Origin of the sequence: Comamonas serinivorans, assembly GCF_002158865.1 — a bacterium.
GTDB classification, from domain to species: domain Bacteria; phylum Pseudomonadota; class Gammaproteobacteria; order Burkholderiales; family Burkholderiaceae_C; genus Comamonas_E; species Comamonas_E serinivorans.
Genome location: NZ_CP021455.1, coordinates 2,439,642 through 2,496,420 on the forward strand (window position 1 = coordinate 2,439,642; position 56,779 = coordinate 2,496,420).

At 67.7% G+C, this 56,779-nt stretch carries 51 protein-coding genes and 1 riboswitch (2 of these 52 only partly in view); of the genes, 22 read left to right on the plus strand and 29 right to left on the minus strand.

Annotated features, from left to right (window positions below; translation table 11 throughout):
• On the minus strand, positions 1-288 hold the 5' portion of the coding sequence (gene clpS / locus CCO03_RS10355; protein ID WP_087280767.1) for an ATP-dependent Clp protease adapter ClpS. The gene continues 69 nt to the left of window position 1, outside the view; only the first 288 of its 357 coding nucleotides appear in the window; its start codon is at positions 286-288; its stop codon lies beyond the left edge, outside the window.
• Between the two features lie 155 nt (positions 289-443).
• On the opposite strand from clpS, the gene CCO03_RS10360 reads away from it, so the two are divergent.
• From CCO03_RS10360 to CCO03_RS10380, 5 genes are all read left to right on the plus strand, one after another.
• On the plus strand, positions 444-686 hold the full coding sequence (locus CCO03_RS10360; protein WP_087280770.1) for a cold-shock protein: 243 nt from the start codon (positions 444-446) through the stop codon (positions 684-686).
• 228 nt (positions 687-914) lie between these two features.
• Positions 915-2,078, plus strand: coding sequence for a thiolase domain-containing protein (locus CCO03_RS10365; RefSeq protein ID WP_087280773.1), 1,164 nt, complete (start codon positions 915-917; stop codon positions 2,076-2,078).
• Positions 2,079-2,097: 19 nt separating this feature from the next.
• Positions 2,098-2,478 (plus strand): Zn-ribbon domain-containing OB-fold protein, encoded by a 381-nt coding sequence (locus tag CCO03_RS10370; protein ID WP_087280776.1) that lies wholly within the window; start codon positions 2,098-2,100, stop codon positions 2,476-2,478.
• Positions 2,479-2,754: 276 nt separating this feature from the next.
• Positions 2,755-3,105: a hypothetical protein gene (locus tag CCO03_RS10375; RefSeq protein WP_087280779.1), complete on the plus strand. Its 351-nt coding sequence runs from the start codon at positions 2,755-2,757 to the stop codon at positions 3,103-3,105.
• A 180-nt stretch (positions 3,106-3,285) separates the two neighbouring features.
• A complete protein-coding gene (locus tag CCO03_RS10380) occupies positions 3,286-3,927 on the plus strand; it encodes an AAA family ATPase (RefSeq protein WP_087280782.1) in 642 nt (213 codons plus the stop codon).
• Positions 3,928-4,027: 100 nt separating this feature from the next.
• Here the strand turns inward: CCO03_RS10380 and rlmH are convergent, their stop codons facing one another.
• The 12 genes from rlmH to CCO03_RS10440 form a co-directional block, all read right to left on the minus strand.
• Positions 4,028-4,495: a 23S rRNA (pseudouridine(1915)-N(3))-methyltransferase RlmH gene (gene rlmH / locus CCO03_RS10385; RefSeq protein WP_087280785.1), complete on the minus strand. Its 468-nt coding sequence runs from the start codon at positions 4,493-4,495 to the stop codon at positions 4,028-4,030.
• 105 nt (positions 4,496-4,600) lie between these two features.
• Positions 4,601-4,846, minus strand: a complete 246-nt coding sequence (locus tag CCO03_RS10390) for a recombinase RecA (RefSeq protein ID WP_087280789.1) — start codon at positions 4,844-4,846, stop codon at positions 4,601-4,603.
• Between the two features lie 5 nt (positions 4,847-4,851).
• A complete protein-coding gene (gene rsfS / locus CCO03_RS10395) occupies positions 4,852-5,643 on the minus strand; it encodes a ribosome silencing factor (RefSeq protein WP_087280792.1) in 792 nt (263 codons plus the stop codon).
• A gap of 96 nt (positions 5,644-5,739) precedes the next feature.
• Positions 5,740-6,669: an oxygen-dependent coproporphyrinogen oxidase gene (hemF, locus tag CCO03_RS10400; protein WP_087280795.1), complete on the minus strand. Its 930-nt coding sequence runs from the start codon at positions 6,667-6,669 to the stop codon at positions 5,740-5,742.
• Positions 6,670-6,848: 179 nt separating this feature from the next.
• Positions 6,849-7,217 (minus strand): nitrite reductase small subunit NirD, encoded by a 369-nt coding sequence (gene nirD, locus CCO03_RS10405; protein ID WP_087280798.1) that lies wholly within the window; start codon positions 7,215-7,217, stop codon positions 6,849-6,851.
• Positions 7,218-7,228: 11 nt separating this feature from the next.
• Entirely contained in the window at positions 7,229-9,772 is a 2,544-nt protein-coding gene (gene nirB / locus CCO03_RS10410; RefSeq protein ID WP_087280800.1) for a nitrite reductase large subunit NirB, read from the minus strand.
• A 262-nt stretch (positions 9,773-10,034) separates the two neighbouring features.
• On the minus strand, positions 10,035-11,327 hold the full coding sequence (locus CCO03_RS10415; protein WP_169717464.1) for a nitrate regulatory protein: 1,293 nt from the start codon (positions 11,325-11,327) through the stop codon (positions 10,035-10,037).
• A gap of 11 nt (positions 11,328-11,338) precedes the next feature.
• Entirely contained in the window at positions 11,339-12,106 is a 768-nt protein-coding gene (gene cobA / locus CCO03_RS10420) for a uroporphyrinogen-III C-methyltransferase (RefSeq protein WP_087280804.1), read from the minus strand.
• A gap of 32 nt (positions 12,107-12,138) precedes the next feature.
• Positions 12,139-13,890 carry a bifunctional protein-serine/threonine kinase/phosphatase gene (locus CCO03_RS10425; RefSeq protein ID WP_087280806.1) on the minus strand — a complete coding sequence of 584 codons (1,752 nt, stop codon included), beginning with the start codon at positions 13,888-13,890 and terminating at the stop codon, positions 12,139-12,141.
• On the minus strand, positions 13,877-14,692 hold the full coding sequence (locus CCO03_RS10430; RefSeq protein WP_087280808.1) for a formate/nitrite transporter family protein: 816 nt from the start codon (positions 14,690-14,692) through the stop codon (positions 13,877-13,879). The genes CCO03_RS10425 and CCO03_RS10430 overlap by 14 nt, the downstream gene beginning before the upstream one ends.
• Positions 14,693-15,360: 668 nt before the next feature.
• Positions 15,361-16,641 carry a phosphoribosylamine--glycine ligase gene (gene purD, locus CCO03_RS10435; protein WP_087280810.1) on the minus strand — a complete coding sequence of 427 codons (1,281 nt, stop codon included), beginning with the start codon at positions 16,639-16,641 and terminating at the stop codon, positions 15,361-15,363.
• Between the two features lie 131 nt (positions 16,642-16,772).
• A complete protein-coding gene (locus CCO03_RS10440; RefSeq protein ID WP_087280812.1) occupies positions 16,773-17,501 on the minus strand; it encodes a YebC/PmpR family DNA-binding transcriptional regulator in 729 nt (242 codons plus the stop codon).
• Between the two features lie 70 nt (positions 17,502-17,571).
• Between CCO03_RS10440 and CCO03_RS10445 the strand changes: the two genes are divergently transcribed.
• Entirely contained in the window at positions 17,572-19,116 is a 1,545-nt protein-coding gene (locus CCO03_RS10445) for a helicase HerA-like domain-containing protein (protein WP_087280814.1), read from the plus strand.
• Between the two features lie 116 nt (positions 19,117-19,232).
• On the opposite strand, the gene CCO03_RS10450 is transcribed toward CCO03_RS10445, so the two are convergent.
• The 7 genes from CCO03_RS10450 to CCO03_RS10480 form a co-directional block, all read right to left on the minus strand.
• The gene (locus tag CCO03_RS10450) at positions 19,233-20,864 is read right to left on the minus strand and encodes a SpoVR family protein (RefSeq protein ID WP_087280816.1); all 1,632 of its coding nucleotides are present in this window, start codon (positions 20,862-20,864) and stop codon (positions 19,233-19,235) included.
• Positions 20,861-22,129 carry a YeaH/YhbH family protein gene (locus CCO03_RS10455; RefSeq protein ID WP_087280818.1) on the minus strand — a complete coding sequence of 423 codons (1,269 nt, stop codon included), beginning with the start codon at positions 22,127-22,129 and terminating at the stop codon, positions 20,861-20,863. The genes CCO03_RS10450 and CCO03_RS10455 overlap by 4 nt, the downstream gene beginning before the upstream one ends.
• 46 nt (positions 22,130-22,175) lie before the next feature.
• Positions 22,176-24,098, minus strand: a complete 1,923-nt coding sequence (locus tag CCO03_RS10460) for a PrkA family serine protein kinase (protein WP_087280820.1) — start codon at positions 24,096-24,098, stop codon at positions 22,176-22,178.
• A gap of 335 nt (positions 24,099-24,433) precedes the next feature.
• Positions 24,434-25,405, minus strand: a complete 972-nt coding sequence (locus CCO03_RS10465) for an SMI1/KNR4 family protein (RefSeq protein WP_087280822.1) — start codon at positions 25,403-25,405, stop codon at positions 24,434-24,436.
• Positions 25,406-25,459: 54 nt separating this feature from the next.
• A complete protein-coding gene (locus CCO03_RS10470; RefSeq protein ID WP_157667630.1) occupies positions 25,460-26,023 on the minus strand; it encodes a hypothetical protein in 564 nt (187 codons plus the stop codon).
• Positions 26,024-26,219: 196 nt separating this feature from the next.
• On the minus strand, positions 26,220-28,076 hold the full coding sequence (gene ilvD, locus CCO03_RS10475; RefSeq protein ID WP_087280825.1) for a dihydroxy-acid dehydratase: 1,857 nt from the start codon (positions 28,074-28,076) through the stop codon (positions 26,220-26,222).
• Positions 28,077-28,513: 437 nt separating this feature from the next.
• Positions 28,514-28,945 carry a MaoC family dehydratase gene (locus tag CCO03_RS10480; RefSeq protein ID WP_087280827.1) on the minus strand — a complete coding sequence of 144 codons (432 nt, stop codon included), beginning with the start codon at positions 28,943-28,945 and terminating at the stop codon, positions 28,514-28,516.
• 345 nt (positions 28,946-29,290) lie between these two features.
• On the opposite strand from CCO03_RS10480, the gene CCO03_RS10485 reads away from it, so the two are divergent.
• The 6 genes from CCO03_RS10485 (at position 29,291) to CCO03_RS10510 (ending at position 36,450) form a co-directional block, all read left to right on the plus strand.
• Positions 29,291-29,674 carry an ApeI family dehydratase gene (locus CCO03_RS10485; RefSeq protein WP_157667631.1) on the plus strand — a complete coding sequence of 128 codons (384 nt, stop codon included), beginning with the start codon at positions 29,291-29,293 and terminating at the stop codon, positions 29,672-29,674.
• Positions 29,675-29,679: 5 nt separating this feature from the next.
• Complete coding sequence (locus tag CCO03_RS10490) at positions 29,680-30,954, plus strand: LpxL/LpxP family acyltransferase (RefSeq protein WP_157667632.1); 1,275 nt, start codon at positions 29,680-29,682, stop codon at positions 30,952-30,954.
• Between the two features lie 3 nt (positions 30,955-30,957).
• Entirely contained in the window at positions 30,958-31,575 is a 618-nt protein-coding gene (locus tag CCO03_RS10495; protein ID WP_087280833.1) for an outer membrane lipoprotein carrier protein LolA, read from the plus strand.
• Positions 31,572-34,199 carry an MMPL family transporter gene (locus tag CCO03_RS10500; protein WP_087280835.1) on the plus strand — a complete coding sequence of 876 codons (2,628 nt, stop codon included), beginning with the start codon at positions 31,572-31,574 and terminating at the stop codon, positions 34,197-34,199. Before CCO03_RS10495 ends, CCO03_RS10500 begins: the two co-directional genes overlap by 4 nt.
• An 86-nt stretch (positions 34,200-34,285) precedes the next feature.
• Positions 34,286-36,034 (plus strand): nucleotide-binding protein, encoded by a 1,749-nt coding sequence (locus tag CCO03_RS10505; RefSeq protein ID WP_087280837.1) that lies wholly within the window; start codon positions 34,286-34,288, stop codon positions 36,032-36,034.
• A gap of 20 nt (positions 36,035-36,054) precedes the next feature.
• Positions 36,055-36,450, plus strand: a complete 396-nt coding sequence (locus CCO03_RS10510; protein WP_087280839.1) for a (2Fe-2S) ferredoxin domain-containing protein — start codon at positions 36,055-36,057, stop codon at positions 36,448-36,450.
• A gap of 278 nt (positions 36,451-36,728) precedes the next feature.
• Here CCO03_RS10510 and CCO03_RS10515 read toward each other — a convergent pair whose 3' ends face one another.
• Both CCO03_RS10515 and CCO03_RS10520 read right to left on the minus strand, forming a co-directional pair.
• Positions 36,729-37,634 (minus strand): SDR family oxidoreductase, encoded by a 906-nt coding sequence (locus CCO03_RS10515; protein WP_087280841.1) that lies wholly within the window; start codon positions 37,632-37,634, stop codon positions 36,729-36,731.
• A gap of 275 nt (positions 37,635-37,909) precedes the next feature.
• Entirely contained in the window at positions 37,910-38,737 is an 828-nt protein-coding gene (locus CCO03_RS10520) for a M90 family metallopeptidase (RefSeq protein WP_087280844.1), read from the minus strand.
• Between the two features lie 375 nt (positions 38,738-39,112).
• Between CCO03_RS10520 and CCO03_RS10525 the strand changes: the two genes are divergently transcribed.
• Both CCO03_RS10525 and CCO03_RS10530 read left to right on the plus strand, forming a co-directional pair.
• Positions 39,113-40,114, plus strand: a complete 1,002-nt coding sequence (locus CCO03_RS10525) for a Bug family tripartite tricarboxylate transporter substrate binding protein (RefSeq protein ID WP_157667633.1) — start codon at positions 39,113-39,115, stop codon at positions 40,112-40,114.
• Between the two features lie 252 nt (positions 40,115-40,366).
• The gene (locus CCO03_RS10530) at positions 40,367-41,920 is read left to right on the plus strand and encodes a fumarate hydratase (protein ID WP_087280848.1); all 1,554 of its coding nucleotides are present in this window, start codon (positions 40,367-40,369) and stop codon (positions 41,918-41,920) included.
• A 170-nt stretch (positions 41,921-42,090) separates the two neighbouring features.
• Here CCO03_RS10530 and CCO03_RS10535 read toward each other — a convergent pair whose 3' ends face one another.
• On the minus strand, positions 42,091-44,490 hold the full coding sequence (locus CCO03_RS10535) for a DUF4132 domain-containing protein (RefSeq protein ID WP_087280850.1): 2,400 nt from the start codon (positions 44,488-44,490) through the stop codon (positions 42,091-42,093).
• 287 nt (positions 44,491-44,777) lie between these two features.
• A riboswitch (TPP riboswitch) is annotated at positions 44,778-44,886 on the plus strand.
• Positions 44,887-44,960: 74 nt separating this feature from the next.
• Between CCO03_RS10535 and CCO03_RS10540 the strand changes: the two genes are divergently transcribed.
• The 4 genes from CCO03_RS10540 (at position 44,961) to CCO03_RS20765 (ending at position 47,758) form a co-directional block, all read left to right on the plus strand.
• Positions 44,961-46,280, plus strand: a complete 1,320-nt coding sequence (locus CCO03_RS10540; RefSeq protein ID WP_087284539.1) for a purine-cytosine permease family protein — start codon at positions 44,961-44,963, stop codon at positions 46,278-46,280.
• A gap of 473 nt (positions 46,281-46,753) precedes the next feature.
• On the plus strand, positions 46,754-47,197 hold the full coding sequence (locus CCO03_RS10550; protein ID WP_087280854.1) for a GNAT family N-acetyltransferase: 444 nt from the start codon (positions 46,754-46,756) through the stop codon (positions 47,195-47,197).
• A gap of 92 nt (positions 47,198-47,289) precedes the next feature.
• A complete protein-coding gene (locus CCO03_RS20840; protein ID WP_157667634.1) occupies positions 47,290-47,559 on the plus strand; it encodes a GFA family protein in 270 nt (89 codons plus the stop codon).
• Positions 47,513-47,758: a GFA family protein gene (locus CCO03_RS20765; protein ID WP_157667635.1), complete on the plus strand. Its 246-nt coding sequence runs from the start codon at positions 47,513-47,515 to the stop codon at positions 47,756-47,758. Before CCO03_RS20840 ends, CCO03_RS20765 begins: the two co-directional genes overlap by 47 nt.
• 119 nt (positions 47,759-47,877) lie before the next feature.
• Here CCO03_RS20765 and CCO03_RS10565 read toward each other — a convergent pair whose 3' ends face one another.
• The 6 genes from CCO03_RS10565 to CCO03_RS10585 all read right to left on the minus strand — a co-directional run bounded on the left by CCO03_RS10565 (position 47,878) and on the right by CCO03_RS10585 (position 52,860).
• Positions 47,878-48,759 (minus strand): MBL fold metallo-hydrolase, encoded by an 882-nt coding sequence (locus tag CCO03_RS10565; RefSeq protein ID WP_087280860.1) that lies wholly within the window; start codon positions 48,757-48,759, stop codon positions 47,878-47,880.
• A gap of 95 nt (positions 48,760-48,854) precedes the next feature.
• The gene (gene bamC / locus CCO03_RS10570) at positions 48,855-49,946 is read right to left on the minus strand and encodes an outer membrane protein assembly factor BamC (RefSeq protein ID WP_236903771.1); all 1,092 of its coding nucleotides are present in this window, start codon (positions 49,944-49,946) and stop codon (positions 48,855-48,857) included.
• Positions 49,947-50,092: 146 nt separating this feature from the next.
• Complete coding sequence (gene dapA, locus CCO03_RS10575; RefSeq protein WP_087280863.1) at positions 50,093-50,986, minus strand: 4-hydroxy-tetrahydrodipicolinate synthase; 894 nt, start codon at positions 50,984-50,986, stop codon at positions 50,093-50,095.
• A gap of 120 nt (positions 50,987-51,106) precedes the next feature.
• Complete coding sequence (locus tag CCO03_RS20600) at positions 51,107-51,238, minus strand: hypothetical protein (RefSeq protein ID WP_257789714.1); 132 nt, start codon at positions 51,236-51,238, stop codon at positions 51,107-51,109.
• Positions 51,239-51,290: 52 nt separating this feature from the next.
• Positions 51,291-52,508 (minus strand): MFS transporter, encoded by a 1,218-nt coding sequence (locus CCO03_RS10580; RefSeq protein WP_087280865.1) that lies wholly within the window; start codon positions 52,506-52,508, stop codon positions 51,291-51,293.
• Between the two features lie 85 nt (positions 52,509-52,593).
• Entirely contained in the window at positions 52,594-52,860 is a 267-nt protein-coding gene (locus CCO03_RS10585) for a hypothetical protein (RefSeq protein WP_087280867.1), read from the minus strand.
• A gap of 290 nt (positions 52,861-53,150) precedes the next feature.
• Between CCO03_RS10585 and CCO03_RS19750 the strand changes: the two genes are divergently transcribed.
• The 4 genes from CCO03_RS19750 to CCO03_RS10600 form a co-directional block, all read left to right on the plus strand.
• Positions 53,151-53,306 carry a hypothetical protein gene (locus tag CCO03_RS19750; protein WP_236903772.1) on the plus strand — a complete coding sequence of 52 codons (156 nt, stop codon included), beginning with the start codon at positions 53,151-53,153 and terminating at the stop codon, positions 53,304-53,306.
• Positions 53,307-53,464: 158 nt separating this feature from the next.
• Positions 53,465-54,733 carry a glutamyl-tRNA reductase gene (gene hemA, locus CCO03_RS10590; RefSeq protein ID WP_087280869.1) on the plus strand — a complete coding sequence of 423 codons (1,269 nt, stop codon included), beginning with the start codon at positions 53,465-53,467 and terminating at the stop codon, positions 54,731-54,733.
• 182 nt (positions 54,734-54,915) lie between these two features.
• On the plus strand, positions 54,916-56,034 hold the full coding sequence (gene prfA / locus CCO03_RS10595) for a peptide chain release factor 1 (RefSeq protein ID WP_087280871.1): 1,119 nt from the start codon (positions 54,916-54,918) through the stop codon (positions 56,032-56,034).
• Between the two features lie 473 nt (positions 56,035-56,507).
• Positions 56,508-56,779 carry the start of a PEP/pyruvate-binding domain-containing protein gene (locus CCO03_RS10600; RefSeq protein ID WP_087280873.1) on the plus strand. It continues 1,726 nt past the right edge of the window, so the window shows 272 of its 1,998 coding nt (coding positions 1-272); it begins with the start codon at positions 56,508-56,510; the stop codon falls past the right edge of the window.

A 56,779-nucleotide genomic window follows, 5' to 3' on the forward strand; every position in this document is an offset into this window, starting at 1 on the left:
GACTTTGGTGCTGGCCACGTCGCGGGTGAAGACCCCACACACACCTCGCCCATCGAGGTGGATCTTGAGCATGATCTGGGTCGCCGTGTCGCGGTCCTTGTTGAAGAACTCCTGCAGGACGAGCACGACGAATTCCATGGGCGTGAAGTCGTCGTTGAGCATGACCACCTGGTACATCTTCGGGGGACCGACTTTCAGGGGAACGCGTTCGAGCACGACCTCCCCGTCCCCATCGGCGGGACGCTGTTCAAGGGGGTTGTGCGGGACTGTGGGTCGTCGGGTGGCCATCGCGGAATTGTATCGGGGCAAGCCCAGGGGCAGCGCGCAGGCCGGGACATCGCCGCCCGGCCGGTTACCAAGTTGACAGCCCTAGAGTGAAGTCCCGTTGACAAGGGGTCGCCCATCTCCAAAACTGTGGGGAAGTATGAAAGAGGAGACGAAGTATGCCCAGTGGTGTGGTCAAGTGGTTCAATGATGCGAAAGGATGGGGCTTCATTGAACCCGATGGGGGTGGTCCGGATGCGTTTGCCCATTTTTCGGCAATCGCGATGGATGGGTACAAAACCCTCAAGGAAGGTTCCCGCGTGGACTTTGAGTTGACTCAAGGTCCGAAGGGCCTTCAGGCGGTCAACATCCGCTCCAATCAAGCCCTCGTTCAGGAAATCGATTCCACGCCTGGACTCTGACCCCCGATGGCTGAACCTGGCCGGCACTTGGTGCCGGCTTTTTTTTGCCCGCGCGGACGTGCCGGTGCTTTCGGCAGGCGCCAAGCGCAGCACGCATGGCTAAGGGTTTGTCACAGGCGGCACAGGCCAAGCTTGCCTGTGCCTGGGGGGATTGGGTCCAATCGGGGCTTTGGCTCGCACGACCTCGGCAGAGGTATCCCTTCAGAGTCGGTTCCCCTCAGGAGTTCCATGAGTACAGCCCCCGTCTACATCGTGGGTGCCTACGAGCACCCAACCCGCCTGGCGACTGACAAGTCCGTGGCCCAATTGCACGCCGAAGTCGCCAAGGGCGCCCTGGAAGACGCTGGCCTGACCAAGGACGACATCGACGGCTATTTCTGCGCTGGTGATGCGCCCGGCATGGGCCCGGTGTCCATGGTCGACTACATGAACCTCAAGGTTCGCCACATCGACTCCACCGACATCGGCGGCTCGTCGTACCTGATGCACGTGGCGCATGCCGTGCAGGCCATCCGTGCCGGCAAGTGCAGCGTGGCGCTGATCACCCTCGCCGGCCGTCCGCGCAGCGAAGGTGTCAAGGCCGCCGGCCCGCGCGTCATCAACCCCATTCAGCCCGATGTGTCGTTCGAGGTGCCCTTCGCCCCTTCGATCGTCAACATGTACGCCATGGTGGCCGCTCGCCACATGCACCAATATGGCACCACGGCCGAGCAACTCGCTTGGATCAAGGTCGCCGCATCGACGCACGCGCAGTACAACCCCAACGCCATGCTGCCCAAGGTGGTCACCGTGGACGACGTGGTCAACTCGCCTTACGTGTCCACCCCTCTGCACCGCCTGGATTGCTGCGTGATTTCGGACGGTGGCGGCGCGCTGATCGTGGCGCGCGAAGACATCGCCAAGTCGCTCAAGCGCCCCTTGGTCAAGGTCATTGGCATGGGCGAATCGGTCAAGGGTCAAATGGGCGGCGACGTCGACCTGACCTTCTCAGGCGCTGTGGTGTCGGGCAAGACGGCTTTTGAAGAAGCCAAGGTCAGCCACGCCGACATCAAGTACGCGTCGATCTACGACAGCTTCACCATCACCGTGCTCATGCAGCTGGAAGACCTGGGCTTTTGCAAGAAGGGCGAAGGCGGCAAGTTCGTGCAAGACGGCAACCTCATCTCGGGCGTGGGCAAGCTGCCCTTCAACACCGATGGTGGCGGCCTCTGCAACAACCACCCCACCAACCGTGGCGGCATCACCAAGGTCATTGAAGCCGTGCGCCAGCTGCGCGGCGAAGCACACCCGAAGGTTCAGGTGCCCAACTGCGACATCGCACTGGCCCACGGCACCGGCGGCAGCCTGGGCACGCGCCACGGCTCGGCCACGCTGATCATGGAACGCAACTGATTTCGGGAAGAGAACCCTCATGAGCGAACGCACCATCACCTCCCCCTTCCCCAATCCGGAAACTCAAGCTTTCTGGGACGCCTGCTCGGCTGGCGAATTCAAGGTGCCCAAGTGCCACGACTGCGGCAAGCACCACTGGTACCCCCGTGCCCTCTGCCCGTTTTGCTTCTCGGACAAGGTCGAGCTGGTCAAGGCCCAGGGCAAGGGCACCATCTACAGCTTCAGCACCACCTTGAAGCCGGTCACGTACACCATCGCCTACGTGCAACTGGCCGAAGGCCCGATCATGATGACCAACATCGTCACCGATGCACACGACAAGCTGAAGATCGGCCAGGAGGTCACGCTGACCCTGGTGCCCAGCGAAGACGGCACGCCCGTGCCCATGTTCAAGGCCTGATTGGGCTTGTGGCCAGTATGCGCCTGTTGCCGTTTTTCTATCAACGAGAGCAGCGCCATACTGTCATGGCATGACCGCCTGACGGTTGTCGGCCTGGTCGACAAGCCATCGGAAGCCCTCCAACCCGGCTGCACCCCAGCCGGGTTTTTTCTTGCTCGGACAAGCCGAGCTTTGCGGTGCCCAAAGACCGGCGGGTCACCAGTGCCTCACTTGAGTATTTGCCAAGCATTGGCCTTTTTGCCAAAATGACCACGTAAGCCGTTCAAGGAGTTTGCCATGTCCGCCCTGCCCTCGATCGATCACCTGCCGCGCGAAAACGCATCGCGTGTGAAAAACCAATGGGCCGACGTGGTGCGCGAGGTGCAGGCCAAGGGGTCGGTGGCTGTCACCAAACATGCACGCGTCGAGCTGGTTTTGCTCACGCCCGATGCCTACACGGCCTTGCTGCACGACGCCCAGGCCGCTCAGCAGCAGGCACAGGCGCAGCTCGAGGCCTTGAACGCCCGGTTTGATGCCCAGTTGCACCGCCTCCAGGCACCGCAGGCCAGCCAGGCGCTGACCGACCTTTTTGCGGCGCAGGGGCAGTTGGACGCCGCCCATCGGCCTGTGGCGGGCGGCGGCTTTTGAGCGACTTGCGGACTTGCGCGGCGTCGATGCTCAGAGCCCGCCTGCCCAGCGTGCGGCTCGCCGTTTCAGCGCCCTTGCGCCTTCAGCGCATTGCCCCGTCACACGTTCCACGCACCCTTGTCCGCCCGGCGACTGCGGCCGTGCTCGTGGTGCGACGTTGCCGGGCAGCGAGCTGACGCCATGAAGCCCTTCATCCTCGTCCTGGCTGGCGTCAACGGCGCCGGCAAAAGTTCGGTGCTGGGGCAGGCCCTGCTGCACGCTCACGGCCTGCCCTGGTTCAACCCCGACACCTATGCGCGTGAACTCGTGCAGCAGCACGGTGTGGCGCCGGTCCTGGCCAATGCGCGGGCCTGGCAGTTCGGCCGTCAGCGTCTGGAAGCTGCTTTGCAGGCCGGGCACAACCATGCCTTCGAAACCACCTTGGGCGGGCGCACCATCACCCGGCTGCTGCTGCAGGCTGCTCGCACCCACGACGTGAACATGCTGTTCTGCGGCCTGACCTCGCCTGAGCTGCACCTGGCCCGCATCGCCGAGCGCGTCGTCCATGGCGGCCACGACATCCCCGAAGACAAGGTGCGCGAGCGCTTCAACGCCTCGAGGCTGAACCTCATCGCGCTGCTGCCGCACCTGGCCCAGCTGCAGGTCTTTGACAACAGCGCCACCGTTGCGCCGGGTGCGCCCATCGCCAACCCGCGCCTGCTGCTGCATCTGGCACACGGCCGTGTGCTGCAACCTGATCGACAGGACGCACACGCCCTGGCTGCCATGCCGGACTGGGCGCGCCCCGTGGTGCAGGCGGCGCTGGAGCTGAGTCAGGCTTGACCCCTCGCTGGTACAAACGAGGAGAGCGACCTGTCACGAACAGAGGCTGGCGGAGTATGGTTCAACTGCCGTTTTAAACCCAACGGCAACAGTCGCATACTCACTCTCGATGGTAAGGGTGACCGGTCTGGATGGACCAGGCGCGGTACAGCTGCTCGATGAGCAGCACCCGCACCATGGCGTGCGGCAGCGTCAGGTCCGACAGCCGAATGCGCTCATGGGCCAGGCGTCGAAACTCGGGGTCCAGCCCGTCAGGCCCACCGATGACCAAGGCCACGTCCACCCCCTCGCCTTGCCAGGCGGTCAGTTTGTCGGCCAGGGCCTTGGTGGTCAGTGCGGTGCCCCGCTCGTCCAGCGCCACCACGTGCGTGCCCCGGGGAATGGCCGCTTCGATGCGCTGGCGCTCGGCGGCGAGCAGCGTCTCGCGGGTTTTGGACGCACGGGGTTCTGTCTTGACGGCCTTCAGCTCCACCTTGAGCTCGGGCGGAAAGCGCTTGACGTAGTCGTTCCAGGCTTGCTGCGCCCAGTCCGGCACCTTTTGGCCCACGGCCACAATGCTCAATCGCACAAAGGATTCCGCTTCAATGACATGGTTCAGATGTAAGCAGTATCAGCGCTCTGCCGATGTTGAATCAACGGATGCCGCCGCATACCCCTAAGGGCTGGGCGTCGATCAAGCCGATGTCCGTTGCGACTCGGCCCAGGCGATGGCGCCCTCGATGGCCCGCCGGGCTTGCGGGCTGTTTTTCCAGCACGTGCTGCCCAGGCGCTCGGCCAGTTGAGCCACGACCTCGCGTGCATCGGCCTGCGCCAGCGCGCCGACCTCGTCCAGGCCCAGGCTTTCCAGGCGCGCCAGCACGGTCGGCCCCACGCCTTTCACGGCCAGCAGGCTGCTTCGTTCGGATTCGCTGAACGCCATGTGGCTCAAGCCTGGCCGGCTGCAGGCTTCTTGGCCACTGCCTTTTTGGCGGGCGCTTTCTTGGCCGCGGCCTTCTTGGTGGCGGACTTGGCAGCGGGTTGGGCCGCCGAAGGCGCTGCCGGCTTGCCGGTCTTCGCCGCGGGCTTGCGAGCCGGCGCGCCCACGACCAGGGTCTTCACCGCTTTCTTGGCGGGTGCCTTGGCCGGGGCTTTCTCGGCCGTGGCGGACGGGGCGGCTTTTTTGGCCGCAGCGGTCGTCTTGGCCGGGGTTTTCGTTGACGTCTTCGCCGCAGCCTTCTTCACGACAGCCTTCTTGGCGGGTGCCTTGCCCACCGGGCTGTCGTCAGCAGACTCGGCAGCGGGCTTGGCCTTGGCGGCCTTTTTGGCCGCAGCGGCTTTCTTGGCCGCCGTGGTGGCCAGGGCCACGGGCTTGTCGCCCCACTTTTCTTCCAGGTTGTAGTAGCGGCGGATGTCGGGCTGCATCACATGCGCCACGGCGGCGCCGCAGTCCACGATGATCCAGTCCCCACTGCCCTTGAGTTTGCCGCGCGACCCGCCCGGCGTGTCCTCGAGCTTGGGCTTGGGGAAGCCGGCTTTCTGCACGGCATCGACCACGCTGGCGGCGATGGCGCGCGTTTGCCGGTTGGAGGTGCCGCTGGCGATGATCACACGCTCGAACAGCGCCGACAACGCCTCGGTGTCGAACACCAGGATGTCGTGCGCTTTCACATCTTCCAGGCCATCGATGATGGCTTGCTGGAGCGTCTTCAGGTCGTGCTTGGGGGTGGACTTGGTCATCAAAAATCGGGGTTGAGGTCCTGGCTCGCCATCCTAGCGCGAGCCCTGCGGGAGTGGGGAAAAAATCAGGCACCGGGCCGGGCTTCGTGTGGGTGATCACGCCAACCAGTCGCGCGGCTGCAGGAAATGCTCGGTCAAGCGCGCTTCCGGGCTGCCCGGCTCGGGTGTCTGCCGATAGGCCCAGGCGACCAGCGGCGGCATGGACAGCAGGATGGACTCGGTGCGCCCCCCCGACTGCAGGCCGAAATGGGTGCCACGGTCCCAGACCAGGTTGAATTCAACGTAGCGGCCACGGCGGATCAACTGGTGTTCGCGCTCTCGTTCGCCCCAGGGCGTGTCCTTGCGGCGCGTCACGATGGGCAGGTAGGCCGGCAAAAACGCCTGCCCCACCGACTGGATGAGGGCGAAGCCGTTGTCGCTCCCGCCTTCGGTGAAATCGTCAAAGAAGATGCCGCCCACGCCGCGCGCCTCGCCGCGGTGGCGGTTGAAGAAGTAGTCGTCGCACCACTGCTTGAAACGGGGGTGCTTGTCGGCCCCAAAGGCCGAGACCGCGTCCTTGCAGGCCTGGTGGAAATGCCGCACGTCCTCGTCGAAGCCGTAGTGTGGCGTCAGGTCCATGCCGCCGCCAAACCAGCACGTCGGTGCCACGCCAGCATGCCCCGCGGCGATCATGCGCACGTTCATGTGCACCGTGGGCACATAGGGGTTGCGGGGGTGAAACACCAGCGATACGCCCATGGCCTCGAACGGCGCCCCGGCGAGTTCGGGCCGCTGCTGGGTGGCCGAAGGTGGCAAGGTGGAGCCGCGCACGTGCGAAAAACCGCAGCCGGCGCGCTCGAACACAGTGCCGCCTTCGAGGATGCAGGTCAGGCCGTCGCCTTGCAGGCGTTCGCTCGCGTCTTTGCGCCAGGCGTCACGGCGGGCCAGCACGCCGCTGCCCGCCTCGCGTTCGTGGGCTTCCAGGGCATCGACGATGGTGGATTGCAGGTCCAGGAGCCAGGACCGCACGGCGGAAGGATTCACCATAAACCGGTTGAGCAGGGGGCGCCGCGGCGCGTTGAACGCTGCGCGGGCCAAAGATTAGGGGGACTCAGAGCCACGACCCTGAAACGCGCAACCCACGATTATCCCTGCTTTGTCGCCAACTTCCCGTGGCTCGCGCTGCTTGGGCCACAGGGCTGCGGCGCACACCACGCGTCGGCGCCTCAACCCTGTCCGGCGCACAGCCAGACCTGGCCATCGCGCGCCTGCACGGGGAACGTGGTCAGCACCGTCGTGTCGTCTTCCAGGCAAATGCCGGTGTTCAGGCTGTAGTGGTGCTTGTAGATCGGCGAGGCCACCACGACTTCGCCGCCCAGGTCGCCCACGATGCCGCGCGAGAGCACGTTGGCGCCGCTGTGTGGATCGTGGTTGGCGATGGCGAACAGGCGGTCATCGGCCAGCCGGAACACGGCGATCTGCTGCCCGTCGACGAGCGCGCACACGCCCATGTCCGGCCAGATGTCGTCCAGCGCGCACACGCGGGTCCAGCCACCGCTGGTCACCGAAGCAATGGGATGAGGATGGGGGATCATGGTCGACTCCTTCAGGCCAGGGCCAGGGATGGTTTTTCGTCGCTGCGCGCCGGTCGCAGCTGCGCGCGCTCGGGCACGAACACGATGTTGGCGTCGGCCGCTTCGCTGTTCACAAACGTCTTGAAGCGCTTGCGGGTTTCGGGATCGGTCACGGCCGTGCGCCATTCGCATTGGTACCGGTTCACCACGTGCTGCATCTGGGCTTCAAGCTCGGCGCCCAGCCCCAGGCTGTCGCGGATGAGCACGTCCTGCAGGTAAGCCAGCCCGCCTTCCAGGCCGTCGCGCCAGGTGCTGGTGCGCTGCAGGCGATCGGCGGTGCGCACGTAGAACATGAGGAAGCGGTCGATCAAGGCGATCAACTCGGCCTTGTTCAGGTCACTGGCGATCAGCTCGGCGTGGCGCGGCTTCATGCCGCCGTTGCCGCAGACGTAGAGGTTCCAGCCCTGCTCGGTGGCGATCACCCCCACGTCCTTGCCCTGGGCTTCGGCGCATTCACGGGTGCAGCCCGAGACCCCGAACTTGATCTTGTGCGGCGAGCGCAAGCCCTTGTAGCGGTTCTCCAGCTCCACAGCCAGCCCCACGCTGTCGCCCACCCCGTAGCGACACCAGGTGGAGCCCACGCAGCTCTTCACCGTGCGCAGCGATTTGCCATAGGCATGGCCCGATTCGAAGCCGGCCGCGATTAGCTCCTCCCAGATCAGCGGCAGCTGGTCGACGCGCGCGCCAAACATGTCCACCCGCGCCCCACCCGTGACCTTGGTGTACAGGCCGTATTTCTTGGCGATCTGGCCGACGGCGATCAAGCCGTCCGGCGTGACCTCGCCCCCCGGCATGCGCGGCACCACCGAGTAGCTGCCGTCTTTCTGGATGTTGCCGAGGTAGTAATCGTTGCTGTCCTGCAGCCTGGCCAGGTCTTTCTTCAGCACGAACTCGTTCCAGCACGACGCCAGGATGCTGGCGACCAGCGGCTTGCAGACATCGCAACCCAGGCCTTTGCCGTGCCTGGCCAGCAGGTCGTCGAACGACTTGATCTCTCCCACGCGCACGAGGTGGTACAGCTCCTGGCGCGAATGCGGAAAGTGCTCGCACACGTGGTTGTTCACGGCCAGGCCGCGCTTGGCCATCTCGGCCTTCATCACCTGGGTGACCAGCGGCACGCAGCCGCCACAGCTCGTGCCGGCCTTGGTGCAACTCTTGACCTGGGCGATGGTGCAGGCGCCCTCGCCCACCGCGGCACACACCTGCGCCTTGCTCACGTTGTTGCACGAACACAGCTGCGCGCCGTCGGGCAGTGCCTCCACGCCCAGGCCGGGTTTGGCCTGGCCGTCGCTGGCCGGCAGGATCAGCTGCTCGGGCGCTTCCGGCAAGGCCATGCCGTGCGCCACCATTTGCTGCAGCGTGCCGTATTCGTCGGCATTGCCGACCAGCACCGCGCCCATCAGCCGCCGTCCGTCGGCGCTGACCACCAGCTTTTTGTAGACCTGGCGCAACTCGTTGGCGTAGACGAACTTGCGGCAGCCCGGCGTCGTGCCGTGGGCATCGCCCACGCTGGCCACGTCCACGCCCATCAGCTTGAGCTTGGTGCTCATGTCGGCGCCCGCAAACACCGTCGTGGTATCGCCGCTCAGGTGGGCGGCCACCACGCGCGCCATGTCGTAGCCCGGTGCCACCAGGCCAAACACCTGGCCGTTCCACGAGGCGCACTCGCCGATCGCATACACCTTGCGGTCCGAGGTTCGGCAGTGGTCGTCGATGACCACGCCGCCGCGTGGACCGATGGCCAGCACCGATTGGCGGCCCAGCTCGTCACGCGGCCGAATGCCGGCCGAAAACACCACCATGTCGGTTTCCAGCCAGGTGCCATCCGAAAACACCATGCGGTGGCGGGCGGTCATGCCGTCCGTGATCTCCACCGTGTTGCGGTCGGTGTGCACGCTGACACCCAAATCCTCGATCTTGGCCCGCAGCACCTCGCCGCCGCCCTCGTCCACCTGAACGGCCATCAGGCGCTTCGAAAACTCGACGACGTGCGTTTTCAGGTCCATGTCGCGCAGGGCCTTGGCGCACTCCAGCCCCAGCAGGCCGCCCCCCACCACCACGCCGCTTTGCGCGTGCTGGCCGGCTGCCAGCATCGCCTCCAGGTCTTCGATGGTGCGGTAGACGAAGCAACCGGCGCGGTCTGAACCCGGCACGGCCGGCACAAAGGGCACCGAACCCGTGGCCAGCACCAGCTTGTCGTAGGTCAGGGTTTGGCCGTCGGCCAGCGTCACCTCGTTGATGCGGCGGTCGATCTGCGCCACGCGCGCGTTCAGCATCAGGGTCAGACCCGGGCGGTCGTAAAAGCCGGGCTCGACCAGCGACAGGTCCTCGGCACTCGTGCCGCTGAAGTAGCTGGACAGGTGGACCCGGTCATACGCAGCGCGTGGCTCATCGCCAAACACCGTGATCTGCAGGCCTGCGGCCTCGAGGTCGGGGTGGCGGCCGACCATCTCCTGCACGAAGCGGTGACCCACCATGCCATTGCCGATGACGAAAATCCGGGTTGATTCGGGCATTGCAGTGCTCCTGAAAGAAAACGCAAAACGGCGCCCATCGCCAGAGGGCCTGCCTGTGCAGGCCGCCTGGCAATGGACGCCGTTGTCCATGTCGCCGATGCCGGTTCACGCGGGCATCGACCGATGGCACCTTCAATGCAAGGGGCGTGCCAGCTCTGCACAGGCTTGCCGCCCCCGCATTCGCGCCTTTGGCCCCTGGCTTTGGTGCCCGTCGCAGGCTCAACGCACCAGAACAGGGCCGCCCATGCACCGCCCTGGAGGCTCAGGCCTCACCGGGGTCTCGCAGGACGCGTTCGGCCACGTCGAGCAGCGTCATGCCCGCATTCATCGCCATGCGCAGCAGTTGCTCATGGGCTGCGGCCTCGCTCAAGCCGTGCTGGCTCACCAACCGCCATTTGGCTTGCTCGATGCGGCGGCGCTCGACCTGGGCGCGCCGCGCCTGGGCCAGCGCCTGGTCGGCCTCGTGCAGGCGCACGCCCTGCTCCAGCAGCACGTCCAGCACCGAGCGCGCCATGGCATCGCCCATGGCGTCCCCATTCACCGCCGCATCCAAAGGCCGTCCTACCAGGGTATAGGCCACTGCCGTTTTTCTATCAATCGACAACTCGTGGTACTGCCTGGATGCCTGATTCAGACTCGCCAGCGCCTGGGTGGTCTCGGTCACGCGCTCGCGGCAGCAGGCGGCCAGGTGCAGGGCCAGCTCGCGCTCCAGCTCGTGCATGGCGTCGATGCGGGCCGTGCACACATCGAACCAGATGGGCGCGAAGGCCGGCGCCTGCGGCTGCGTGCCCTGGCTGAGGGCCCGCAGGCGCTGCAGGGCCAGCTCGTCGGCGCGCAGGGCCTGCCAGCGCGCCAACAGGGCTGCGGGCGCGTGCTGGCAGAACAGCTCGATGCTGCGCTCTTGCGCCTGCACCAGACCCGCCATCAGCCGCCGGTGCGCGTCGTCAAACGCGCCCGCCGCGAACCCGCGCACCCCGTGAGCGCGCTCCTGCCCGCACAGTTCCTTGGCCTGCATGAAGTTGAGCAAGGCCACCAGCAGGTGCGTGATGACCGGATCGGCCGCCCCTTCCAGGGCTTCGATGCTGACCCCCAGCAGGCTGCCGATGCAGCGGCCGTAGCCGTCCAGCGCCTGGTCGGCGGTCAGGCGCGCCTGCCGCAGTTGCGCACGCAGGGCGGGCAGGCCGTCCAGGCCATGCAGCGCGTGGGCCACCGCGTGCAGGCAACGCGGCTTGGTCAACGGCCAAGCTTCAGCAGCCAGGCCGTCGTCGAGCTGCTGGCGCAGGGCCTGCTCGGCCGCTTCGGCCACGTCCACCTGTGCGGCCCAGGTGCTGCGCACATCCGCAGGCCGCACCGCCACAAGGGTCAGGTGCAACATGGCCTGCCCACGCTCTTTCTGCAGGGCATGCACCAAACGCCCCACCGTAATCACCAGCTCGCAGGTCTGGGCCAGCTCGCCCATGCCTTGCAGCTCGCGCCGATGCGCCGCCAGCATGAAACGCAGCGTCAGCGCGCTGTCATGAACGGGCGCTTGAGCAGGCGCGCGGGACACAGGCACCGCCGATGTCCTCATGCGGCCCGTGTGCGGTGGCCGGCCACTTCGGCCTCGGGCAGCACCTCAGCCTGTGCCAGTGACACCACCCGGCCCACCACAAGGATGGCGGGGCTGCGCAAGGCGAAGCGCCGCGCGGCGTCACGCAGCTGCGACAGCGTGGTCTGGCACTGGCGCTGCTGCGGCAGGCTGGCCTGCTCGACCAGGGCGACCGGCATGTCGGCCGCCATGCCGGCACCCAGCAGCGCGGCCTGGATGTCAGCCAGCTTGGCCACCCCCATGTAGATCAGCAGGGTCGTGCCGCCGGCCACCAGGGCCGCCCAGTTGGGTGCATCGCCGTGCTCGGTGTGGCCGGTCACCAGCGTCACACCCTGGGTGATGCCGCGCATGGTCAGCGGCAGCCCGCAGGCCGTGGCCGCGGCGAGGCCGGCGGTGATGCCGTTGACCACCTCGCAGGCCACGCCATGTGCCTGCAGCCAGGCCACTTCTTCGCCCGAGCGCCCGAACACTCCCGGGTCGCCGCCCTTGAGCCGCACCACGCGCAGGCCCTGGCGCGCGTGGCGCAGCATCAGCCGCTGGATGAAGGCCTGTGGCGTGGAACGGCAGCCGCCGCGCTTGCCCACCGGCACCAGGCGGGCCTGGGGGCAATGTGCCAACACCGCTGGGTTCACCAGGTCGTCCACCAGCACCACATCGGCCTGCCCCAGCACGCGCACCGCCTTCAGCGTCAGCAGCTCGGGGTCTCCGGGGCCTGCGCCCACCAACCACACCTTGACGTCACTCATCTCGACCCCTTGCCCATCCATGTCCCACGTGTTCAGCCGCGCGCCAGCGACCCCAGCAGAGCCAGCAACAGCACCACGCACAGGCCCTGCCAGAACGCCACCGGGTGGCGGGCCACCAGCGGCAAGCGCTGCGGGGCGGCCGCCACACTGGGCATGCGCAAGGCCTGCACGAACTCCGACAACTCGCCAAACCGCATGGCCGGGTCTGGATGCAAGCCCCGTGCCAAGGTGTCGTCGATCCACACAGGCAGGTCGCGGTCGTCCTGGACCACGGGTGCATAGCGCAGGCGCGCCTGCTCGGCCCGCGAACGCGTGCGGGCTGCCTGGGTGCCATACGGCAGGCGGCCGCTCAGCATCTGGTAGGCGATGGCGGCCAGCGCGTACTGATCGGACTGCACGCTGGCGGCCTGGCCCAGGAACAGCTCGGGAGCGCTGAAGGCCAGCGTGCCCATGCCGCCCAGCGGCTCGGTGGCGTCCAGTGCACGGTCCAGCCCCAGTGCCTTGGCCGAGCCCAGGTCGATGATGTGGACCCGGCCCGCCTCGTCGATCAGGATGTTGTCCGGCCGCAGGTCGCGGTGCAGGATGTCCTGCCGATGCATGGCCTGCAGGCCGCGGGCCACCTGCTCGACGATGGCCCGCACCGCGTCCAGCGTGGGCCGCGGGTGTTCGCGCATCCACTGCGTGAGGGTGATGCCGGCCACATGCTCGCTCAGCACATACAGGTGCGACTTCACCGGCGGCCCCGGCAGGCTGCGCACCACGTGGGCGCTGGCAATGCGGCGCGCAAACCAGTCTTCGAGCAACAGCCGCTCCAGGTAAGCCGGGTCCTGGCGGCCGTCCAGCGACGGGATCTTCATCACCGCGCGCGCGCCGCGCTCGTCCGCCACCAGGTAAACGTGGCTGCGGCTGCTGGCGTGCAGCTGCGCCAGCACGGTGTAGCCATCGAGCTGCTGGCCCACGGCCAGCACCGGCGGGCATGGTGGCAAGCCGGTGAACAGGCGCATGTCGGCCGCGCTGGGCACGGGCAAGGCCAGCACCCGCACCAGCTGCACCGTGGCGTCGTCGGTGCTGCCTGCGGCGCGGGCCTGGCTGACCCACTGGCGGGCCAACCGGTCCAGCGCCTGCGCATCGTCCAGCTCGGCATGCGCCAGCGCGGCGCACACGCTGGCCTCGCTCACGTGCTCGTGCACGCCATCGGTCATCAACACGAACACATCGCCCACGGCCAGCGGCGCGGTCTGGTAGTCCAATTCAACATGGGGCTCGGTGCCCAGCACGCGCGTCAGCACCGGCCGCCCATCCACCTGCACGCGGTGGGCGGTGCTCAAGGTGTCGAGCTGACCCTGGCGCACGCGGTAGACGCCGGCATCGCCGACCTGGAAGACATGCGCCGTGGCCGACTGCAACACCAGCAGGCTCAGCGTGCAGGCGTGGGCCTGGTCGCGCTGCAGGCCGACGTGGCCGGCCTGGCGCGATTGCGCGTGCAGCCAGGCGTTGGTGGCCGCGATGACGCGCTGCGCCGATTTCTTCACCGACCAGGTGTCGGGCGTGCTGAAGTAGTCCTCCAGCACGCTGGTGACGGCGATCTCGCTCGCCAGGTGGCTGACGGGGCTGCTGCCGATGCCGTCGGCAATCGCAAAGGCCGCACCCTTGGCGATCAGCCCATGGCCTTGCGGCACGAAGGCGCCATGGCAATCCTGGTTGCGGGCATGGGTGCCGCGCTCGCTGTGCTGCCCCACCTGCAGCCGGAGCGCGGGCACCGCCGCGGCTTCAGCCGATGGCATGTTTGCGCGGGGCGGTTTTCACGTGCGTGGCGTACAGCGCCAAGCCGGTCATGCTCAGGCCGCCCACCATGTTGCCCAGCAGCACCGGGATCTCGTTCCACAGCATGTAGTCGGCGACCGAGAAGTTGCCGCCCAGCATGATGGCCGTGGGGAACAGGAACATGTTGACCACCGAGTGTTCGAAGCCCATGGCGAAGAACAGCATGATGGGCATCCACATCGCCACCACCTTGCCGCCCACGCTGGTCGAGACCATGGCCCCCACCACGCCCAGCGACACCATCCAGTTGCACAGCACGGCGCGGATGAAGATGGTCAGCCAGCCCGCCAGGCCGTGGGCCGCGTAGCCCAGCGTGCGGTTCTCGCCGATGTGGGCCAGCGTGTCGCCGATCTTGCCGGCCGGCGCCGAGAAGCCGTAGGTGTACACAAAGGCCAGCAGGAAGGCCACGATCAGCGCGCCCACGAAGTTGCCCGTGAACACCACGCCCCAGTGCTTGAGGATGGCCGACAGCGTGACGCCGGGCCGGCGGTCGATCCAGGCCAGCGGCGTCAGCATGAACACGCCCGTGACCAGGTCGTAGCCCATGAGGTAGAGCATGCAAAAGCCCACGGGGAACAGGATGGCGCCCAGGATGGGGTAGCCCGTCTGCAGGGTGACGGTGACGGCGAAGGCCGCCGCCACCGAGAGGATGGCGCCCGCCATCAACGCGCGGATGAAGGCGTCGCGCGTCGCCATGTAGAGTTTGGATTCGCCGGCGTCGACCATCTTGGTGACGAATTCCGAAGGCACGATGTATGACATGGGGGACCTCGTTCGTTGCAGGTGAACACGCAAAAAGGCGCCATGAACCGGGTCCCGGTTCATGGCGCCTTTGCCGTGCATCCCACCTGGATTGCGCCAGGTGCGTGGACACCCCAGTCAAAGCACGATGCGTGCCAATTCTTCAAGGCCGATGCAAGGGTTCGCCGCGCGACGGCGGTGCGCCAACCTGCGCATTCGACTCTGGAACAGCTGCGCGCCGCAGCATGGTTGCCCCCAGCCAGGGCGTGCGACCGCAGCCTGCGCCAGACAATGCACCAAGATGGTGAGTTGGCGTCGGCGTGGTGCGGCCGATGCCCCGTCCCTTCCCGCCCCGGAGGCAACAACCCATGCCGCCATGCTGCCGGGTATGTCACCCAGCGCCAATCGGCAGACCGTGGCACGCGCCCGGTAGCCGTGGCTGAGCGCGACAGACTCGAAAGCCTTGTGCAAGGCGATCCCGCAGGCTTCGGCCTGCCCCGGGCAGACCGTCACAAGCGGCGCGCAGGTGTGGTGGGCGGACGGTGCAGAGGCCATGGCGCACCCTGTCCACAGCGGCGTCTGCGGCAGGTTGTTGACCTTCACATGCAGTATGGGCCGGTTTCCGTTCATAAGCGAACGGCAACCAGCCCATACTGCAACCCATAAAATTGGCTTGACTGCAGCCGGCGTCACTTGATCGCGCGGTAGCCGATGTCGCGGCGGTACTGCATGCCGTCGAAGTGCACCTGGCGCGCCAGGTCATACGCACGCTCTTGCGCCTGCTTGAGCGAATCGCCCAGTGCGGTCGCGCACATCACGCGGCCGCCCTGCGTGGTGATTTGCCGGTCGTCGCCCATCTGCGTGCCGGCATGAAAGACCACGGCGTCGTCGCTGTCCTGCGGCAGCTCGGTCACGCGGTCGCCCTTGCGCGGTGCCAGCGGGTAACCGTGGGCGGCCAACACCACCCCCAGCGCGGGGCGGCGGTCCCATTGCAGCTGCATGTCACCGAGCTTGCCGCTGGCTGCGGCGCTCAGCACCTCGAACAGGTCGGACTTCAGCCGCATCATGATGGGCTGGGTCTCGGGGTCGCCCATGCGGCAGTTGAACTCCAGCGTCTTGGGCTTGCCGTTGCCATCGATCATGAGGCCGGCGTACAGGAAGCCGGTGTAGGTGATGCCGTCCTTTTCCATGCCGCGAATGGTTGGCAGGATGACCTCGCGCATGGCGCGCGCGTGCACGTCGGCCGTCACCACGGGCGCGGGCGAATAGGCGCCCATGCCGCCGGTGTTGGGGCCGGCATCGCCGTCCAGCAGGCGCTTGTGATCCTGGCTGGTGGCCAGGGCCACCACGTCCTTGCCGTCGCACATGACGATGAAGCTCGCCTCTTCGCCCTGCAGAAACTCTTCGATCACGACGCGGGCGCCGCCCTCGTTGTGGCTCACGCCCAGCGAGTTGGCGCCCAGCATGTCGTCGATGGCGGCGTGCGCCTCATCGGCCGTCATGGCCACCACCACGCCCTTGCCGGCGGCCAGGCCGTCGGCCTTGACCACGATGGGCGCGCCCTTGGCGTTGACGTAGTCGTGCGCCGCAGCGGGGTCGCTGAAGGTCTGGTACTCGGCCGTGGGGATGGCATGGCGCGCCATGAAGTCCTTGGAGAAGGCCTTGGAGCTTTCGAGCTGCGCGGCCGCCTTGCTGGGGCCGAAGATCTTCAGGCCGTGGGCGCGGAAGTCATCGACCACCCCGGCGGCCAGTGGCGCCTCGGGGCCGACCACGGTCAGGGCGATCTTCTCGGCCAACGCCCAGTCGCGCAGGGCAACCAGGTCGGTGATGGGCACGTTGACCAGCGCGGGCGACAGCGCCGTGCCGCCGTTGCCGGGCGCCACGTACACCTGCTGCACGCGCGGCGACTGGGCCAGCTTCCACGCCAGGGCGTGCTCGCGGCCACCGCCGCCAATGACAAGAACTTTCATGGGATTTGCGCGCGTGGCGCCTCAGGAAACTGCGATGCGCACCGGGGTGCGCGCTGGGGTGTGGGGGTATCGACAGGTCTGCGTTTGAAAATCAACGCAAACCGGTATATACCCCCGTCATGGCATGCGAATCAGCCGAGGTCCAGCTCCGCGTTGTGGTAGACCTCTTGCACGTCGTCCAGGTCTTCGATCATGTCCAGCAGGCGCTGCATCTTCTGCGCGTCCTCGCCGCTGAGGGCGATGGAGTTTTCGGCCCGCATGGTCACCTCGGCCATGTCCGCCTTCAGGCCAGCGGCCTCCAGCGCATCGCGCACGGCCTCGAAATGGCCGGGCTCGGTGATGACTTCCACGCCGCCCTCCTCGTCGCTGACGATGTCGTCGGCGCCAGCCTCCAGCGCCACCTCCATCACCTTGTCCTCGTCCACGCCCGGGGCAAACATGATCTGGCCCACGTGCTTGAACTGGAAGGCCACCGACCCTTCGGTGCCGAGGTTGCCGCCGTACTTGCTGAACATGTGGCGCACGTCGGCCACGGTGCGCACGCGGTTGTCGGTCATGGTGTCGACGATGATGGCCGCGCCGCCGATGCCGTAGCCCTCGTAGCGGATTTCCTCGTAGTTCACGCCTTCGAGGTTGCCCGTGGCCTTGTCGATGTTGCGCTTGATGGTGTCGGCCGGCATGTTGGCGGCCTTGGCCTTGTCAATGGCCAGGCGCAGGCGCGGGTTGGCCGTGGGGTCGCCGCCACCGGTGCGGGCCGCCACCATGATCTCGCGCACCACACGGGTCCAGATGCGCTGGCGCTTCTCGTCCTGCCTGCCCTTGCGGTGTTGAATATTTGCCCATTTGCTGTGGCCGGCCATCGTTGGATTTCCTACACGTTTGATAATCGGACGAGATTTTACTTTTGCCCGCAAGGGGCCACGAGACGCCATGGCTGAACCGCTGCTGATTGCCCTGAATGCCCAAAGCAACCCGCCTGCGCGCGGCGAACTGCTGCCCGCACTCGCCAACCGCCATGGCCTCATCACCGGGGCCACGGGCACCGGCAAGACCGTCACGCTGCAGGCCATGGCCGAACAGCTGTCGCGCATCGGCGTGCCGGTGTTCCTCACCGACATCAAGGGCGACCTGTCGGGCATCAGCCAGGCAGGCCAGCTGGCGCCCAAGATCGCTGCGACGCTGAAGGAGCGTGGCCTGCCCGAGCCCGAAGCCATCGCCTGTCCCACCACTTTCTGGGACGTGTTCGGCGAGCAGGGCCACCCCGTGCGCGCCACCATCTCGGACATGGGCCCGCTGCTGCTGGCCCGCATGCTGGACCTGAACGACACGCAAAGCGGTGTGCTCAACCTCGTCTTCAAGATTGCCGACGACCAGGGCCTGCTGCTGCTGGACCTGAAGGACCTGCGCGCCGCGCTGCAACACGTGGGCGACAACGCCAAGCAGTTCACCACCGAGTACGGCAACATCTCTTCGGCCAGCGTGGGCGCCATCCAGCGCGCGCTGCTGGCCCTCGAATCGCAAGGCGGCGAACAGTTCTTCGGCGAGCCCATGCTCAACGTCGAAGACCTGCTGCAGACCGCGGCCCCCGGGGCAGCGTCGGGCGGCGCATCACCACAGATGGGGGTGGTCAACATCCTCGCGGCCGACAAGCTGCTGCAGTCGCCGCGCCTTTATGGGGCGTTCCTGCTGTGGCTGCTGTCCGACCTGTACGAGCGCCTGCCCGAGGTCGGCGATCTGGACAAGCCCAAGTTCGTGTTCTTCTTCGACGAAGCCCACCTCATCTTCAACGACGCGCCCAAGGTGCTGCTCGAGCGCATCGAACTCGTCGTGCGCCTGATCCGTTCCAAGGGTGTGGGCGTGTTCTTCGTCACGCAAAACCCCATGGACGTGCCCGAAAGCGTGCTGGCCCAGCTCGGCAACCGCGTGCAGCACGCGCTGCGCGCTTTCACGCCCAAGGACCAGAAGGCCGTCAAAGCCACGGCTCAGACCATGCGGGCCAATCCCGGCCTCGACATCGAAACCGCCATCACCGAGCTGGCCGTGGGCGAAGCCCTCGTCAGCTTCCTGGATGCCAAGGGCCGCCCCAGCGTGACCGAGCGCACCTTCGTCATTCCGCCGGGCAGCCGCATCGGCCCCATCGACGAGGCCACACGCCGGCAGCTCATGCAGACCTCGCTGGTGGCGGGCGTCTACGACACGCCGGTGGACCGCGAATCGGCCTATGAAATCCTCAAGTCGCGCAGCGGTGCCGCCGCCGAGGCCGGCGCCAAAGCCGCCGATGCGGCGCCGCAGGACGAGGGCTGGATGGGCGACGTGAAGGACATCCTCTTCGGCAGCACCGGCCCGCGCGGCGGCAAGCGCGATGGCCTGGTGCAGACCATGGCCAAGTCCACCGCGCGCAAGGTGGGCACGCAGATCGGCAACCAGATCCTGCGCGGCGTGCTGGGCGGCATTTTCGGCGGCAGACGGCGCTGAGCAGCGGTCCTCTGACGCGCCATCCCCTCCCCGGGGACCGCTGGGTGCGTCGAACGGAGCCCCGAAGCCATGAGCCGGGCACAGCCGGGGCTCGGCGGGCGACGTTGAACAGTTTGTCAGGTGGCTGGCGCCGGCACGGCATGCAGCAACACCGGCAGCTCGCCATTGCCGCCAACGCTTTCGATCTGCACGCCAAAGCCCCACAGGCGCGCCACGTGCTTGAGCACCTCCAGCGCGTCATCGGCCAGGGGCCGCCCCTGGTATTGGGTGTGGCGCAGCGTGAGGCAGCGGTCGCCGCGCAGGTTCACGTTCCAGACCTGGATGTTGGGCTCGCGCGTGCCCAAGTCGTACTGCTGGGACAGGGTCTGGCGCAGGCTGCGGTAGCCGTCCTCGTCATGGATGGCGCTGACCAGGAGTGCCTGCTCGCTGGCATCGTCGTGGATGGCGAACAGGCGCATGTCGCGCATGAGCTGTGGACTCAGAAACTGACCGATGAAGCTCTCGTCCTTGAAGTTCTGCATGGCATGGTGCAGCGCCGGCAGCCACGGCGTGCCGGCGAGGTCGGGGAACCAACGCCGATCCTCTTCGGTGGGGCTTTGGCAGATGCGCCGGATGTCGCGGTACATGGCAAAGCCCAGGGCGTAGGGGTTGATGCCGCTGTAGGCGCGATGGCTTGCCGGGGGCTGGTAGATCACATTGGTGTGCGAGGACAGCCACTCGATCATCACCCCATCGGTGAGCCAGCCCTCGTCGTACAAGGTGTTGAGCAAGGTGTAATGCCAGAAGGTGGCCCAGCCTTCGTTCATCACCTGCGTTTGCCGCTGTGGGTAAAAGTACTGGGCGATCTTGCGCACGATGCGCACGATTTCGCGCTGCCAAGGCTCCAGCAACGGTGCGTTTTTTTCGATGAAGTAGAGGAGGTTCTCCTCCGGCTCCTTGGGAAAGCGCTCCTGTTCGTGCTCCGGCGCCGCACCGCCCCTGTCTCGATGCGGAGGCAGGGTGCGCCACAGCACGTTGACCTGTTGCTGGACGTAGGCTTCGCGTTGTTCGCGCTCGGCCCGCTCGCGCGCCAGGCTTTTCTTGGACGGGCGGCAATAGCGGTCGACCCCGAAGTTGGCCAGTGCATGACAGGAGTCGAGCAACTGCTCCACCGCATCCAGACCATGGCGCTCCTCGCACTGGGCCACGAAGTCACGGGCATAGACCAAGTAGTCGGTGATGCTGCCCGAATCCGACCACATGCGAAACAGGTAGTTGTTCTTGAAAAAGCTGTTGTGCCCATAGGCGGCGTGGGCAATCACCAGCGCCTGCATGGCGGTGCTGTTTTCCTCCATCAGGTAGCTGATGCACGGGTTGGCGTTGATGACGATCTCGTAAGCCAGACCCATGTGACCGCGCCGGTAACGTCGCTCGGTGGCCAGAAACTCCTTGCCAAAGCTCCAGTGCCGGTAGTTGACCGGCATGCCCACGCTGGCATAGGCGTCCATCATCTGCTCGGCCGAGATGATCTCGAGCTGGTTGGGGTAGGTGTCCAGGCCAAAGCGCTGGGCCGTGCTGGCGATGACCGCGTGGTAGCGTTCGATCAACTCCAGGGTCCAGTCACTGGGGTCGGGCAGCGGGCGATCCGGGTGCTCCACGGCCTGCAGCGGGGCACTGGGCACGCTGCGCTGGCGCCCTCCCCGGCCGCCCGGCTTGCCCGCTTGCCGGCCGCCACGGCGCTCCAACGCGGGATACAGCAACAGGTTCATACCGATACCCCCTCTTTCTTGAACAACTCCTTGAACACGGGGTAGATCTCACTCGGCTCGGACACCTTGCGCATGGCGAAGTGGGCAAACAGCGGCGTCAGCTGGCTGTAGGCCTCCCACAGGTTCTGCTCATCCGACGTCACCTGCACATAGGCGAAGTAGCGCACCAACGGCAAGATGCGCTCGGCCAGCAGGCTGCGGCAATGGCTGCTGTCGTCGCCAAAGTTGTCGCCATCGCTGGCCTGGGCCACGTAGATGTTCCAGTCGGCCACGGGATAGCGCGCCTGCACGATCTGGTCAAGCAGCACCAGGGCACTGCTGACCACCGTGCCCCCGCTCTCGGTGGCGTGGAAGAATTCTTCCTCGCCAACCTCGGCAGCCTGGGTGTGGTGGCGGATGAAGACGATGTCGATCTTGTCGTAGTGACGGGTGAGGAACAGGTAGAGCAGGATGAAAAAGCGCTTGGCCAGTTCCTTGCGCCCCTGATCCATGGAGCCCGACACATCCATCACGCAGAACATCACGGCGCGGCTGCTGGGCTCGGGCACCTTGGTGCGGTTGCGAAAGCGCAGGTCCAAAGGGTCGAGGAAAGCCACCTTGGCCAGACGGGCCTTCAGCGCCTCGATGCGCTGCTGCAGCTCGGCCACGGCCTCGCTGGTGCCGTCGTCCTGCGCCAGCAAGGCATCCAGCTCGTCCTGCAAGTCCTTGAGGGCACGGTTCTGCGCCTTGGTCAACGCGATGCGCCGCCCCTGGGCACTGCGCATGGTGCGCAGCACCGCCAGGTTGTGCGGCGTGCCATCGTGGCTGTAGCCAGCGCGACGCAGCCTGTACTGCTGCGTGCTGGCGATGTGGGTGCGCAGCAGCCGTGGCAGCGCCATGTCCTCAAAGAAGAGCTCCATGAACTCTTCTTTGGTCAGGGTGAAGGTGAAATCGTCCTCGCCCTCGCCGCTGTCGCTGGCCTGTGAGCCGCCACCGCCCGCGCCGCCCTGGGGCCGCGCGATGCGGTCGCCACGCACATGCTCGCTGTTGCCTGGGTGCACGGTGTCGCGGATGCCACCCGGGCCATGGTGGAACACCGGCTCGCTGATGTCTTTGCGAGGGATGGTGATGCTCTCGGCCTGCTCGATGTGGCGGATGTCGCGCTGCGACACGGCACGACGCACCGCTTCGGCGATCTGCTGCTTGTAGCGCCGAACGAAGCGCTCGCGATTGCCCACCGACTTGTTCTTGCCGGCAAGCCTGCGGTCGATGATTTGCAGTGCCATCTGTGCCCCCTTGCCTGGCCCGACGCCGGCAGCGCCGGGATACCGTTCAGCTGCTCTTGCGCACACGCAGGTACCACTCGCACAACAGGCGCACCTGCTTGGGGGTGTAGCCCTTGGATTCCATGCGGGTGACAAAATCCTCGTGCTTGCGCGCATCCTCGGCGCTGGCCTTGGCGTTGAAGCTGATGACCGGCAGCAGCTCCTCGGTGTTGGAGAACATTTTTTTCTCGATCACCGCGCGCAATTTCTCATAGCTGGTCCAGCTCGGGTTCTTGCCCTGGTTGTTGGCGCGCGCGCGCAACACGAAGTTGACGATCTCGTTGCGAAAGTCCTTGGGGTTGGCAATGCCTGCGGGCTTCTCGATCTTCTCCAGCTCGGCGTTCAGCGCGCCGCGGTCGAACACCTCGCCGGTGTCGGTGTCGCGGTACTCGCTGTCCTGTATCCAGTAGTCGGCATAGGTGACATAGCGGTCGAAGATGTTCTGGCCATACTCGCTGTAGCTCTCCAGGTAGGCGGTCTGGATCTCCTTGCCGATGAACTCCGCATAGCGCTGCGACAGGTATTCCTTGACGTAGCCGATGTACTTGGTCTCCAGGTCATTGGGGAACTGCTCGCGCTCGATCTGCTGCTCCAGCACATACATCAGGTGAACGGGGTTGGCCGCCACCTCGGTGCTGTCGTAGTTGAAGACCTTGGCCAGGATCTTGAACGCAAAGCGCGTGGAGATGCCCTCCATGCCCTCGTCCACGCCGGCGTAGTCCCGGTACTCCTGATGGCTCTTGGCGCGCGGGTCCGTGTCCTTGAGGCTTTCGCCGTCGTAAACCTGCATCTTGCTGAAGATGCTGGAGTTCTCAGGCTCCTTCAGGCGCGTGAGCACCGAGAACTGCGCCATCATCTTCAGCGTGCCGGGTGCGCACACGGCGTGAGCCAGCGAGGACTCGCGGATCAGCTTCTCGTAGATGCGTACCTCCTCGGACACGCGCAGGCAGTAGGGCACCTTGACGATGTAGATGCGGTCCAGGAACGCCTCGTTGTTTTTGTTGTTGCGGAAGGCCTTCCACTCGCTCTCGTTGCTGTGCGCCAACACCATGCCCTCGAAGGGGATGGCGCCAAAGCCCTCCGTGCCTTTGTAGTTGCTTTCCTGCGTGGCGGTGAGCAGCGGGTGCAGCACCTTGATCGGCGCCTTGAACATCTCGACGAACTCCAACAGGCCCTGGTTGGCCAGGCACAGGCCGCCCGAGTAGCTGTAGGCATCGGTGTCGTCCTGGGCGAAGTTCTCGAGCTTGCGGATGTCCACCTTGCCGACCAGACTGGAAATGTCCTGGTTGTTCTCGTCACCCGGCTCGGTCTTGGCGATGGCCACCTGCTTGAGGATGCTGGGATAGCGTTTGACGACGCGGAACTGGCGGATGTCGCCATTGAACTCATCCAGCCGCTTGACGGCCCACGGCGAGAGCACATGCTGCAGGCTGCGCCGCGGGATGCCGAACTGCTCCTCCAGCACCGGCCCGTCCTCCACCGCGTCGAACAGGCCCAGCGGTGACTCGTTGACCGGCGAGTCCTTGAGCGCATAGAACGGCACCTTCTGCATCAGGTGCTTCAGGCGCTCGGCGATCGAGCTTTTGCCGCCCCCCACCGGACCCAGCAGGTAGAGGATCTGCTTGCGCTCCTCCAGGCCCTGGGCCGCATGGCGGAAGAAACTCACCACCTGCTCGATGGCGTCTTCCATGCCGTAGAACTCGGTGAACGCGGGATAGCGCCGGATGACCTTGTTGGCGAACAGGCGCGACAGGCGCGGGTCGTTGCGGGTGTCCACCATCTCGGGCTCCCCGATGGCCGCCAGCATGCGCTGAGCGGCACTGGCATACGCCATGGGGTCACGCTGGCACAGCGCGAGGTAGTCGTCGAGGGACATCTCCTCTTCGCGCATGCGTGCATAGCGGGCAGCAGAGTTGCTGATGACATCCATACGACCTCCGGTGGCGGCCCCCGGGCTTGGCAATGCCGCAAAAGTTGCAGATGTTCACAACCACATGCTGTCGTTGTAGCACCTCACCGGCGCTTTGAACAGCAGCCATGGGCGCGCCATGCTGGCGGACGCAGCTTTGTTCGAGGTCGAGAGCCCCTCAACTTGATCAGGAGTATGATCCTACCCTCGTTCTTTTTGAATCGAAGAAGCAGACATACTCCGTCACATAGAGCGGTTCAATGGAGCCCGTCTTCCCTCGGCGCCTCGCACGCCGGTTCCGGGCATGCCCAGGGGGTGACCGCCAACAGCGACAGCCCGGGTGCCAAACCACGGGCTCAGTCGGCGAACAAAGCCTGCAGCAGCGCCGTGCGGGCGGCTTCCGACAGCTGCCAGTGCCCCTCAACCTGCACCAGCTGTCCCGCCGCCACGCCTGCGCTGAACCAGTCCGCGACGAAATCTGGCGCCCAGCCTCCGGTGCGCCAGTGCGGGCTGCTGGCCATGGCGATGAGATCGGGGTAAGCCTGCAGGAATTCGGCCTGCGATGCGACGGGCTGGGCGTGGCTGAGCAGCAGGAACTGCGCGGCGTACAGGCGCTCGGAGCGCGCGTCGGCATGCAGCGCGAAATACCCCTTGTCCTCCGTCAAGGCCTCGGCCAGGCGGCGCAGTGCAGCCGGCATGCGCGCATCGGGCCACAGCGCACACAGGTGTTGCAGCCGCGGGCTGAACGGGGCGTAGCGAACGTGCGCCAAGGCCTCGCGCAGCATTTCATCGGGGTCCTCTTCGTACACCGATTCGTGCACCAGTCCACGCACAAAGGTTTCGAAATCCGGTGCCAGCGGCGTGATGGCGTAGTCGTTGTCCTGATCGACGTGCACCACGGCTGGCTCGCCCTGCGGTCCGCAGGCGCGGTAGTCAAGCGCGATCATGTCGTGCCCAGCGCTGGGGCAGTCGCCGAAGTAGATGCCGATGTCGGGATAGCCCCACTGATCCTGCTTGAACACACTGCCCAGTCGGCCGCACAGGCTCCACGGCTGGTCAAAGCCAATGCCCTTGAAGGCGGTGATGGCCACATGGTCGTCTGCCCATGAGGTGGCCTGCTGCGTGGGAAAGCAGTCGTTCACCGGAATGCCGCCGTTTTGCGAGCGCATCAGGGCGACATAGCTGGCCGGCAGCTGGTAACCCAGCTCGGCCTCGACGGCCGCAATCACCGCGGGCGTGGGCGGTGGTTCGATGTACTCCTGGCGGGCGTAGTCGCTGTCGTCCCAAAAGGTGTGGAGGTCAAAGCCCTCGAAAGGCGGTGCGGACATGGTGCATTCCTGGTGAAAGGCCGCTCCTGGCCGGGCCTTTCCTGGCCGGGCCGCTCAGGCAATCCCGAAATCAAGGGCATCGCTGTGTGGCCAGATGGGCCGCCCGGACGGCGTGACCCCGGGTGCCAGGAGCGCAAGCTGCAACCCGAACACCTTGGCGCCCTGCAGGCCGTCGCCCTCCCCACGCGCACCGCGGATGCGGACCGCATGGCTGCCTGGCACCACGTCCAGGTCGTTGACGGTCCAGCTCAGCTTGCGTTGGCGTTCGTAGCGGGTGAACGCTGCATGCTCCCAGCCCACCAGCACGAACAGGTCCGCCACCACCAGGACACCCGATTCGACCACCAGCGGCAAGCCGCCATGGCTGAACTGCCAATCCAGTGCGAGCGGTTCGGCATCGAGGTTGCAGAACAGGTAGTCGTCTTCGTCCAGCGGGTACATGGGCACGATGCAGCCGGCCTGCACTGCAGCGTCTCCCACGGCCTCGTCGCGCATGAAGGCCTCCAGCACGTCGCCCTGCGTCAGGTCGTGCTGCTCGAGAAACCGGCACAGCACGAGCGGGTCGAACATCACCAAGCCATGTGGATAAGCCATGGACACCGTGGCACGTGTTTTCATGGACAGGTTGTCATTGCTGAAGGGGACCATGCCGTGGGCCGGAGTCGGCAGGCAGGTCGACCAGGCAGCACGGCATTGCGAGCAAATGCAGTGGCGTGCAGCCGTTCTGAACGTAAAGCTCTGCGCTCGCGGAAGCGGGGCCCTTGCTACGGGCCTTTCGTGGCCGGGCCCATCACCGAGGCCCCCGGCACGCGCGTCAATCCAGCTGCGAGAGATCGCGCACGGCGCCCTTGTCAGCCGACATGACGAGCTTGGCATAGGCCTTGAGCGCGGCCGACACCTTGCGCGGACGCGGCAACGCGGGCTTCCAGCCCTTGGCGTCCTGCTCGGCGCGGCGCTTGGCCAGCTCGTCGTCGCTGACCAGCACGTCGATGGTGCGGTTGGGGATGTCGATGCGGATGCGGTCGCCGTTGCGCACCAAGCCAATCGCGCCACCTGCGGCGGCTTCGGGCGAGCAGTGGCCGATCGACAGGCCCGAGGTGCCGCCCGAGAAGCGGCCGTCGGTCAGCAGCGCGCAGGCTTTGCCCAGGCCTTTGGACTTGATGTAGCTGGTGGGGTACAGCATTTCCTGCATGCCGGGTCCACCCTTGGGGCCTTCGTAGCGCACCACAACCACGTCGCCGGCTTTGACCTGGTCGGCCAGGATGTTGGCCACGGCCTCGTCCTGCGACTCGACCACATGGGCCGGGCCCTCGAACACCAGGATGGAATCGTCCACGCCGGCCGTCTTCACCACGCAGCCGTCCAGGGCGATGTTGCCGCGCAGCACGGCCAGGCCGCCTTCCTTGCTGAAGGCGTGGTCGTAGGACCGGATGCAGCCCTCGGCGCGGTCGGTGTCCAGGCTGGGCCAGCGCGTGGCCTGGCTGAAAGCCACCTGCGTGGGGATGCCGGCGGGCCCGGCCATGTAGAAGGTGCGCACGGCTTCGTCCTGCGTGCGCACGATGTCCCACTGGTCGAGCGCGTGCTTCATGGTCTTGGCGTGCACGGTGGGCACATCGGTGTGCAGCTTGCCGGCGCGGTCCAGCTCGCCCAGGATGGCCATGATGCCGCCCGCGCGGTGCACGTCTTCGATGTGGTACTTGTTGGTGTTGGGCGCCACCTTGCACAGCTGCGGCACCGTGCGCGAGAGGCGGTCGATGTCGTGCATGCTGAACGGGATCTCGGCTTCTTGCGCAATGGCCAGCAGGTGCAAGATGGTGTTGGTCGAGCCCCCCATGGCGATGTCCAGCGTCATGGCGTTTTCAAAGGCCTTGAAGCCCACGGCGCGCGGCAGCAGCGTGGCCTCGTCCTGCTCGTAGTAGCGGCGGGCGAGTTCGACGATGAGGTGGCCGGCCTGCTTGAACAGCTTTTCGCGGTCGGCGTGCGTGGCGACCACGGTGCCGTTGCCTGGAAGCGCCAGGCCCAGCGCTTCGGCCAGGCAGTTCATCGAGTTGGCCGTGAACATGCCCGAGCACGAGCCGCAGGTCGGGCAGGCCGAGCGCTCGATCTCGGCCACGTCGGCGTCGCTGATCTTGTCGTCGGCCGCGGCCACCATGGCGTCGATCAGGTCGAGCTTGTGGATGGAGATGGTCTTGGTCTGGGGATCGGCCAGCTTGGCCTTGCCGGCCTCCATGGGGCCACCCGAGACGAACACGACCGGGATGTTCAGGCGCATGGCAGCCATGAGCATGCCGGGGGTGATCTTGTCGCAGTTGCTGATGCAGACCATGGCATCGGCGCAGTGGGCGTTCACCATGTACTCGACCGAGTCGGCGATCACGTCGCGGCTGGGCAGCGAGTACAGCATGCCGTCGTGGCCCATGGCGATGCCATCGTCCACGGCGATGGTGTTGAACTCCTTGGCGACGCCGCCGGCGGCCTCGATCTCGCGTGCCACGAGCTGGCCCAGGTCCTTCAGGTGCACGTGGCCGGGCACGAACTGCGTGAAGGAGTTGACCACGGCGATGATGGGCTTGGAGAAGTCGCCATCTTTCATGCCGGTGGCGCGCCACAGTGCGCGGGCGCCAGCCATGTTGCGGCCAGCCGTGGAGGTTTTGGAACGGTACTCAGGCATCGGGGGTCTCGAGGAAATTGCGCGAAAACGGTGCAATTATCCTCCCGCGCCGCGTCCGCACGAGTCGCGCGCGCCGGTCTCCCGCTTTGGCCGCCGGACACCGGCGGTCTGGTGTGCTGCGATGCGCGCTTGCCGAGCCCCCGCCGACGACCGAGCAAGGCGACCCGCCCCTCGCTCGGTCACCTTGTCATCACAACACCGTGGCCACCATCGATCGGGTGTAGGGGTGCTGCTTCGTGCGCAGTGGCGTGAGCGCACGCCTCAAGACCTCGATGCTGCTGGGCTCGGGATGCCGCTGGGTTCGGTGTCGGCTGCCCTTGGCCCTTGCGGGTGGTCCGTGAGACCCCAAGAGGCCAAAGGGCGTCAAAGAAGCAGGCAGTATGCAGACGTTCTCGATGCATTTCAAACGGAAATGGATGCATACTCCCGCCTTTAAATCAAGTGCCTGCCGCCGTCACCATCACCAGCGCTTCACCCGTGATCACGGTCTTGCCGGCCACGGTGCACTCGGTGGACAGGTTCACCCGCTTGCGGGCCACGTTGACCTCGGTCACGGTGATGGTGGCCTGCACCGTGTCGCCCGGGCGCACCGGGGCCCGGAACTGCAGGTTCTGCCCCAGGTACACCGTGCCCGGCCCCGGCAGCCGCCCCGCGATGGCGGCCGAGATCACGCTGGCGCTGAGCATGCCGTGGGCAATGCGGCCGCCGAACACGGTGGTCTTGGCGAACTCCTCGTTCAGGTGCACGGCGTTGTTGTCGCCGGACACGGCGGCGAACAGCACGATGTCGGCCTCGGTGATGGTCTTGGCATACGTGGCCGACATGCCGACCTTGAGGTCTTCCACGTTGTAGCCGCCCAGTTCATTCATGTGTCTGTCTCCGCGTTCGTTGCACAGCGCCGGGCCGCTCGATCATCCCTGGCGGGAACCGGTCCACGGCAGCATAGCAGCGGCTTTGCCGCGTTTGGCGCGCCGCGTCACCTGGGTGAAAACGGACCTGTGATGCCGGGCGACGATGCAGGCGGTGATGCCGTTGGCGTGCCCCCGCGGCCCGGCCTGCGGAAGACCACCCGGGCCGCACGCGCCGCGATGGCATCATTGGGCGCTTTGCCACGGCCTTGCGGCCGTCCTCGGGCACGCTGCGCCCGATGGTTCCTGGCCTGCCGCCCTCTTCCGCCGCCTCATTCCGCCGCTCCCCACCGCCGCTCTTCTGCCGTGTCCAGCCCCGCCACCGCCCTCCCACTCCCCGCCGCCCCCGCAGAGACCCGCTGGTGGCTGGATCCTGCGTGGCCGGTGTTCGCGGGCCACTTTCCAGGCTCGCCGGTGCTGCCCGGCGCCTGCCTGCTCGACTGGGCGGTGGCGGCACTCAGCGCCCACCACGCGCCGCAGTCGGTCGCCTGGCACTGTGCCTGGGCGAAATTTCCCCGCGCCGCCCTGCCCAGCGACCTGCTGAGGCTGCGCTGGTCCGCCAGTGCCAAGGGCTGGGGCTTCACCATCGAGCGCCTGGGGCAGGCCGCGGGTCCCCTGGCCGAGCCGGCGCAACCCCAGGCTGCCGACACCGTGGCCAGCGGCCTGCTGGTGCAGGCCCAAGCGGCGTGATGCGCGTGCGCCATCCCCACACCGACCAACCCGGGCTGGCGCCACCGCCCGCCTCGCCGCCAGCGGCGCAGGCCTGGACGCGCTCACGCGAGCGCAGCGCCACGCCCGTCGTGCGCTTCATGCTGCGCCTGTCGCTGCTGCTGGGGCGGCGGCTGACGCGGCCGGTGCTGCATGGCATCGCCGCCTACTTCTGGCTGTTCGCCCCCCAGGCGCGGCGCCACAGCCTGGTTTACCTGCGCCGGGCCCTGGGCCGCGAGCCCACGCTGGGTGAGCGCTATGGCCATGTGCTGGCCTTCGCCAGCTGCATCCACGACCGCGTGTTCTGGCTGGCCGGGCGCGAGCACGAGTTCGACATCCAGATCACCGGCGTGGAACACGTGCTGGCTGCGCGTCAGACGCCGGTCGAGCGGCCCGCGGACCCGGTCCGGGCAAACGCAGCGAACGCGGCACGCGCATCGGCCCCTGCGCCAACCGCCAGTGCCAGCCCCCTCGACGCCGCGCCACCGGCCAGCGAGGCCACCCAGGCCGCCGAGCCAGGCGCCACCACGGCAGGGCCCGCTGGCGGGCCGGCGAACACACAGGCGAACAAACCTGCCTCGGGCTCTGCGGACGCCCGTGCCAACAGCCCTGCCCACGGCCCGGTGGCAGCCCCGACAGAGGGCCCCGCTGACACCCGGACGAACACGCCGGCAGCGGCACCCGGCAGCTCGGCGCCGCGCGGCATCATGTTCATCGGTGCGCACGTGGGCAGCTTCGAGGCCCTGCGCACGCTGGGCGCGCGCCATGGCATCGAGTCGCGCATGCTGATGTACGAGGCCAACGCCCGCAAGCTCAACGGCGTGCTGGCCGAGCTGGACCCTGGGCTGCCGCGGCGCATCATCGCCCTGGGCCAGCCCGACGCCATGCTGCGCGTGCGCGATGCGCTGGCGGCCGGCGAGTGCGTGGGCGCGCTGGCCGACCGCAGCTTCGACCACCAGCCCGGCGTGCCGCTGCCGTTTCTCGGGGCGACCGCCGCGTTCCCGCGCGGGCCGTTCCAGCTCGCCGCCCTGCTGGGCGTGCCCACCGTGTTCATGGCCGGCATCTACCGGGGCGGCCGGCGCTACGAGCTGCAGTTCGCCCCGGTGTTCGACTTCTCGACCGTGGCGCGCGGCGACCGCCAGGCGGCCATCGCCCAGGCCCAGGCCGCCTACGTGGCCCGGCTGGAGGCCACCTGCCGCGCGCACCCGCTCAACTGGTTCAACTTCTTCGATTTCTGGCGCGCCTCGGCCGCCGACCCCTGACCCATGCGTTCCGCCCTTCGCCTTTCTCGCCAGACCTTTGCACAGTATGCGCTGGCTGCTGTTTTCAGTTCAACAGCCATCACTGGATACTGCCAAAGTAAACCCCAAGGCACGCCCGAGTTCAACGCCAATGCGCTGATGCTGCTGCTGGCCAAACACCCCAGCGGCGACGCCACCTTCGTCGAGACCAAGCACCTGGCGCTGCTGGCGCAGCCGCTGGTCAGCAAGGGCACGTTGAACTACGCGCCGCCCGACAAGCTGGCCATCCGCACCACCGAGCCCAAGCCCGAGGCCATCGTGGTCGACGGCGACTGGCTGTCGCGCACGGCCGACGGCAAGACCCGCCGCATCCAGCTGTCGGCCCAGCCCGAGGCCACCGGCATCATCGAAGGCATACGCGGCTCGCTCTCGGGCAACCGCACGGCGCTGGACCAGAACTTCGAGCTCAGCGTGAGCGGCAGCGCCAACCAGTGGCGCATGGGCTTGGTGCCCAAGGACAGCCGCGTGCGCAAGCTGATCACGCGCATCGCCATCGAGGGCAGGCAGAACGCCATCACCCGCATCACCACCGAGCAGGCCGACGGCGACCGCTCGGTCATGGACATCACGCCCAAGCCATGACGCGTGCCACGCCCCCCGAGGCGCCGTTGCAGCCCGCCGCCGCGGGCCAGGGCTCGGCCGACGGCATCACCCTGCCGCGCGCGCAGCGCTGGCTGCGCGGCCTGGCCTGGCTGGCGCTGGTCTGCGGCTGCATCTGGGTGTTGGCCACGGCGCGCTACAGCAGCGACATGTCGGCCTTCTTGCCCAAGGACCCCAGCGCCGAGCAACAGCTGCTGGTCGACCAGATCCGTGACGGCGCGCTCTCGCGCATGCTGCTGCTGGCCATCTCCGGCGGCAATGCCGAGCAGCGCGCGCTGGCCTCGTCTGCGCTGGCCGACTGGCTGCGCGCCCAGCCCGAGATCGAAGGCGCCATCAACGGCGATGTGGCCAGCCGCGACCGCGACGGCGCCTTCCTGTTCGCCCACCGCTACCAGCTCAGCGATCGCATCACGCCGCAGCGGTTCACGGCCGAGGGTCTGACGCAGGCCCTGGGCGAATCGCTGTCGCTGCTGGCCTCGCCGGCGGGCAGCCTGCTCAAGCCGCTGCTGCCGCGCGACCCGACGGCCGAGGTGCTGCACGTGCTCGACAGCCTGGCCTCGTCCAGCACCGGCACGCACACCCGCGAGGGCGTGCTGGCCTCGGCCGATGGCCAGCGCGCCATCCTCATGGTGATGCTGCAGGCCAGCGGCACCGACACCGATGCCCAGGCGCAGGCGCTGGCGCGCATCCAGGCCGCCTTCGACCGCCTGCGGCCCGGCCCGGCCGGGCCTGAGGCCGCGCTGCAGCTGGCCATGACGGGCGCGCCCTACTTCTCGGTGCAGTCGCGCGCCATCATCAAAAGCGAGGTCGAGCGCCTGTCGCTGACTGGCACTGTGCTGGTCGTGCTGCTGCTGCTGACCGTGTACCGCTCGCCGCGCACGCTGCTCGTGGGCCTGTTGCCCGTGGCCACTGGCATCGTGGCCGCCATTGCGGCCGTGGCGCTGGGTTTTGGCACCGTGCACGCCATCACCATCGGGTTTGGCACCACGCTGATCGGCGAGTCCATCGACTTCAGCATCTACTACCTGGTGCAGTCGCGCGATGCCCACGCCTGGCGCACGCGCTTCTGGCCCACGATTCGCCTGGGCGTGCTGACCTCGCTGTGCGGCTTCGGCGCGCTCACGTTCTCCAGCTTTCCGGGCCTGGCGCAGCTGGGCCTGTATTCCATGGCCGGGCTGGTGGCCGCGCTGCTGACCACGCGCTACCTGCTGCCGGCCATCCCCACGCCGCCGCCGCCCATGGACCGGCTGGTGCGCCTGGGCCAGCGTGTGGCGGTGGGCGTGGGCCTGCTGCGCCGCGGCCGCTGGGTGCTGGTGGCGCTGACGGGCGCGGCCGTGCTGACCACGGCGCTCTCCAGCACGCCAATGTGGTCGCGCGGCCTGGACGGCCTCAACCCCACGCCGCGCGCCCTGCAGACGCTGGACGCCGAGATCCGCCAGGACCTGGGCGCGGGTGACCTGCGCTGGCTGGTGGCCGTGCGTGGCGACACCCCCGAGCAGGCCCTGACCCGCGCCGAAGGCGTGCAGGCCGCCCTCGCGCCCCTGGTCGCGCAAGGCCTGCTGGCGCGCATCGACAGCCCGAGCCGCTTCTTGCCCAGCGCCGCCACCCAGGCGCAGCGCCTGGCCAGCCTGCCGGCGCCCGACGTGCTGCAGGCCAACCTGCAGCAGGCGCTGACCCGGGTACCGTTTCAGGCCCAGGCGCTGGCGCCCTTCCTCGGCGAGGCCGAGGCTGCGCGCCAGACCCCGCCGATCTCGCTGGCCGACCTGAAAGGCACCAGCTTTGCCCTGGGCCTGTCGGCGCTGCTGCTGCGCCATGGCGAAGGCCACGTGGCGCTGCTGGCCTTGCAGCCGCCGCTTGACGGGGCCGCGTTGGGCGACACAGCCCCCGGTGCCGCACCCGCCAGCGAACCAGCGCGGCTCGACCGCCTGGCCGCCACGCTGGCCGACCGGGTGCCCGGCCTGCTGAGCCGCTGGCAGCAGAGCCAGGCCCCACTGACCACCTCGGCCTCGGCTGCGGCCGACGAACTGCCGCCCGCGCTCTTCATCGACCTGACGCAGGCCACCGAATCCATGTTCGGCAGCTACCTGACCCAGGCCGGCAAGCTGGCCGTGGCTGGCGTGGCTGGCGTGGTGCTGTTGCTGGGGTTGTCGCTGCGCAGCGCGCGCGGCGTGGTGCGCGTGCTGCTGCCCATGGCGGGCGCTCTCGTTTTCGTGCTGGCCGCGCACGCGCTGGCCGGGCGTTCGCTCACGCTGCTGCACCTGGTCGGGCTGATGCTGGTGGTGGCCGTGGGCTCGAACTACGCGCTGTATTTTGAGCAAGCCATCGACGTGCAGCCGGACAGCAACGCCCCGCGCACGGCGGCCAGCGACAGCCAGCACGCGGCCCTGGCGTCGCTGCTGCTGGCCAACCTGTCCACCATGATCGGCTTCGGCATCCTGGCCTTCTCGCAGGTGCCCGTGCTGCAGGCGATTGGCGCCACCGTGGGCCCGGGGGCGCTGCTGGCGCTCGTGCTGGCCGCCGCTTGGTCGCGCCGCGTTTCGCCAGGGGCGGCGCAGCCCGCCGTCACGGTGCCACTCATCCCTGCAACCGCTGCACACCGGGCGTAGCGCCAGAGCTTGATTCATCCCAACCAGTATCAGGCGCTTGCGATTCATGTGTGATCGGAAACGCCGAATACCCCCAGCCATTCACCATGTCCGATTGCATCGCCCTGCTCATCGCCGCCCCCGCTTCGGGCCAGGGCAAGACCAGCGTCACCGCCGGCCTGGCGCGCCTGCTGCGCGACCGCGGCTGGCGTGTGCGCGCCTTCAAGTGGGGCCCCGATTTCCTCGACCCCAGCTGGCTGGCCACGGCCAGCGGCCAGCCCGTGGACAACCTGGACCTGGCCATGGGCGGCGAGCACGACGTGCGTGAGCGCCTGGCCCGCGCCGCCGCCGAGGCCGACGTGCTGCTCATCGAGTCGGCCATGGGCCTGTTCGATGGCGCGCGCAGCGCCGCCGACCTGGCCGAACGCTTAGCCCTGCCCATCCTGCTGGTGATGGATGCTTCGCACATGGCCGAGAGCTTTGGCGCGCTGGCCGCCGGCCTGGTGCGGCACCGCCCCGGCCTGCGGTTTGCCGGCGTGTTGGCCAACCGCGTCGGCAGCCCACGCCATGCCGAGCTGCTGCAACGCGGCCTGCAGGCCGCCGGGCTGCAGGACCTGTGGCTGGGCGCCATCGGGCGTCAGCCCCTGGCCCTGCCCTCGCGTCACCTGGGGCTGATCGCTGCCAGCGACGTGGACGACGCCGACGCCAAGCTGGCCCGGCTGGCCCAGGCCGTGGCCGAGACCGAGCTGGGCGCGGCCCTGCCCTGGGCCTCGTCGGGCGCAAACGGCCTGCGCAACGACCCCCTTGAAGCGGAGGCCCTGGGCCATGCCGGCGACGCGCGCGCGCAGCAGCCCGACGCGCCGATGGCGCCAACGGCCCGCAGGCTGCAAGCCATGCCCGCACGGCCACGCCCCGTCCGTTTCGGCAGACGTGGGGCAGCCCTGGCCAGGGTGCTGCGCCGCGGCGGCCGTTCACGGCCCGCATCGCTCAGAACGTCGCTGAACAGGCCGTCCGCAGCGCCAACGCAGCGCCTGGCCGCCCTTGCGCGGCCCCTGGGCGCAGCCACCGCGCCTGGCGCTTCGCCGCAGCCCGCCCGTCAGCCGCTGTGGACCCGCTGGCGCGTGCACATCGCACCGCCGGCCCCCCGGCCTCTGCCACCGTTGCTGGCCGGCGTGCGCATCGCCGTGGCGCACGACGCGGCCTTTGCCTTCGTCTACCCGGCCAACCTGGCCTGCCTGCGGCAGCTCGGGGCCGAGGTCGCGCTGTTCTCGCCGCTGGCGGGCGACGCGCTGCCGCCCTGCGATGCGGTGTGGCTGCCGGGCGGCTACCCCGAGCTGCACGCCCAAGCCCTGGGGCAGCAGCAGGCGCTGCGCCAGCAGCTGGCCGAACACGTGGCCCACGGCAAGCCCGTCTGGGCCGAGTGCGGCGGCATGCTGGCCCTGGCCGAGCAGCTGCACTGGCCCAGCCGCGCGCTGGCGCTGCCGCTTTGGGGCCTGCTGCCCGCCACGGTGACCCAGCACGACCGTCTGCAGGGGCTGGGCATGCAGGCCTGGCGCGGCCCGCATGGCCTGCTGCGCGGGCACGGCTTTCACCACGCCAGCTTCGCCACCGAGCTGGTGCCCCAGGCTCACACGCACCGCCTGCTCAGCGAAGCCACCGTGGACGAGCAGGCGCCGCTGGAAGCCATCTACCGCCATGGCAGCATCCAGGCGAGCTTTTTCCACGCCTGGTTTCCGTCCAACCCGCACGCCACGGCAGCGCTGTTTCAGTCACCTGCCGATGCACTGACCGATTCCCCTGCCGCCACGCCAGCCATGGCAGCCCTTCCCGCGTTGTCCGCCGCCCCATCGACCTGACCGCACGCCCGACCACCCGCATGTCCCAAGCCCTGCCCTTTCTTTCTGCCGCCGAAGCCGCCGTGCCCGGCAAAACCAAACCCAAGATCGGCGCCTACCACCGCCACCTCCTGGTCTGCACCGGGCCCCGCTGCGCGCCCGATGGCGAAGCGCAGGCCCTGTTCGATTCGCTGGGCGCCGTGCTGGCCGAAGCCGGCCTCGACCGCGGCGAACAGCGCGTCAAACGCACGCGCATGGGCTGTGTGGCGGCCTGCAAAGGCGGGCCCATCGTCTGCGTGCAGCCCGATGGCGTCTGGTACTGGGACGTGACGCCCGACAACCTGCGCCGCATCGTGCACGAGCACCTGCACGGCGGCCGCGTGGTGGAGGAACTGGTGTTCCACCAGGGCCCGGGCTCGGGATGCGACGATCGCTGACACCCATCAAGGCAGTATCGAGGCCTTGTCGTTGGATTGACATCGACGATGGCCGGATACCACCCAACAGAATGCGAGCGGGTGCAAGCGCGTCGCTCAGCCGGCCGCTGCACCAGGGCACCGGACGGCCAGGCCGTGAGCCGTACCGCCTCGATGCCGGCCACGGGCTCGCAATGCGCAGCGCAGCGATCGCGCGACGCCCAAACAAAACCCCGCCGACGCGGGGGCGCGGGCGGGGTTGGCGGTGCGCGTCAGGGCTCAAGGCCCTCAGGCCGGGCTCATTCGTAGGCCACGCGGAAGGCCTTGCGCAGCATTTCGCCGATTTCGGGCTTGGCGGCGTAGGGGTTGGGCGGCTGCGTGCGGTTCACGATGGCATCGGCGCGCTGCTGCACGCTGGCCAGCGCATGCGGGTGGCTGTAGATGTAGAAGTGGTTGTGCTCGGTGGCCTCGAACACGTTGCGCGCGATGTCGGCGGCCGACACCTTGCCCTTGCTGACCGCGGACGACGTCAGCTCCTTCTTCAGCAACTGGCTCTTGGACAGCTGGGCATCCTTGTCGGGGCGGTTGCGGTCGCTCTTGTCGATGCCCGTGGGCACGAAATACGGGCACAGCACGCTGGCCGAGATGTGGTCGGTCACCAGCTGCAGGTCTTGGTACAGCGTTTCGGTGAACGCCACCACGGCATGCTTGCTGACGTTGTAGACGCCCATGTTGGGCATGGTGACCAGGCCCGCCATGCTGGCGGTGTTGACGATGTGGCCCTCGTAGCCGGGCTGGGTCTTGGCAGCCTCCAGCATCATGGGGGTGAACACGCGCACGCCGTGGATCACGCCCCACAGGTTGACGCCCAGCACCCACTCCCAGTCGGCGACGGAGTTTTCCCAGATCAGGCCACCCGTCGACACGCCGGCGTTGTTGAACACCAGGTTGGGCGCGCCCCAGGTCGCCTTGACCTCGGCCGCCAGGGCTTCCATGGCTTGGGGATTGGCCACGTCCACCTTGCGCGCCATGACCTGGCCGCCCGCCGCGGTCAGCTCCTTCACGGCGGCGTCCAGGGCATCTTGCTGCACGTCCACCAACACCACCCGCATGCCGCGCGCCACGCCGATGCGGGCCATCTCCAGGCCGAAACCCGAAGCGCCCCCGGTCAACACGGCCACCTTGTCCTTGAAATTCGAAATCACGGCTTGCTCCTTGCTCGTTGAATTGCGCGATGCACGAGGCGGCATGCTGGCTCAGGCCAGGGCGAGGCGTCAGCGCCTGGGTGACATGAGGCCCCACGCTCCCCGGCTGCGCCTGGTCCGCTGCCCCTATGCTGGGCGCCCCCCAAGGGGGCCGTGCCTTGCTCGGGAGCGGCCCTTCGCTGCGGTAGAACGGTGCCCAATCCTAGAGAGGCTCTGGGCGTGCTTGGAGGTGCCGCCGGCAAAGCCCGGTCGCATCGGCCAGCTTCTCAAGGCCATCAGCGCCAACTCAGCGGGTTGACGCGGTGGCACAGGCACAGCTGCTCGAACAGGGCCGGCTCGGCCTGGGCCAGCGCCTCGGGTTGTTCGAAGAACACCTCGCACGCCACAGCGAAGAACTCGGCCGGGTCGGTGGCGCCGTAGGCGTCCAGCAGGTGGTCTTCGCCGCGGTCGATCTGCTGGCGCAGGCGCGTGAAGGCCTCGCCCAGCACCTGAGCCCAGCGCACACGGCCGGCGCGGCCGGTGCGCAACGGCAGCGGTGGCGCGCCGTTGGCCACGCCCTTCTCCTGGTCGAGCTGGTGCGCGAACTCGTGCACCACCACGTTGTGGCCATCGGCTGGCCGGGCCGCGCCGGCCAGCACGTCGTCCCACGACAGGATGACCTGGCCCTGCGACCACGATTCGCCCGACAGCACGCGCTGCACATCGCGCTGCAGGCCCAGGCCGGCGGCCTCGGTGCGCTGCACGATGAAGGCGCCGGGGTAGAGCAACACCTGCGTCAGGTCGGGGAACAGGTGGTTGCGCCGCCCCAACTGCAGCAGGCAAGCCTGGGCGGCCACCACCAGGCGCATGGTGTCGGTCACCTCGAGCCCGGCGCAGCCGATGAAGGGCTTCTCGGCCAGGAAGACCTGCACATCGCCCTTGAGCTTGAGCTGCAGGTTGGCCGGCAGGCGTGCCACGGCCGGCACCTGCTCGCGCAGGATTTTTCGCCAGGCGGCCGGAAACGGCCGCCGCCGGATGCGCGCGCGGCGCAGGGCCACCCAGCTGGGCCGCCACCAGAACCAGCCCGCCAGCGCCAGGCCCAGCAGCAGCACCGCGAGCCCCATCCAGGTGCCGGGGTGCCAACCACCCCCGTCAAGCCATGCGTTCAGCAACCGTTCACCCCGTGTTCGTTGATGCGCCTGGGCGTCCCAGGGCCGCCCCGTCAAGGGACGCCGGTGTCCGCCGCGCACACGAACCGTTACATGGGCGCTTCGCGGCCGATTGCAATGGCGCCGAAAAGGCAGCCGGCGCGGGAGGGTGCGGGAGCCGCTTGGGTGCCCCCACCGGCGCCGCTTTGTAGCCCAGGCGACAACTTTGGACCCCAGCTCCGGGCTTACCCGATGCGGCCGATCGCGCCGCCATGCGCCAATGGCCGGTTGTGCGCCGAAGCCCCACCGAGGATGGCGTGCAGATCACATCACCCTAGGAGACGCAACGACATGAGCCAACCATCCACGCCCACCCGCCGCCAGTTCTGCCAGCTGGGTGCGCTGGGCCTGGCCGCCAGCTGCACGCCAGCCTGGGCCAACACCGACGCCTTCCCCTCCAAGCCCATCAAGCTGATCGTGCCCTTCCCGCCCGGCGGCCTGACCGACGCCCTGGCGCGCAACCTGGGCGCATCGGTCAGCACGCAGCTGGGCCAACCCGTCATCGTGGACAACCGCCCCGGCGTGGGTGGCACCATCGGCGCCGAGCTGGTGGCCAAGTCGCCGGCTGATGGCCACACGCTGCTGCTGACGCTGAGTTCGCTGCTGCCCAGCGCCTCGGTGCTCTACACCAAGCTGCGCTTCAACCCCGAGAAGGACCTGATCTGCGTGTCCGAATCGGCCATGCTGGGCGGTGCCTGGGTGGTGAACAGCAGCCTGCCGGTGAACAACGTGCGCGAGCTGGTCGAGTACTCCAAGGCCAACCCCGACAAGGTCAGCATGGCCAGCCTGGGCGCCGGCACCCCCAACCACGTCTCGCTCACGCTGCTCAACAACGAGTACGGTGCCAAGCTGCTGCACGTGCCCTACAAGGGCGAAGGCCCCATGGTGCAGGACCTGCTGGGCGGCCAGATCAACGCCTCCATCGTCGCCGGCATCCACGTGCAGGCGCACAAGGCCTCGGGCAAGCTGCGCTGCATCGGCGTGCAGGGCTCGCGCCGCTCACCCATGCTGCCCGACGTGCCGCTGCTGTCCGAGCAAGGCTTCAAGCAGGAGAGCTGGAGCCGCGAAGGCCCCATGGCCATCTTCGCGCCCAAGGGCCTGCCGCCCGCCGTGCTGAGCCGCCTGGGCGAGGCCTTCAAGGTGGCGGCCGCCACGCCCAAGGTCGTGCAGTACCTGCAGGAAGGCGGCATCTACCCGCACGGCAACCTGCCCGCGGAGGCCCAGGCCAACTTCGAGCGCTACTACGCCATCGTCAAGCGCAGCACGGCGGCGACAGGCGTGGTGCTGGACTGATGCACGCCGCCGGGCTGAGCCTGGCTTTGAGAGGAAGCAGTACACGGCGATTGTCGATGCCAAGACAACGGCAATCACCTGATACCCCTTGAAAGGCACGACTTGGTCCGGCAACACACAGGCCTGGCCCACCGCACACACCGCCCCGGCTGGCGGTGCCGGGCCCGGGTCGAGGGCCCCCTGGCTTGGGTTGATAATCGGCGGGTTTTCCCATGTGGCGCCCCCCGACGCCACCAACCCACGCCACACAACATGACCACGACGATCCGCCAACAGGACCTGATCGACTCGATCGCAGGCGCCCTGCAATACATCAGCTACTACCACCCTGCCGATTACATCCAGCATCTGGCCCAGGCGTACGAGCGCGAGCAAAGCCCGGCTGCCAAGGATGCGATGGCGCAGATCCTGACCAACTCCAAGATGGCCGCCACCGGCCACCGCCCCATCTGTCAGGACACCGGCATCGTCAACGTGTTCCTCAAGATCGGCATGGACGTGCGCTGGGAAGGTTTCACCGGCGGCCTGGAAGACGCCATCAACGAAGGCGTGCGGCGCGGCTATAACCACCCCGACAACACGCTGCGCGCCTCGGTCGTGGCCGACCCACACTTCGCGCGCAAGAACACCAAGGACAACACGCCGGCCGTGATCAACGTGCAGATCGTGCCCGGCAACACCGTGGACGTGACCGTGGCCGCCAAGGGCGGCGGCAGCGAGAACAAGTCCAAGATGATCATGATGAACCCCAGCGACTCGCTGGTGGACTGGGTGCTCAAGACTGTGCCCACCATGGGCGCCGGCTGGTGCCCGCCGGGCATGCTGGGCATCGGCATTGGCGGCACGGCCGAAAAGGCGGTGCTGCTGGCCAAGGAAAGCCTGATGGAAGACCTGGACATGTACCAGCTGCTGGCCAAGAGCCAGCGTGGCGAGAAGCTGGACCAGGTCGAAGAGCTGCGCCTGGAGCTGTACGAGAAGGTCAACGCCTTGGGCATCGGCGCGCAGGGCCTGGGCGGCCTGGCCACGGTGCTGGACATCAAGATCAAGATGTACCCCACGCACGCGGCCTCCAAGCCCGTGGCCATGATCCCCAACTGCGCCGCCACGCGCCACGCTCACTTCGTGCTGGACGGCTCGGGTCCCGTGTACCTGGAAGCCCCGTCGCTGGACCTGTGGCCCAAGATCGACTGGGCGCCGGACTACAACAAGTCCAAGAAGGTCGACCTGAACACGCTGACCAAGGAAGAAGTTGCCAGCTGGAAGCCCGGCGACACGCTGCTCTTGAACGGCAAGATGCTGACCGGCCGTGACGCCGCCCACAAGCGCATCCAGGACATGCTGGCCAAGGGCGAGAAGCTGCCGGTGGACTTCACCAACCGCGTCATCTACTACGTCGGCCCGGTCGACCCGGTGAAGGACGAGGCCGTCGGCCCGGCCGGCCCGACCACGGCCACGCGCATGGACAAGTTCACCGACATGATGCTGGAGCAGACCGGCCTCATCGCCATGATCGGCAAGGCCGAGCGCGGCCCTGTGGCCATCGAGAGCATCAAGAACCACAAGTCGGCCTACCTGATGGCCGTGGGCGGCGCCGCCTACCTGGTCAGCAAGGCCATCAAGCAGGCCAAGGTCGTCGGCTTCGAGGACCTGGGCATGGAAGCCATCTACGAGTTCGACGTGGTCGACATGCCGGTGACCGTGGCCGTGGATGCCGGCGGCACCAGCGCCCACATCACCGGCCCGGCCGAGTGGCAAAAGAAGATCGCCAGCGGCGAATTCAAGGTGATGCCGGTGGTCGCGGCCTGACCGCAGCCCTGGTTGGCCCCGTAGCGCCTGCCAAGCCGCCTTCGGGCGGCTTTTTCATGGCTGCTGCCATTGCCGTTGCCCCAGCTTGCAGCAGGCGTGCCCTCGCCTTCGCGGTGGTTGGCGCGTGGGTCAGCCGCTCGGCCCGGCAACCGAGCGGGCGGCGATCAGCCTCATCCGCCAATGTGCTCGAGGTCGCGCAGCAGCTCGGCCAGCGTGATCGGGTCCAGCTCGCGCCAGTCCTGGGGCTGGCCCTGCTGGGTCAGCCGCAGGTGCAGGGTCTGCGCCCCCGAGTCGCGCGGGCTGAACAGGGCGACGCCGGGTTCCAGATCCAACGTGACCTGACGCTGCCCAGGCAGGCTGCGCTGGTAGCTGCAGATGAAGCCGCTGTCGCGCCAGTTGTCCCAGCCGCGGGCGTCCAGGCCCAGCACGCGCAAGGGTTCCAGGGCTTTGCCGTCCCAGGCCAGCACGGCCGCCACGGCTTGCTCGGCCGTGAGGTCGCGCGCGACCTGCCGGCCCAGTTGCTCGAAGGGCTGCAGCAGTTCGTAATCGACAAACACCTGACCGAATGCAGCCAGCGTGGCGGCATCCAGCTGCAAGGGGTGCACCACGCCGACCTTGACGGGCACGTCGGGCCAGACCAGGGGCGCCTCGTCGGCCTGCAGCAGCTCGCCATCGGCCGCAACCCGGAAGGCCGCCAGCGGCCGCGCAGGGCCACCCGGCTGGGCCGGCGCATACAACCCCCAGATCACCCGCGCAGCGATCTGCCGCAAAACGGGATGCTGGACATACACCACCTGAAAGTCATCTGGCGTCCAACGGCGCTGCTCGCGCATGGCCTTCTCCAGGCGCTTGATGTGCGAGGCGCCGATGGCCTTGGTCTGCTTGGCCACCGCCTTGTAGGCGGCTGTGGCGGCGCTGGCCAGTGCCGCGTCGTCGCGCGCGCCCACGGCGGGCAGCTTGGCCACGCGGGCACCAGGGCGTCCGTCTTCCAGCGCGCGCAGCTGGGGTTTGAGCTGTTCGTCCAGCCGCAGCAGGAATTGCCGCGGTCCGAAGTCCAGCACCCGCTCGCCCTTGGTGTTCAGCCCCAGTGTGGGCACCAGGCGATCCTCCAGGTCCTGCGCCGACAGGCCACGCATGAGGCCGATCTTGCGCATCATCTCCTGAGCCTTGAGCTTGAGCGGACGCGACTTCACGCGCTCGGCGATCGCGGCGATTTCGCCCAGCGCCACGTCGGTGCCCATCTCGGCCAGGATTTCAAGCGCCGTGCCGGCCCGCGCCGACAGGCCCTCGGTGGGCCAGACGCGCGCGCACTTGGCCAGGTCGCGGGCGGTCTGGTCGTTGCCCAGCACGCCCAGCGCCCAGAAGGCCCAGTCGTACTTGGCGGTCGGCTTGAGGAGCTCGGCGCCAGGTTCGCGGGGCCGCCACGACGACACCGAGCGGTTGGCGCGGTCCGCCTCCCAGGCCTGCATCAGCGCCCAGGCGAAGGCCGCCAGCGATTCGGGGGTGCAGGCCTCGCGGACCAGGGCCAGCCCCGCATAGCGCCCCGCGCCTGCCGGAAAACTCAGCATTTCGCCCAGCGTCTGCAGGGCCGGGGACGACAGCGTGCCGCCCTGCACCCACTGCGGCGCATGGGCAGCCAGCTGCGGCCAGAACTCGGGCAACTCGCCCACGCGGGTCGGGTAGCGCAGCAGTGGGTCATCCGCCAGCAGCTCGTGGGTGGCCTGCAGGGCGCCGGCGTGGCCCAGGGCTTCCAGCCGCTGCGCGCCCGCCAGCACCGATTCACGCAGTCCCTCGTCCACCAGCCACAGCAGCACCGTGCGCGCCACCGTCTGCGCCTTGCCTTTGCCGCACAGGGCATCGGGCAAGTGCGCGGCCGCGGCGTACTCGGGCCAGGCCTTGAGCCAGGCCTTGCCGTGGATGGCGTGCGCCTTGCCGCTGACGACCGCCAAACCGGCCGAGCGCGCCAGGGGCTCGCTGGCCATGCACAAGGCCAGGTCAATGGCGCTGGCCAGGCTGCGCGCGCACCAGGCCTCCATGGCAGGCAAGCCCGCCAGGCCCAGCGCAGGCACGAAAGCAGCGGCACCGGCGTGCACGTAGCGAGCGGCCAGGCGGTTCCACAGGGGCGCGGCCAGGTCACCGAGCTTGAGCCAGTCACGGCCATCGCCATCGAATTCCTGCAACGGTTGGCGCGCCCAGTACGGGCTGATCTTTTCGTTCAGTTCACGCAGGGTCTGCGCGACGGCGTCGGCGTCACGGGCCGCCAGGGCCTGCCGCAACGGCACCAGCTCCACTTGATCCTCGTCCTGAAAGTCTGCCAGGTCGACACCCAGGGCAGCCAGCTGCTCGACCTCGCTGCCTGTCTCGAGGGCCTGGGCAGCAGCGGCCTCGAAGACCTCGCTCCAACGCAGCTGCGGCGCCAGGGGCGGCACATCCGTCAGGTGCAAGGCCTTGGCCGCTTTGGACGCGCGGGGCTTGGTTTTTGGGGTGGGCTGCCGCCACGGCGGGTTCTCCAGCCAGGCGACGGGGTCGATGGGGAATTCGGGGCGCTGTGGCGCGCTCTGCATGTCCATGGGTGTGCTCCTGCCTCCAGATGAAGGGTGCAGTGTGCCTGAAACATCCCGTCACATCGAGACGCCGATTGCGCCCGAAGGTGCTACTTCGGGCCTGCGCCGCCATGGGACCGCTGAGCTGCATCTGCTGACCGGCGTCCGCATCAGGCAGCGCGGGCCGCAGCGCCCTGCCCGACGCAGCAGCCTGAGCGCCGGTCCTCTACACCCTGCCTCTTCAGAGCCACCGCCACGTCTTTCCTTGCACTCCAGGCACGCCACTACAATCGCGCGGCCGGCGCATTCACGCCGGTGTTTGCTGGGGGTGCCCGGCCGTGTCTCTCGAGGCCGGCGGGCTGAGAGAGTCCCTTTGAACCTGATTGAGATCATCCTCGCGCAGGGAAGCACGTCAGCCCACAGGCCGCACGGTCTCGTCGCCCCGTCAGGGGTCGGCCCGGGCCCTGGCGCTGCAGCGCGAGCTGCCGGAGTGCGCCATGACCGTTTCCCCTCCTCCCGCCGCCCAGGGCAGCGTGACCAACCACAGCCTGCAGGTGGTTGCCGCACACGAGCGCGTGTTTGCCTGGCACAACCATGCGGCGCTGTGGTTCAGCCTGGGCGTGGGCCTGCTGGTGCTGCAGATGGGTGCCCTGATCGCACCAGCACTTGGCTTCACGGGCGCGTTGTGGGTGATCGCGGGCGGCTCATTGCTCGGCGCAGCCTTGTTGGCCTGGGTGGCCCACATCGGCGCCACGCATGGGCTCGCCAGCGCCGGGCTGATGCACGCGGTCATGGGCCGGCGCTTCGCCCAGCTGCCGGTGCTGCTCAACATCGTGCAGCTGCTGGGCTGGGGTGCGTTCGAGCTGGTGGTGATGCGCGAGGCCACCGTGGCCATCGTGAGCCGGCTGGGCTGGATCGGTGCCGGCACCTCCGCCGCCCTGTGGGCCACGCTGGCCTGGGGCGCGTTGCTGACGCTGCTGATGACCCTGCCCATGGTGCGGCTGGTGCGCCAGCTCATCGCGCGCGTGGCCCTGCCGCTGGTCGTGCTGGCCTTGCTGTGGATCAGCTGGCAGCTGCTGGGCCAGGCACACACCCAGGGTTGGGCAGCACTCACGGCCACGCCCGGCAACGGCAGCATGAGCCGCCTGTCCGCGCTTGACCTGGTGATCGCCATGCCCGTCTCGTGGCTGCCGCTGGTGGCCGACTACGCGCGCCATGGCCGCAGCGCCAAGGGCGCGTTCTGGGGCACCTGGGCCGGCTTTGCGCTGGCCAACGCCTGGTGTTATGGGCTGGGCGTGCTGATCGCCACGCTGATGCCGGGCACCGAGATGATGGCCGCGGTGCTGCTGGTGCAAGGCGGGCTGCTGGCGCTGGCCCTGGTGCTGCTGGATGAGGTGGACAACGCCTACGGCGACACCTACTCGGCCGCCATGAGCGCGCACAGCCTGCTGCCACGCCGCAGCGTGCGCCACTGGGCGGTGGTGGTGGCGCTGGCCTGCACGGTGCTGGCCATCGTGCTGCAGATGCACAGCCTGGAGCCCTTCCTGATCCTGCTGTCGTCTGTCTTCACGCCGCTGTTTGGGGTCATCGTCGGCAGCCTGGCGGGTCGGCGCGACGTGGCCGGCCTGCTGAGCCGCGCGCCCGCGGTCAACGGCGGCGCCGTGGCCATCTGGCTGCTGGGCATTGGTGGCTACCACGCGCTTGCTCAGTGGGCACCACATTGGGGCAGCGCCCTGCCCGCCTTCGCGTTGACGCTGGGCCTGTCGGCGCTGCTGCGCGTCGTCCATCAGCCGGCAGCGGCACGATCCATGGCGTGATGCGAATGGGGTATGGATGATTTCCCGTTTTCAATTCAACGGCAATGGATTCATACTGCCTCTGGATAAAAGCAGACATGCGAGCGGATGTGTATCAGGTTCGGCAGCCCCGCGCAGGCCCTGCTGCCGGCATGGGTGCCGTGAGGGGAACGGTATGATGAACGTGACTTGCGACGGTGCCGTGCTCCTCACGCCACCGGGTCAGGCCATCGTCTGGAAATGCTGAAATGGATTGGGTCCCCGTCGTCTTCATCGTGTTCAAGGTCCTCGTGTTCGGAACCTGCATGTTCTTCGCCATCAAGTGGCATTACGACCAAGGCAAAAAGAAGAAATGATCAGATGCGGCCCTCTTGAGGGCCGCATGCACATGTGCCCCAGGCCGGCGCGTGACCGGCCTGCCGCCTTTCCCACGGAGCTTGATCATCAGCAGTGAGAATCAAACGACATCATTCCCAGACACATCAAAGGTCCGCATGAAAATCTGCACCCCCACCAAAAATGATTACTTGAAATTAATGGAAATTTGGGAAGATTCAGTTCGCGCCACTCACGACTTCTTGAGTGAAGAGCACATTCAAACCCTCAAACCCCTGATACTCGAACACCATTTCGATGCAGTGGATTTGCGAGTCGCCAGCGACGAACATGGTGACATGGTCGGCTTCATTGGTGTTGCCAACCAGAATGTTGAGATGCTTTTCATATCCCCATCCCACAGAAAACAAGGGATAGGCTCGATCTTGCTCAAGAACGCGATAACCCATCAAGGCGCAACCAAAGTCGATGTCAATGAACAGAACCCCGACGCAGTCGCGTTCTATGCGCATTGTGGATTCAGCGAGGTTGGCCGATCGCCGCTGGACGGACAAGGCAACCCCTTTCCACTGATTCACATGGCGCTCAAGCAGATCAGCTGATCATTTGTCAAACAGCATCATCTGAATGTCGCAAGGCCTTCCTCCAAGGAGCAGTTTGGCTGACATCGCCCACGTCGTGTCCAGGAGCAATGATGAATACCACTTTTGAAGGCGGGTGCCTGTGTGGGGTGAATAGGGATCGGATCAGTGGCAATCCTTTGTCTGTCTATGCATGCCACTGCATCGATTGCCAACGACGAACCGGAAGTGCGTTCGCGCTTTCCATGCTGGCGAGAAGCGCCAGCATGGAACTCACATCGGGTCAACCAGTTGCTTATCGCGCAGCTCTATCTGATGGCAGAACCAAGGTGGCAAATGTGCAGGGACTGTGGCACGCGTCTATGGGGGACGCCACGGAATGAAGCCGTTGTTGTGGTTCAACTCGGCACCTTGGACCAGCCGCATGCATTCAAGCCCATTGCCCACTTGTGGACTCGAAGCAAAGCCCCATGGATGGTTATCCCTGATGCAGATGTCCAGTTTTTGACTCAGCCTGAAGACCAAATGGAGTTGGTAGAACTTTGGCGTTCAAAGTCCAACAACATTGCTGGTAGGAAATAGCTTCAAATTCAATTCAAAAATGGTCCCCATGACGGCTGGAATGGGGTCGCGATGCGGCATCACAAAAGGAACGGAGTTGCCACGCCAGGCCAGCAAGCGGCCCTCGGCGCGGTCAGGCCTCACACCCGGAACCAGTCGCACCCCTGATCGGCCGTGGCCGCCAGCAGCTGCGGCGAGAACAGGCCGAGCGCGGACCGCAGCTCGCCCAGCGCCAGGTCGGGGCGGTTGTTCTGCTCGCTCAGGTGCGCGGCCACCACCAGGGCCAGGTCGTCGTGCATGACGCTGGCCAGCAGCTGCGCCGCCTTGGCGTTGCTCAGGTGCCCCAGCGAACCGGCCACGCGGCGCTTGAGGAAGGCCGGATACCGCGATGCCGCCAGCAGTTCGGGGTCGTGGTTGCTCTCCAGCACCAGGGCGTGACAGCCTTGCAGGCTATCCACCACGTGGGCGCTGGGGTGGCCCAGGTCGGTGCAGATGCCGAGCCGGCGTTGCCCGTCGCTGACCACGAGCTGCAGCGGCTCGCGTGCGTCGTGCGGCACGGTGAAGGGTTGCAGCAGGCAACACGCGCTCACGGCGATGGTCACGCCATCGCTGGCAAAGCGCACCAGCCCGCCCACCGCGGGCTGGCCGATGGCCTGCCAGGTGCCATGCGACAGCCACAGCGGGATGCCCAGCCGCTCGGCCAGCGCGGGCGCGCAGCCCACGTGGTCGCTGTGCTCGTGGGTGACGAAGATGGCGTGCAGATCGGCCAGCTGCAGGCCGGTGGCCTTCAACCGGGCCTGCAACTCGCGCTGGCCCAGGCCACAATCGACGAGCACGCGCGTGACCTCGCCGCCTGGCAGCCCGCCGATCAGGTCGCCCTGTGCGACGGGCCCAACACCGCCGGCCGCGTCCGCCGCGGAACCCGGTTCCCCTGCGCACGTGATCGGCGCGGTGGCGGGGCTGGCTTCGATGAGCAAGGCGTTGCCGGCGCTGCCGCTGCCCAGACTGCGGAATCGCAGCATGCGAATGGCTCAAAAAACAGGAGTATGCTGCCATGCTCGTTGATTACACAACGAGAACAGCCCCATACTCCAGATTGCCGTCAATCGGCGGAGGATCACTTCAGGTCGTCGGCCAGCAGCTGGGCGATGCGGCGCGCGTTGTCCGAGGACTCGGGCGTGCCGTCGCCCTTGAGCACACGCACCACGCTCTGACCGCCGGTGGAGGTCACGCGCACCTGGTACTTGAGTGCCTCGGCGGCCTTGGGCGTGCTGCCGAACAGGCGGCCAAAGAAGCCGGCTTCCTTGCGGTTGGGGTCCGGCGGCAGGTAGCGCACGAAGTAGATGCCCTGGCTGCGGTCGCGGTCTTCCACGGTGAAGCCCGTGCGGTCCAGGGCCAGGCCCACGCGGCGCCAGGCACGGTCGAAGTCGTCGTCGACCTGCACCACGGGCGTGCCGTTCTGCTCGGCCACACGGGCCGCGGGCTGCACGCCCCCGGCTGCCACGACGGCCTTGGACTGCTCTTCGCTCACGCCCAGCTTGACCATCAGGCGACGCAGGAATTCGGCTTCCAGCTCGTGGTCGGCCGGGCGCGGTTGCCACTGCGTGGAATCCTTGGTCTGGCTGGTGTATTCCTCGACCATGCCGCGGTGGGTGATGAAGACCTCGGTCTTGCCATTGCTCGACTCCATGCGCGTGCGGAACTTGTCGCGCTCGCCGGTCGAATAGAGCTGATCGAACACCTTGCCGATGGTCGAGCGGATGATGTCCTGCGGCAACTTGGCGCGGTTCTCGGCCCAGTCGGTTTCCATGATGCCGATGCGGGGCTCGTCCACGGCCAGCAGGAAGCCGTTCTCCTGCCAGAAGTCGCGCACGGGTTGCCACAGCTTGTCGGCCGGCCGGTCGATGACCAGCCAGCGCTCGCCACCCAGGCGTTCCATGCGCACGTCGCCCACCGCCATGGCCGCCGTGGTGTTGGGCGACGCCGCCTGAGCCCGCTGGGCGCTTTCGTAACCGCTGGCGGTGACGTTGCCGCCGGGCATCTGGTAGCGGTTGGCGGCAGCCAGCTGCGTCAGGTCAGGGGGCACCTCGAGCGACACGCCCTTGCCGGCACTCTTGTAATCGATCTTGTCGGTTTCCAGGACCGAGCAGGCAGACAGCGCCAGGCAGGCGGCCGTTGCAGTCCATGTCAGGAGAAATGTGTGTTTCACCAGAGGTTCCTATCACGACGGGCCAGCAGGCTGCGGCCCATCAAAGCGGTGCTAAGACCAGTATGCCAAGGCTGTCGTTCAGCATTGAACGCAAGTGCAGGCATACCCCTATACGATTTTGGATTCAAGCGCCGCGTGATGCCGTGTCAGAGCAGGCCGCAGGCCTTGAGCGCCGCCTCGACCACGGGCTGCTGCTCGGCCGACAGGGGCGTCATGGGCAGGCGGATGTGCCCGCCACACAGGCCCAGGCGGGCCATGGCCCACTTCACGGCGATGGGGTTGGCTTCGACGAACAGAGCCTTGTGCAGCGGCAGAAGTTCCATCTGCAGCGCCATGGCGGCCCGGGCGTCCTGGGCCACGGCGGCCTTGCACAGCGCGCTCATCTGGCGCGGTGCCACGTTGGCCGTCACGCTGACGTTGCCCTGGCCGCCCGCCAGCATCAGGAACACCGCGGTGGGATCGTCGCCCGAATAGACGCTGAAGTGCTCGGGCACTTCCCGGATCAGCCACTGCGCACGCTCGAGGTTGCCGGTCGCTTCCTTGATGCCGGTGATGCCGTCGACCTGCGCCAGGCGCAGCACGGTGTCGTGCAGCAGGTCCGCCGACGAGCGGCCCGGCACGTTGTACAGCATCATGGGCAGATCGCCCACGGCTTCGGCGATGGCGCGGAAATGGCGGTACATGCCTTCTTGCGTCGGCTTGTTGTAGTAGGGCACGACCTGCAGCTGCGCGTGCGCGCCCACCTTCTTGGCGTGCTGGGCCAGCTCGATGGCCTCGGCGGTGGAGTTGGCGCCGCAGCCGGCCAGGATGGGCACCTGGCGCGCGTTCTTGGCGGCCTGCTCCACGGCGACGCGGATGATCTCCACATGCTCTTCCACCGTCACGGTGGGCGATTCGCCCGTGGTGCCCACAACGCCGATGCAGTCGGTGCCTTCTGCGATGTGCCAGTCCACCAGCTTTCGCAGCGTGTCGTAATCCACTGCGCCGTCGTCGCGCATGGGGGTTGCGATGGCCACGATGCTGCCGGTAATGCGTGCCATAAAAATGGTGCCTTCAGGTCTCAAATGAAACGCGCATTCTAGAGCGTGTTGGGTGATTTTTCCGGCAGAGGCCGCCCTGGTGTCGGGCCCCTTCGCCTGCGGGCGATGTGCAACAAAGGGTCAGAAGCACGACCAGACCTGGTCCGCCACCGCCACCATGAGGCCCGGCGCCGCGTAGGCCGCCAGCACCAGGGCGAGCACGGCCGCCACGGCCAGCCAGACCAGCAGCGGGCGCCAGGCCAGGCGCCTCATGGCCTGGTCCCCCGGTCGAACGGGGGCCATGCGCCGGAGAAGCTGCGGGTGCTCATGCCGCCACCTGCCCAGCACGCGGTGCCCGCACCAGCGCGGTTTCGCGAATCGGCAGGTTGATGAGCGCCGCCATCACGCCCAGGCCGATGGCGATGTACCAGACCACGTCGTAGCTGCCGGTGCGGTCGTACAGGTAGCCGCCCAGCCACACACCAAGGAAAGAGCCGATCTGGTGGCTGAAGAACACGATGCCGCTGAGCATGGACAGGTGCGCCACGCCAAAGATGTTGGCCACCACGGCATTGGTGGGCGGCACCGTGGACAGCCACAGCACGCCCATCACGGCCGAGAAGACGTAGACCGCCATCGGTGATGGCGGCGTCAGCAGGAAGACGACGATGACCAGGCTGCGCAGGCCGTAGATGGCGGCCAGGATGCCGGTGCGCGAGTAGCGCTGGCCCAGCGAGCCCGCGAGGTAGGTGCCGAACACGTTGAACAGCCCGATCAGCGCGAGCGACCAGGTGGCCACGCTGGGCGACATGCCCAGGTCGCGGATGTAGCTGGGCATGTGCACGCCGATGAACACGACCTGGAAGCCGCAGACGAAGTAACCGGCCACCAGCATGCAGAAGTTGCGCTGGCTCAAGGCCTCGCGCATGGCCTCGCCGGCCGTCTGATCACGCGGGACCGCACCAGCGCCCTGGAACTGCTTCTCGCGCAGGCCCCAGGCAATGGGGATGGCCAGCAGCAGCGCGGCGGCCAGCATCACCAGGGCTTGCTGCCAGCCAAACGCCTCGATGAGGCGCTGCTCGACCGGCACCATGAGGAACTGCCCGAATGAGCCGGCCGCTGCCGCGACCCCCATGGCCCAAGATCGCTTATCGGCTGGCACGTTGCGGCCGATCACGCCGTACACCACCGCGTAGGTGGTGCCCGCCTGCGCCACCCCGATCAGCACCCCCGTCATCAGCGTGAAGCCCAGCGGCGTGCTGGCGTGCGCCATGCCATACAGGCCCAGCGCATACAGCAGCGAGCAGCCCACGATGACGCGGAAGGCCCCGAAGCGATCGGCCATCATGCCCATGACGATGCCCGCCAGCCCCCAGCACAGGTTCTGCACCGCCAGCGCGAACGAGAAGGTCTCGCGGCTCCAGCCGTTGGCCTGGGTGATGGGCTGCAGCCACATGCCGAAACCGTGGCGCACCCCCATGGCGAGGGTGACGACCAGCGCGCCACAGATCAGCACTTGGCGCATGGAAAGGGTTTGAGGCATGGCGAGGTCTGCAGTTCGGACAGAAGAGCCGGCGATTGTCCGTGAATTCGCAGGGTCTTGCGCGCCTGAGCACCAAGGCGGTGCGTCAGCGCTGCATCAGCCACTGGCCCACGGCCGCCAGCGCCACCAACATCGCGTAGGTCAGCATCGCGCCATCGCGTCCCAACACCACCAGGCCGGCCAGCAACACCAGCACGCCCACCACCAACTGCACACCCATCTGCTCGACCAGCGACAGCCGCGCCGGCGCCCCACGCCAGAGCAGACGGCACACGCCCGGCAGGAACACCGCCAGCCACAGCGCGGGCGCGATGAAGTTGAACAGGTGGTTGAGCAGGTACACGGCGGTCACGGGTGCGAGGTTCAGACCCCTGCCGACACAGGAGCCGGCGCGCACTTTACTGCATGACCATGGGGGTTCTCGCGCCTGGCACCGTGCTGGCGATCGGCAGGCACAGGTTGGCCAGCAGAGCAGTGCCAGCCTGATAGATCTGCTGCGATCAGCCAGCTGAACTTCTGGGACGAGACCGTGGCCATGTCGCCTGCGCTTAGCATGACAACCGCCTCGTTCCGCAGTCCCGGTGTGCGCGCCCGCCAGTATTTGGATAGCCGCATCGCCATCGCCACGACTCGATCGACGAGGTGGTCGAGCGCGCCAACGCCAGCCCCTATGGCCTGGGCGGCACGGTGTGGGGCAAGGACGAGGCGCTGGCCACCAGCGTGGCCAACCGCGCGCGGGAATGCGGTCCAACAAGCCGGCAACGGTCCGGTTGGTGTCAGCATCACGTCAGGCCGTGAACCGAACGTTCCGCAACGGCCAAGCATGCCCCGGTGGCAAAGCGACGCCCTACTCCCGGCCCACGTGGTGTGCATGGCCCACCGGCAAAAACCCGACATCCAACGTCGCTGTCACCGCCGGCCGCGCTGCAAAAGGCAACAAATTTATAATCGCCCTCATGGCCGTCTGGACATTAGGGCTGAACCACAACACGGCCCCGCTCGATTTGCGGGGCCGCTTCGCGTTTGCGCTCGACCAAATGGCGCCGGCGCTCAAGGGCCTGCGCGCGGCCTTCCCCCAGCACCCCGAAGCCGCCATCGTCTCCACCTGCAACCGCACCGAGGTCTACTGCGCCGCCGAGACGCCGCACGTCGACCACACGCTGCAGTGGCTGGCCCGCGCCGGCGACGTGCCCGCCGAGGCCCTGCGCGCCCACACCTATGTGCTGGCCAACGACCAGGCCGCGCGTCACGCCTTCCGCGTGGCCTCGGGCCTGGACTCCATGGTCCTGGGCGAGGCCCAGATCCTGGGGCAGCTCAAGGATGCGGTGCGTGCGGCCGAACAGGCGGGCGCCCTGGGCACCACCTTGAACCAGCTGTTCCAGCGCAGCTTCGCCGTCGCCAAGCAGGTGCGCTCGTCCACCGAAATCGGCGCGCATTCCATCAGCATGGCCGCCGCGGCCGTGCGGCTGGCAGGGCAGCTGTTCGAAGACCTGCGCCAGATCCGCGTGCTGTTCGTGGGCGCGGGCGAGATGATCGAGCTCGTCGCCACCCACTTCGCCGCCCGTCAGCCGGCCCAGATGGTGATCGCCAACCGCACCCAGGCACGCGGCGAGCAGCTGGCCGCCCGGCTCGGCGCCCGCGTGATGACGCTGGCCGAGCTGCCCGAGCGCCTGCACGAATTCGACGCTGTCATCAGCTGCACCGCATCCACCCTGCCCATCATCGGCCTGGGCGCGGTCGAGCGCGCCCTCAAGAAGCGCCGCAACCGCCCCATGTTCATGGTCGACCTGGCGGTGCCGCGCGACATCGAACCCGAGGTCAAGGACCTGGGCGATGCCTACCTCTACACCGTGGACGACCTGGCCAGCGTGGTGCAAAGCGGCAAGGCCAGCCGCCAGGCCGCCGTGGACGAGGCCGAAGCCATCATCGACGAAGGCGTGCAAGGCTTCATGCGCTGGCTCGATCAGCGCGACCCCGCCCAGGGCTCGGTGGGCGTGATCCGCGAGCTGCATGCGCAGACCGATGCCTGGCGCGAGGCCGAGCTGGCCCGTGCCCGCAAGCGCCTGGCCAAGGGCGAGGAGCTGGACGCCGTGCTCGAGTCGCTGGCCCGCGGCCTGACGCAGAAAATGCTGCACGGCGCCATGGCCGGCCTGAATGCCGAGGGCGAGCGCCGCACGCAGACGCTGGACGCCGTGCAGCAGCTGTTCCTGCGCAACAAGCGTTAGCGGCGCCCTCCGCCGCCCTCACCGCCCCAGGCCTGCCCTGCTGCGCGGCGACACCTCTTGCAGGGGTATCCCCAACCTCCCGTTGAGACATGATCGGGAAGCGCGCCATACCCCGTCACCTTGTGCAAACGCTGCGCGGTTACTTTCCACCTGACCTGGCACAGCCCCTTTCTGGCGCACCCATGACGACGCTCAAACCCTCCCTCATCCACCAGCTGGAACGCCACACCGACCGCCTGGGCGAGCTCGACTTCCTGCTGTCGCGCGAAGACGTGATGGCCGACATGACGCAATTCCTCAAGCTCTCGCGCGAGCACACCGAAGTCGCCGCCGTGGCCGAGCGCTACGCGCGCCACCGCCAGCGCGAGGCCGACCTGGCCGCGGCGCGCGAGATGGCCGCTGACCCCGAGCTGGCCGAGATGGCGCGCGAGGAAATCGCCGCCTGCGAGGCGGAGCTGGCCGAGCTGGCCACCCAGCTGCAGCGCATGCTGCTGCCCAAGGACCCGGACGACGCGCGCAACGCCTTCGTCGAGATCCGCGCCGGCACCGGCGGGGACGAGTCCGCCCTGTTCGCGGGCGACCTGGTGCGCATGTACACGCGCCATGCCGAAAGCACCGGCTGGCGCGTGGAAGTGCTGTCGGAGTCGCCGGCCGAGCTGGGCGGCTACAAGGAAATCGTGCTGCGCATCGAGGGCCAGGCCGGCGAAGGCCCGCTGGCCACGGGCGCCTACGGCCGGCTGCGCTTCGAATCGGGCGGCCACCGCGTGCAGCGCGTGCCGGCCACCGAATCGCAAGGCCGCATCCACACCAGCGCCTGCACCGTGGCCGTGATGCCCGAGCCCGACGAGCGCCAGGCCATCACACTCAACCCGGCGGACCTGCGCATCGACACCTTCCGCGCCAGTGGTGCCGGCGGCCAGCACATCAACAAGACCGACTCGGCCGTGCGCGTGGTGCACCTGCCCACCGGCATCGTGGCCGAATGCCAGGACGGCCGCAGCCAGCACAGCAACAAGGCCCAGGCCCTGCGCGTGCTGCAAGCGCGGCTGGAGGAAAAAGAGCGCAGCGAGCGCGCCGCCAAGGAAGCCGCTGAGCGCAAGGGCCTGATCGGCTCGGGCGACCGCAGCGACCGCATCCGCACCTACAACTTTCCGCAAGGCCGCCTCACGGACCACCGCATCAACCTCACGCTGTACAAGCTGGCCCTGGTCATGGAGGGCGACCTGGGTGACGTGCTGGACGCGCTGCAAGCCGCGCGCGAGGCCGAGCAATTGGCGGAGCTGGACGCGAACGGCGGCTGAGCCCGCGCAGGTCTGCCCGAGGGGCCGGCCTGACGCCCGGCGCTTGAGCGGCATCGGGCGCGATGTGCAAGATCAGGTATCCAGCCCTGCTCGATGCATGTCAAACGGACATGCGGTCATACCCCATGCAGAAGCTTGGCGTACCCGGCAAATCGACCAGGCCCCTCGCCGACATCGCCAGCGCACCCGAGAAGATCGCCAACAAGCGGCCAACGGCCCACACCGCCGCCAGCCGCCACGCCTACCGGGGGCAGCGCGAGCCGCCAGCCGGTCAGCTGCAACCTCGGTGGGCGCCATGCCCCGCCTTGGCCGCTGCGCACACGCTGCGGTGTCCACTTGCGCCCGCTCGCTGTCGCCCAAGTCGGCAATCATCCTGAAGACGCCCAGTCGGGCTGGGCATCCCCGACCACCCCCATTGCCCGCGGTATGCTCGCCCCCTCGTTCAAGGGTGAACGGATTCCCCTCCATACCGCATGCCGATCCAACCCGCCGCGCTGCTGGTGGCCGCGCTGAGCCTGGCCTGCCCCAGCGCCTCGGCCCAACTGGCCCGCAAGCCCTCCGCCTACGACGGCGCGCCCATGCCCGCCGCAACCTCGTCCTCGTCGGCGAATGGCACCGTGCGCCCCACGCATGCCTTGCGCCTGAGCAGCCGCGCCGAGTTCGACCGCCTGGCCCGCGTGTACGGGGCAGGCACACCGCTCGCGCAGCCCCATGTGCTCTTCGTCATCGACCAGGGCGGCGCGCC

Excerpts from the sequence above, each read along its gene's own strand:
- nirB (WP_087280800.1), bottom strand. The coding sequence starts at position 9,772 with ATGCCCGAATCAACCCGGATTTTCGTCATCGGCAATGGCATGGTGGGT.
- dapA (WP_087280863.1), bottom strand. The coding sequence starts at position 50,986 with ATGGCACGCATTACCGGCAGCATCGTGGCCATCGCAACCCCCATGCGC.
- CCO03_RS10450 (WP_087280816.1), bottom strand. The coding sequence starts at position 20,864 with ATGAACCTGTTGCTGTATCCCGCGTTGGAGCGCCGTGGCGGCCGGCAA.
- CCO03_RS20765 (WP_157667635.1), top strand. The coding sequence starts at position 47,513 with ATGTGCAGGGACTGTGGCACGCGTCTATGGGGGACGCCACGGAATGAA.
- CCO03_RS10565 (WP_087280860.1), bottom strand. The coding sequence starts at position 48,759 with ATGCTGCGATTCCGCAGTCTGGGCAGCGGCAGCGCCGGCAACGCCTTG.
- CCO03_RS10380 (WP_087280782.1), top strand. The coding sequence starts at position 3,286 with ATGAAGCCCTTCATCCTCGTCCTGGCTGGCGTCAACGGCGCCGGCAAA.
- CCO03_RS10540 (WP_087284539.1), top strand. The coding sequence starts at position 44,961 with ATGACCGTTTCCCCTCCTCCCGCCGCCCAGGGCAGCGTGACCAACCAC.
- CCO03_RS10445 (WP_087280814.1), top strand. The coding sequence starts at position 17,572 with ATGGCTGAACCGCTGCTGATTGCCCTGAATGCCCAAAGCAACCCGCCT.
- rsfS (WP_087280792.1), bottom strand. The coding sequence starts at position 5,643 with ATGACCAAGTCCACCCCCAAGCACGACCTGAAGACGCTCCAGCAAGCC.
- CCO03_RS10365 (WP_087280773.1), top strand. The coding sequence starts at position 915 with ATGAGTACAGCCCCCGTCTACATCGTGGGTGCCTACGAGCACCCAACC.
- CCO03_RS10375 (WP_087280779.1), top strand. The coding sequence starts at position 2,755 with ATGTCCGCCCTGCCCTCGATCGATCACCTGCCGCGCGAAAACGCATCG.
- CCO03_RS10535 (WP_087280850.1), bottom strand. The coding sequence starts at position 44,490 with ATGGACATGCAGAGCGCGCCACAGCGCCCCGAATTCCCCATCGACCCC.
- CCO03_RS10500 (WP_087280835.1), top strand. The coding sequence starts at position 31,572 with ATGACGCGTGCCACGCCCCCCGAGGCGCCGTTGCAGCCCGCCGCCGCG.
- hemA (WP_087280869.1), top strand. The coding sequence starts at position 53,465 with ATGGCCGTCTGGACATTAGGGCTGAACCACAACACGGCCCCGCTCGAT.
- nirD (WP_087280798.1), bottom strand. The coding sequence starts at position 7,217 with ATGATCCCCCATCCTCATCCCATTGCTTCGGTGACCAGCGGTGGCTGG.
- CCO03_RS10470 (WP_157667630.1), bottom strand. The coding sequence starts at position 26,023 with ATGAAAACACGTGCCACGGTGTCCATGGCTTATCCACATGGCTTGGTG.
- purD (WP_087280810.1), bottom strand. The coding sequence starts at position 16,641 with ATGAAAGTTCTTGTCATTGGCGGCGGTGGCCGCGAGCACGCCCTGGCG.
- CCO03_RS20600 (WP_257789714.1), bottom strand. The coding sequence starts at position 51,238 with ATGAGGCGCCTGGCCTGGCGCCCGCTGCTGGTCTGGCTGGCCGTGGCG.
- CCO03_RS10505 (WP_087280837.1), top strand. The coding sequence starts at position 34,286 with ATGTCCGATTGCATCGCCCTGCTCATCGCCGCCCCCGCTTCGGGCCAG.
- cobA (WP_087280804.1), bottom strand. The coding sequence starts at position 12,106 with ATGAGTGACGTCAAGGTGTGGTTGGTGGGCGCAGGCCCCGGAGACCCC.
- CCO03_RS10390 (WP_087280789.1), bottom strand. The coding sequence starts at position 4,846 with ATGGCGTTCAGCGAATCCGAACGAAGCAGCCTGCTGGCCGTGAAAGGC.
- CCO03_RS10360 (WP_087280770.1), top strand. The coding sequence starts at position 444 with ATGCCCAGTGGTGTGGTCAAGTGGTTCAATGATGCGAAAGGATGGGGC.
- CCO03_RS10580 (WP_087280865.1), bottom strand. The coding sequence starts at position 52,508 with ATGCCTCAAACCCTTTCCATGCGCCAAGTGCTGATCTGTGGCGCGCTG.
- CCO03_RS10495 (WP_087280833.1), top strand. The coding sequence starts at position 30,958 with ATGCGTTCCGCCCTTCGCCTTTCTCGCCAGACCTTTGCACAGTATGCG.
- CCO03_RS20840 (WP_157667634.1), top strand. The coding sequence starts at position 47,290 with ATGAATACCACTTTTGAAGGCGGGTGCCTGTGTGGGGTGAATAGGGAT.
- CCO03_RS10460 (WP_087280820.1), bottom strand. The coding sequence starts at position 24,098 with ATGGATGTCATCAGCAACTCTGCTGCCCGCTATGCACGCATGCGCGAA.
- CCO03_RS10370 (WP_087280776.1), top strand. The coding sequence starts at position 2,098 with ATGAGCGAACGCACCATCACCTCCCCCTTCCCCAATCCGGAAACTCAA.
- CCO03_RS10480 (WP_087280827.1), bottom strand. The coding sequence starts at position 28,945 with ATGAATGAACTGGGCGGCTACAACGTGGAAGACCTCAAGGTCGGCATG.
- CCO03_RS10440 (WP_087280812.1), bottom strand. The coding sequence starts at position 17,501 with ATGGCCGGCCACAGCAAATGGGCAAATATTCAACACCGCAAGGGCAGG.
- prfA (WP_087280871.1), top strand. The coding sequence starts at position 54,916 with ATGACGACGCTCAAACCCTCCCTCATCCACCAGCTGGAACGCCACACC.
- CCO03_RS10510 (WP_087280839.1), top strand. The coding sequence starts at position 36,055 with ATGTCCCAAGCCCTGCCCTTTCTTTCTGCCGCCGAAGCCGCCGTGCCC.
- CCO03_RS10430 (WP_087280808.1), bottom strand. The coding sequence starts at position 14,692 with ATGTCATACATCGTGCCTTCGGAATTCGTCACCAAGATGGTCGACGCC.
- CCO03_RS10530 (WP_087280848.1), top strand. The coding sequence starts at position 40,367 with ATGACCACGACGATCCGCCAACAGGACCTGATCGACTCGATCGCAGGC.
- CCO03_RS10425 (WP_087280806.1), bottom strand. The coding sequence starts at position 13,890 with ATGCCATCGGCTGAAGCCGCGGCGGTGCCCGCGCTCCGGCTGCAGGTG.
- CCO03_RS10520 (WP_087280844.1), bottom strand. The coding sequence starts at position 38,737 with ATGGGGCTCGCGGTGCTGCTGCTGGGCCTGGCGCTGGCGGGCTGGTTC.
- CCO03_RS10550 (WP_087280854.1), top strand. The coding sequence starts at position 46,754 with ATGAAAATCTGCACCCCCACCAAAAATGATTACTTGAAATTAATGGAA.
- CCO03_RS10525 (WP_157667633.1), top strand. The coding sequence starts at position 39,113 with ATGAGCCAACCATCCACGCCCACCCGCCGCCAGTTCTGCCAGCTGGGT.
- hemF (WP_087280795.1), bottom strand. The coding sequence starts at position 6,669 with ATGGTGAATCCTTCCGCCGTGCGGTCCTGGCTCCTGGACCTGCAATCC.
- CCO03_RS10465 (WP_087280822.1), bottom strand. The coding sequence starts at position 25,405 with ATGTCCGCACCGCCTTTCGAGGGCTTTGACCTCCACACCTTTTGGGAC.
- CCO03_RS10455 (WP_087280818.1), bottom strand. The coding sequence starts at position 22,129 with ATGGCACTGCAAATCATCGACCGCAGGCTTGCCGGCAAGAACAAGTCG.
- ilvD (WP_087280825.1), bottom strand. The coding sequence starts at position 28,076 with ATGCCTGAGTACCGTTCCAAAACCTCCACGGCTGGCCGCAACATGGCT.